Below are 55,545 nucleotides of genomic sequence, written 5' to 3' on the forward strand. Positions count from 1 at the left end.
GACGCGAAGCCGGGTGGACAGCGACCTGCGTGCATGGGGGCTGAAGCTGCGCGAGCGGCTGGGCTTCAAGCGCGCCGCCGTGGCCGTCGCACGCAAGCTGGCTGTCATCATGCATGCCATGTTGCGGTCCGGCCAACCCTACCTGGCGAAGGCTGCCATGGCCTGATCTCAGAACACCCGAGCTTGCCGCGCGTCAAAGCGCGTCGAGGCGTCCCTGCCGGAACGGGGGCGAACCATTCCGCCGAGGCTGTTGCACCCTGAGATCCTCACCGGCCCATCGAGTGCGCTTCACACATCGGAAGGTTCATCCTGCGAAGCCCCATCATGCGGCGGCTCATGCCGACCGCGAAGACGACCGTGCTCCCGGCAAACGACAGCCCGACGACCCGAAAAGGACTTGCTTTATGCCAAGCGATTAGACGACAGCCTCGGTCGGTAGGAGGCAGTCTGCTTTTCCGGCCTGCCTTCCCCGAAGCGGTCATTCCGCTTCCGGCCAGACTCCGTCACCCCAATTTGGCAGCGTACGCATAACCAGACATTCGGCTTGGCGCCCATCCAAGCCATTTAATCTTCTGACGTTGTATCCCGTAAGCGGACCTTCGTGCGCCGCTGCGAGCCATTCACATTAGGATCGCGAACTGGCCGAGGTTGAAACCGCTAAGCTTACCTCCGACTGACCGAGGGCATTTCGACCTGTATCCGGCTCGAAAAATTCAGATGTAGGCTGAGGCGAGGGCCGGCGAGCCTTCGAGGGCGTGGGCGAGCACTTCCAGGCCGTGCGTGATCTGCTGCCGGGTTGAGGGGCCGCCCAGACAGAGACGGACCGCTTCCGGCGGCGTCCCCGCGACGCAAAACGGGTCGCTGGCGATGACGCCGAGCCCGGCCGACCGACCTTGGCTGGCGAAGGCCGAGCGCGTCCAACCCTCCGGCAGCGTGATCCAGACGTGGAAGGCATGCGGATCGGCGGTGTAGGTCCCGGCGGGAAGCATCGCGGTTGCGATGCGTTGGCGCGCGGCCGATTCCTCGCGAACGAACTGCACGATGGCCTCCGCCGTGCCGTCCATGATCCACCGCGTCGCCAGGGCCGTCGCGATCGGTGAGGCCATGACCGTGGCCGTGCGCAGGGCGCCGCCCAGTGGCAGGGCGGACCGGGCGCTCGGGGCGACCAGGAAGGCGAGCCGAAGTCCGGCACCCAAGCACTTGGCGAGACCTGCCACGTAATAGGTGATCTCCGGCGCGAGTTCCGCAAAACTCGGCGGCGGGGTCGGGCAGATGCGGGCGTAGGCGTCGTCCTCGATGATGGTGACGGCGTATCGCCGCGCAACCGCGATCACAGCCTCGCGCCGCGTCCTGGGCAGGGTCGCGGTGGTGGGGTTCTGTAGCAACGGGTTCAGGTAGATGGCCTTCGGTGCCACTTTGGTGCAGGCGGCGGCGAAAGCATCAGGATCGACGCCGTACCGGTCCATGGGCAGATCGACGAGGCGAAGGCGCAAATGCGCCGCAAGCGCGCGGATGCCGGGATAGGTGATCCGCTCGGCGCAGATCGTGTCGCCCGGCCGGGCGACCTGCCCCAGGATGCTGAACAGGGCGCTGTGCGCCCCCGGGCAGATCAGCAGACGCTCCCGGGACGTGACGACCCCGCGGCCTTTCAGCCAGCGCAAAGCCGCCTCCTTGTCCTCCTCGGTCCCGCCGAAGCCCTGATAGCGCAATAGGTTGGTGAGATTGCCGGACAGATCCACGAGTGCGGCCTGCATCCGGGCTTGCAGGGCCGGCGTGTCAGGCTCGGGGGGCAGGTTCATGGTGAAATCGACCGGACCGATCCGACGCGCGGGCGCGGCGGCAGGCGAACGGGGCGGGCGAGCCGGATCGACCACGAAGGTCCCCTGGCCGACGCGCCCCTCGATCAGTCCGCGCTTATGGGCCTCGACGTAGCCGCGTGAAACCGTCGTGAAGTTCAGATCGAGCGCCTCGGCGAGGGCGCGCTGGGTCGGGAGGCGCGTCCCCGCCGTCAGGCGCCCCGTCCGGATGTCGTCGGCCAAGGCCTCCGCAATCGCGAGGTAATGAGGCTTGCCCCACCGCTTTAGATCCGGCGTCCAGGCGCCGGTCCCTCCAATCTGCGCGTTCAGTCGTTCGTCTCGCTCGGGCGAAGTCATGCGTGGCGGCCCAGATCATGATGCGATCAATGCTTGATTGTATGGTCTGCAATAGCCGTACCGCGATCAAGCTCCGCAGGACCATTCTCCGGCATCCATACAATGCCGACAATCTTCGATCCGTAAACAGCCATCCTCTGGTGATTGTGTACTCATATTTCGCTCAATAAATAGGCGGCAGGCGCAAGGCCTAATATACTCGAGCCAGCTGCATTGATCGCATTATTGTATGAATATCGCTCCGACACCTTGTATGGCTGATTGATCGAAGTCCTCTGGCACACCGCTTGCCATGAATGGTTTACGGCCGCTCGAAGTTCAGTCTTCCGCGGTCCAATCCTTCGAGGAGAGAAATCAATGCCTGCTGTGAACCGCGAGCATCACAAGAAGGGCGACTTCCTGGTCGATTACGAGGAGAAGGTCTTCGAGGACGTCAAGGCCGAGCCGGGCCAGAAGGCGCTGGTGACCTTCCATACCGTCGCGTTCGAGGGTTCGATCGGCCTTGTGAACCTGCTCCAGGCCACGCGCCTGCAGCGCAAGGGGTTCGAGACGTCGATCCTGCTCTACGGTCCGGGCATCACGCTAGGCGTCCAGCGCGGCTTCCCACGGCTCGGCGACGAGGCCTTTCCGGGCCACCTCAACTTCAACAACCAGCTTGAGAAGTTCATGGCCGAGGGTGGCAAGGTCTATGCCTGCCGGTTCTCGACCCAGGCTCTCTACGGCCACGGCGAGGCCGCCTTCATCGAGGGCATCCGCATGATCAACCCTCTCGACGTCCTCGACTGCATCCTCCTGCACAAGCGCGACAACGCGGTGATCATCGACACCTGGACCGTCTGATCGGCCCTTTGGCTTCCAGTCCGGGACGTCGCATCCGGCGGCCGCGCGCGACGTGGCCGCCGTTCACAGCCGGAGGATCGCCCATGTCAGACAGCCGGATCGTGCGGGCCGCCGCCGTCCAGATCGCGCCAGACCTCGACCGGCCGGAGGGCACTCTGGAGCGGGTGCTCAATGCCATCGATGAGGCCGCCGCCAAGGGCGCGCGCTTCATGGTCTTTCCCGAGACCTTCGTCCCCTATTACCCCTACTTCTCGTTCGTGCTGCCGCCGGCGATGCAGGGCGCCGAGCACCTGCGCCTCTACGAGCGGGCCGTGACGGTGCCGGGACCCGTGACCCAGGCGGTCTCCGTCGCCGCACGCCGTCACGGGGCGGTCATCGTGCTCGGGGTCAACGAGCGCGATCACGGCTCGCTCTACAACGCGCAGCTGGTCTTCGACGCCGACGGGAGCCTCAAGCTCAAGCGCCGCAAGATCACGCCGACCTATCATGAGCGGATGATCTGGGGTCAGGGCGACGGCGCCAGCCTTACCGTGGTCGATACGGCGGTGGGGCGCGTCGGCGCGTTGGCCTGTTGGGAGCACTACAATCCGCTCGCCCGCTACGCCCTGATGGCGCGCCACGAAGAGATCCACGCGGCGCAGTTCCCGGGCTCCCTCGTGGGCCAGATCTTCGCCGACCAGATGGAGGTGACGATCCGCCATCACGCCCTGGAGGCGGCCTGCTTCGTGGTGAACGCCACGGGCTGGCTCACCGACGAACAGGTGGCGCAGGTCTGCCCGGACGAGCGCCTGCGCGGCGCCTGCCACGGCGGCAACTGCACCGCCATTGTCTCGCCGGAAGGCAAGCACCTCGCGGAGCCGCTGGGCGCTGGCGAGGGTATCCTGATCGCCGACATGGACCTGGCGCTGGTGACCAAGCGCAAGCGGATGATGGACTCGGTCGGCCACTACGCCCGGCCCGAACTTCTCAGCCTGCTCCACGACGACCGCCCGGCCTCGTTCGTGCACCAGCCGATCCGTTCCCAGACCGATTTCCGGAGTCTCGACCATGAGCAGCAGCCCGCTTCCGACGAGCCTTCCCGCGTTCCCGCCGGTGGTGGCGGGCTTGGTCGGGATGCCGACGGAGCGCCTGATCAACGCATTGCAGTCCTACGGCGTTAGGCTCGCCGACAGCCGCGCCGGGGCGCCGAGCCGCCGCGGCGGGGCCGGTCCGTCGGACCACAAGGCCATGACCATCGCGGGCCGGACCGTGATGGTGCCGGTCCACACCGAGGCCGCCTTTGATTCGCCCTTCCTCGTCCGCCGCCCGGACGACAACGGGGTCTCGGTGATCGAGCATGACGGCGTGGTGATCGGGCAGGCGACCTTCCCGGGCAAGCCGCGCTTCTACGCGCTCTCGACCTTCGACGGCGTGCCGTATTCGAAGATCGCCGTTCTGCACGGGCGGGACGTGCTGGCCACCACCGTGCTCCAGACCTGTATCCGCTACGCGAGCCGCACGAAGACTTGCCAGTTCTGCTCGATCGGCCAATCGCTCGCCGCCGGTCGCACCGTCGCGCACAAGACGCCCGAACAGCTGGCCGAGGTCGCCCGCGCAGCGGTGCTCCTCGACGGCGTCAAGCACATGGTCATGACGACCGGCACGCCGAACGCGACCGACCGGGGCGCCGCCGTGCTCTGCGAGAGCGCCTTCGCCGTCAAGGCCGCGGTCGACCTGCCGATCCAGGCGCAGTGCGAGCCGCCGGATGACGACCGCTGGTTCGAGCGGATGAAAGCGTCGGGCATCGATGCCCTCGGTATGCATCTGGAAGCCGTCACGCCCGAAGTCCGGGCCCGGATCATGCCCGGGAAGGCGAGCGTGCCGCTGGAGCGGTACTACGGGGCCTTCGAGGCGGCCGTTCCCGTCTTCGGGCGGGGCCAGGTCTCGACCTACATCCTGGCCGGGCTAGGCGACGCCCCGGAGGCGATCCTGGCGATGGCCGAGCGCCTGATCGGGATGGGCGTCTACCCGTTCGTGGTGCCGTTCGTGCCGATCTCGGGCACCCCGCTGGAGAGCCATCCGGCGCCCGGCCCCGATGTCATGCACGGCATCCTCAAACCCCTCGCGGACATGCTGGTCGGCGCGGATCTTCGTTCGACCGACATCAAGGCCGGATGCGGGCGCTGCGGCGCCTGCTCGGCGCTCTCCACCTACGAGCGCGCGGGGGCGGTCTCATGATCTTCGAGCCCGTGCCGCCCTATTGGCCAAGCCACTTCCGCATCAAGTTCGCCACGAGTTCGTGGGAGCGGAACGCCTGCGCGGCGCTCCGCCGCCAGGTCTTCTGCACGGAGCAGCGCATCTTCACCGGGGACGACCGGGACGCCGTCGACGCGCACGCGATCCCGATCTGTGCCCTCTCGACTCTCGGCGGCGACGCCGACGCGGTCGTCGGCACCGTCCGCATCCACGAAGCGTCGGAGCGTGCCGGCGCATGGTGGGGATCCCGCTTGGCCGTCGCCGGACCGTTCCGCGGCACCGCTGCCCTGGGAGCCGGGCTCATCCAAGTCGCGGTCTCCTCGGCCCATGCGAGGGGCTGCACGCGGTTCCTGGCCCACGTGCAGGATCGGAATGTTCCGTTGTTCCAGGCCCTGCATTGGACGAGCCTCGACGAGGTCGAACTGCACGGGCGACCGCATCACCTGATGCAGGCAGACCTCGCGGCCTACCCGCCGATGCACGACCCCGAGCACGGGCTCGTCACGTTCCACAAGGCCGCGTGATGTCGTCGGGCTTCGACATCCAGTCCTTGGCCGGCCAGATCCGTGACGCGCGCGGAGTCGCGCACAAGCGCGACATCGATGCCGTGGTCGAGCGGCTCGGGCTGAACAGCCGGCACGACGCGGTGCCGGTCGGCGACGATTGTGCCGCCATACCGGATGGCGACGGCCACCTGCTGTTCGCCATCGAGGGCTTCCTCGACAGCTTCGTCGCGGCCGATCCGTATTTCGCTGGCTATTGCGGCATCATGGTCAACCTCAGCGACATCGCCGCCATGGGTGGGCGCCCGCTCGCGGTAGTCGACGCGCTGTGGAGCCGAGATGCCGCGGCCGCGGACCCGATCCTGGCAGGCCTGTCCGACGCAGCGGCACTGTACGGCGTCCCGATCGTCGGCGGTCACACCAATACGCGCGCTGAAGCCGGCAACCTCGCGGTCGCCGTGCTCGGCCGCGCTGGCCCGCGCCTGCTCACGAGCTTCGACGCGGCGCCCGGCGACGACTTCGTCGCGGCGATCGACCTGCGCGGACGCTTCCGCGACCCATACCCGTACTGGGACGCCTCGACCGGCACGGCCGGCGAGCGTCTGCGCGGTGATCTCGCGCTGCTGCCGGGCTTGGCGGAGAGCGGGCTCTGCCGGGCGGCCAAGGACATCAGCATGGCGGGCGTCGTCGGCACTGCCCTGATGCTGCTGGAATGCTCGCATGTCGGCGGCATCATAGACCTCGACGCGATCCCGCGGCCCACCGGTGTCCCGCTCGACCGGTGGCTCACCGCCTTCCCAAGCTTCGGCTACCTTCTGAGCGTGCACCCGGACTGCACGCCGGACGTCCTCGCGCGGTTCGCCGAACGGGATATCGCGGTCGCCACGGTCGGTAAGCTCGATGCGAGCCGGGTCGCCCGGGTTCGCGATGCCTCCGGCGGAGAGGCCGTGGTCTGGGACTTCACGATCAGCCCGCTGATCGGTTGTGGCCAGGATGGCGCGGGTGTCGTCCGATGACGCCCCTGCGCATTGCCATCCTGACCCACTCCACCAATCCACGGGGCGGCGTCGCGCATTGCCTCGCCCTGGCCGAGGCCCTGTGCGCGCTCGGGCATGAGGCGGTGGTCCACGCGCCCGATCCGTCGGGGCGCGGCTTCTTTCGCGCGGCCGCCTGCCCGACGGTATCGGTAGCCGCAAAGCCGATCGCCGGCGCAACGGTCGACCTCGTGCGGGCGCGCATCGACGATTACCTGCGCCACTTCGCGTCCCCCGCCGCCTGTGACTTCGACGTCTTTCACGCCCATTGCGGCATCGGCGGCAATGCCCTCGCGACGCTGAAACACCGCCGCTTGATCGCCGGCTTCGTGCGCACGGTCCACCACGTCGACAGCTTCGCCGACCCGGTGCTCGCGACGTGGCAGGATCGCTCGATTCGTGAGGCCACGCACCTGCTCTGTGTCAGCCGCACCTGGGCCGACCGGATCGCGACCGATCGCGGTGCGGAGATCGGTGTCGTCGGGAACGGCGTGGACTTGGCGATGTACCAGGAGGCGCCGAGCGAAGCCGATCTGATTGTGAGGGAGCGCTGGGGCCTCGGTGCCGGGCCGGTCGTCCTGAGCGTCGGTGGCTTCGAGGCGCGCAAGAATACGGCCGGGATCATCGAGGCTTTCGCGCTCTTGCGTCGACGCCATCGCCAAGCGCAGCTCGTGGTCGTCGGCGGCGCATCGCTCCTCGATCACGCCTCCTATGGCGCCCACTGCCGCGCCACTCTGCAAGCCCATGGGCTTGCGATCGGGCGCGGCGAGGCGGTGATCGAGACCGGGCCCGTCTCGCAGGAGGAGATGCCGGCCTTCTATCGCAGAGCGGCCGTCCTCGCCTTTCCATCCTGGACGGAGGGTTTCGGGCTCTGCGTCCTGGAGGCGATGGCCTGCGGCACCCCGGCGATCGTCTCTCGCCTGCCGCCCTTCACCGAGTACCTCCGGAGTGACGACGCCCTCTTCGTCGATCCCGGCGATCCCCGGGCCATCGCCGACGCCATGACGGCCGCCCTGGCCCCGATGACGCGCGCGAGGCTGCGGGTTGCCGGTTCGACCCGGGCCGCCGCTCATTCCTGGGGCGCCTGCGCCGAGCGTCACCTCGATACTTACGCGGCCTGCGCCCGCGTCGAACGGGAGCCGATCCATGCCTGAGATGCACTTCCACATCCGCTGGCCCGATGGCCGGCGCGAGGCCTGCTACTCGCCCTCCCTCATCGTGAAGGATTTCCTCGCGGTCGGCGAAAGCTACGCCCTCGACGCCTTCGTTGAGAAGACCCGCACGGCCCTCACAATCGCGAGTGAGCGGGTGCGCGAGAAATACGGCTTCGCGTGCTCGTCGGCGATGGCCCAGCTCGCCCGGATCGAGACCGAGGCGAAGCAGCAGGACCCCGGGGGCCTCGTCACGGTCGAGACCTTCGAGTCCTGAACCCGGCGCCTTCCTCGAAGCATCGCGGAGTTAGAGCCATGACGTCCACGCCCCGTCACGTCCCCGTCGCCATCGTCGGCGGTGGCCAGGCCGGTCTCTCGGTCAGCTATCACCTGAAGCAGCGTGGGATCGATCATCTCGTCTTCGAGAAGGCATCCGCGGCGCACACGTGGTCGAGCCAGCGCTGGGACACGTTCTGCCTGGTCACGCCGAATTGGCAGTGCGACCTGCCCGGCCATCCCTACGACGGGCCGGATCCGGACGGGTTCATGAAGAAGGATGAGATCGTCGCGTATCTGAAGAACTTCGTGGCGAAGGTGAACCCGCCGATCCGGGAGGGTGTCGCAGTCACACGCGTCGAACGGCGCGACGACGGGACCTTCTCGGTCCAGACCTCGGACGGCGACTTCACGGCGAACGAGGTCGTGGTCGCCTCGGGCGGCTATCACACCCCGATCATACCGCGCATGGCCGAGAAATTGCCGGGGTCGGTCACGCAGATTCACTCGAACCAGTATCGCAACCCGGCCCAACTGCCGGAGGGCGAGGTTCTGGTGGTCGGCTCAGGTCAATCCGGCGCGCAGATCGCTGAAGATCTGCATCTCGCCGGTCGCACAGTGCATCTCGCGGTAGGCGACGCGCCACGCTGCGCCCGGTTCTACCGCGGCCGCGACGTCGTCACGTGGCTCGCCGATATGGGCTATTACGAGATGACCGTCGACAACCATCCGCTGCGCGACGGCGTCCGCGACAACACCAACCACTACGTGACCGGGCGCGACGGTGGCCGGGACATCGATCTGCGTCGCTTCGCCAAGGAGGGCATGAAGCTCTACGGTGTCCTGGAAGATTTTGAGGATGGCAGCCTACGCTTCCGCGACAATCTCAAGCGCTCACTCGACGGGGCCGACCGCACGTACAACGGCATCAACGCGGCCATCGACAAGTACATTGCCGAAAACAACGTCGATGCTCCGGTGCAGGCGCACTACACCCCCGTTTGGGAGCCGGGCGAGCCCATCACCCGTCTTGCCCTCGAAGGCTCCGGCATCACCGCGATCGTCTGGTGCATCGGTTTCACGCCGGACTTCCGATGGCTCGACGCGTCCGTGTTCAACGGAGCGGGAAACCCCAAGCACAAGCGTGGCGTGACGCAGGAGGACGGCGTCTATTTCATCGGTCTGCCCTGGTTGAATACCTGGGGCTCGGGCCGCTTCGGCGCAGTCGGCCGCGATGCCGAGTTCGTCGCGCAGAGGATCCAGACGCACCTCGGCGCCGAGCGGTTCGCCCTGAAGTTCGCCGTTTAGATGAAGCGCTCCCGAAGCGGCCGCTGGTACGGCACCGATGGCTGCCTCAGCCGGTGTTTGAGACAGCCTCGCCATCGCGTTATCTCGGGCGCGGGTTGATCAAGCCTCGAAGCCTGATGCCGCGCGGCCGCTCACCTGCGCGTAGGAGAAGGCCTGCGCAGCTAGCCTTCAGGCATCGTGGCGTTGGATTGTCCCTCCAGCATGCTGCCCGCCCCACATGGGATATGCCGAACCTCTGTGTAGACGGTCTGTTTGAGAACAGGCCGTGGAAAGCGCTGGGACATCGTTCGTGAGAGTTGATTGCTCAAGCGCCCGATAGAGGCACGGCTAAGTCCTAAGCGGTCGTCCTTGCTGGCATCTTCTCTATGCCTCAGCCGTGCGAGCGAGCGAGCTCCGGCATGCTTCGATCCGGCCGCCGACAAGCGTGCTTTCGCAGCAACATGAGCGCACCCCCTCGTATCGCTCGTCATTTTTACAGTAGACTCAAAGTCAAACAATGACACACTTATAGTCGATATGGGAATGCGTACAAATTGATTGCGTTTCCATACAACTAAGACGCTGAAGTCCAACAAAACAACCGATCGGTATCTGCGCCGGGGCTTTTCGGCGAACGGGAACGCTCGGCCTGCGCCCGGCAAAAAGGGGATTGAGGATGCTGAACAGGATCACGGCAACGCTCGCGGGCGCTGCGGCCGTCGCGTTGAGCGCGACGGCCGCCTTCGCCCAAGCCACAACGATTCCGGGCGAGCAAGTCGGCCTCGCCGCCGGCGCGCCGTTGCCCGAGGGCCTCTACGCGGTCGACACCTTCATTTACCGTCGCACGGATCAGCCCTTCTCGCCCGACACCGCGATCAACGTCCCGTTCCTGCTCTGGTCGACCCCGCTGACACCTTTCGGCGGCCGCATCGAAGCGCTCGTCGCTCAGCCCACCGTTTTCGCCTTCACCCGCAACGGCGCCGGCCAGCGAAACAAGGATATCTCGATCAACGTCGGCACCCTCCTTGCCGGCATCTAGGCGTTCGACCTCGGCAACAATTTCGGCGTCAGTTTCCTGGGCGGCGTTCACTTGAACGACCTCGATGCCGGTCGCGGCTCGCTCGGGACCGGTTTGGCTGGAACGCCGGTGCTGCCGCAATTCTCTTCGAACACGTACAGGTTCGGCGTCGCCGGCAGCTACACCGGCGACGGCTGGAACATCACCGCCAACCTGACCGGCAACGTCTACGACACGCCCGGCCGCTTCGGCGGTCCCGTCGGTGCAGCGATCGGCCCAATCCGCCTCTCGGATGCAATCCTGCTGGATCTGACCGCCACGAAGAAGTTCGGCAACTTCGAGATCGGCCCGGTCGCCTACGGTGTCTACAACTTCGACACCAGCCAGTTCAGCGCCGCGAACGGCAATCGCGGCCGCTTCGCCGTCGGTGGCCTCATCGGTTACGATTTCAAGGCCTTCACCGTTCAGGCGTATGTGGCACGCGACGTGGTCACCGGTGCCCAGTACACGAACGCGCTCGGCCGGACCCGAGACAATTATTCGACCGACGGCTTCGTCCGCTTCGTCGTCCCGCTCTACACCCCGCCGGCGCCGGCTGCGGTGGTAGCCCCGCTGATCCGCAAGGGCTGACGCCAAGCGCTCATCCACCACGATCCGCACGCGGCCGTGGTGCACACGGAATCGAAGTGGAAATCCTTCCCAGGGTCCACGCTTCGATAGGGGCCGAGCGGCCCGGTCTCAACAGCTAAACCCGCTCGGCCCCGCTGGCACACGGGGATGGTACAAAGTTGCCGAAACGACCGTCGTGACAGAGGCTGTGGCCCTGTACCAAATAGGCTGGATTCATCGATTATTTTTGGCCGCAAGTACTTGGACGGCCAACACTCGCTTTGCTTGGAAGTTTGTCCGATACTAGCTATACCGATATCGGCCAAGCCCGGTCTACCGCTCGGCTCTTATAGTTGCCGTATTGCCCCTCTCTGCGCGACCGGGAGCAAATAACGGGTCTGCATGTTCGACAACGGCCACATCATCCGCGAGGGACAGGTTTCGACTCTACGAATGGATCCAACCCCTATGAGAGAGTTCATGGGGCCAGTATCCCAAGATGCTCGCCACCAAGCCGCATTTTTCCGCGAGGTCTTCATATCTGCAGGCGTGCCAGTAAAACTCAGCCGGCGCGCACAGATCCTGCAAGTCCGACAGCCCAGATCACTGTCAAATTCGCATCGCCGGATCAGGATTGCCCGCAGAGCCTGTAATTTTTCGGTGTGAGGCCCGTCACCCGGCGAAACGCTGTCGCTAGATGGCTCTGGCTTGAGAAGCCCGTATCCAGCGCGATCGAGGTGACGGTGAGATCGGTCGAGAGGAGCAGGTTTTTGGCCCGCTCCACCCGGCGTGACAGCACGTATTGATGGACCGTCGTGCCCCATTGCCGGAGACAGGAGCGGGACAAGGAGCGTGCGGATACGCCGACCTCGCCCGCGATGGCCTCGAGGGACAGATCGTCGGCAAGGCGGTCCTCGATCAGGTCGCGGACGCGCCTCATCTCGCCGCAATCGAGCACCTGCCTGTCTGGGCCCCGCCGCGATGAGCGGCCGTTGGCTGTGTAGATCCGAACGAGTCGCACAACCATGGCGTGGACCAACTCGTCGACGTAGAGCGCCGACGAGGGATCCGGCTCCTCCCGCATGATCTCCAGGATAGCCAGCGCCAACTGCTCCAAGAGCGGGTCGGACGTCCCGAGCGGAACGTCGAGTTCGACGCGTGGGGCGGTCGCGCTGCACATCTGGCGCGCGGTCTCGTCGATCAATCCCTGGCGGAGATGCATCGCCAGCATCTCTGAGCGCCCCCGTCTCTGCCATTCGCTCTCGTCATGGGCCGGGATCAGGTGGAACTGGCGGGGACGCAGCGTGTGCGTTTCGGTCATGCCGCCGCGCCCGATGCGCCGGCGGATCTGGGCGGGACGATTGACGCAGTAGCCGAGGCAGGGGTTGCCGACCGGGTCGAGTGTCCCCGTCCAGGGCTCTACGGCGACGTGCTGCGCGTGGATGTCCCGCCAGCCCCGCCCCGTGCTGCGGGCCAATGCAATGTTCTTCGGCCAGGAGCCGATGTCACGCGTCTGCATCGTCGTGACCGTCATGGCCTCAATCTCACTGATACGCCCCGCCGGCGCATCCTCGCCTCACGATGTCCGGAATCTGTTCGAACCCGGCGTGAATTTGGAAGAACGCCCTCAGAGGCTAAGCGCAGTCTAGTGCTCGAACAAGTCATCGACCGAGAAGATCCAGGCATCTAGCTGCCTGTTCATCGGCAGTATTGGCTTATTTTTCGAGCAGATCGCTCGCTTCTCCGGCAGGATGCTTGGCCGGACGGGGCGGGCGGGGAGACCAAGCCCGATGTCCTCACTGTTCAGCGAACTCCGGGTTCGCGACGTCACGCTGCGCAATCGCATCGCGGTCTCGCCAATGACCCAGTTCTCGTCGCCGGACGGACTCGTGAACGACTGGCACCTGGCGCATCTGGGCTCGAAGGCGGCAGGGGGCGCCGCCCTCGTCGTGGTGGAGCAGGCGGCCGTCTCGCCGGAGGGCCGCATGTCCACCCAGTGCGCCGGTATCTGGAACGACGCGCAGGGCGAGGCCCTGGCGCGCATCGCCCGCTTCGTGGCGTCCGTCGGGGCGGTCCCTGGCATCCAGCTCGGCCACACCGGCCGCCGGGGCTGCGTCGAGCCTCCGTGGAAGGGCGGCGGCCATCTGCCGGACGACCATCCCGACGCGTGGGAGATGATCGGCCCCTCCGCCGACGCCTTCGGCGGAGCCATGCCGCGGGTCCCGCGCGCCATGACGCACGACGATATCGCGACGGTGACGCGCCAATACGCCGAGGCTGCGCGCCGCGCGCGGGAGGCCGGTTTCCAGTGGCTGGAGATCCACTGCGCACACGGCTTCCTGCTGTCGAGCTTCTTCTCGCCCCTGGCCAACCGGCGCACCGACGCATACGGCGGCGACTTCGCCGGGCGCAGCCGGTTGCTCATCGAGGTCTTCGAGGCGGTACGCTCGGAATGGCCCGAGCGGCTGCCGCTCTCCATGCGGTTCGGCGTGACGGAGTTCGCGCCCGGCGGCCAGACCATCGACGAGTCGGTCGAATTGGCCCGGCTGCTCGCCCCTCGGGGCCTCGACCTCGTAGACGTTTCCTTCGGCGGCAACTCGGGCCGCGCCCAGACGCCGTGGGACGAGGAGGGGTTCATGGTCCCGGCTGCGCAACGCATCCGGGAGGAGGCGGGCGTCCTGACCGCTGCGAACTGGAACCTCGCCGATCCCGTCTTCGCTGAGGCGATCGTCAAGGAAGGTCAGGTCGACCTCGTCATGCTCGGCCGGCCGATGCTCGCCAACCCCCATTGGCCCGTCTACGCGGCGATGGTTCTTGGCGAGGCGCGTCCTTACGACATGCTGCCGGTCCAGTTCAGCACGTGGCTCAACAAGTATCAGCGTAGCCGCGTCAACAACGGCTTCGGCCGCGTGGTCGCCGACGCTCCGGGCGATGCGCCGAAAGCTGCCGAGTAATCCTCGATCTCACCCCTGTTTGTCCCACTGCTCTGAGCCGGAGTGCGACTGATGCCTGTCCAACGAACACCGACCGCGGCGCCGAACAACGACCTGCCGCAAGCCCGCCTCGGCTGGATCATGGCCGCCATCCAGACGCTGATCTACGGCAGCTTCGTCGGCACCTTCATCGTCTCGCCCGCCACTATGACGCGGCCGATCGCACCCGGGATGGCCGTGACGGTCGGCACCGTCGGCGGTCTCCTCGCCATCCTGTCCACCATGATCCTGACGGGGCTCTACGTCCTGCTCGCCAACCGTCTCACCGCGCGCTGAGGAGGCAGACACCATGCGAAGGTCCATTCTTGCCGTCTCACTTATCCTAGGCGCCATTGCCCCGGCGCTCGCTGCCGAAAGCGGCGGCCTCAACCCCGCAGCAATCGGAATGTTCGTCGGCATTGTTCTCGTAACGTTGGGCATCACCTACTGGGCGGCGCGGCGCGCCCATTCGGCCGACCAGTTCTATGCCGCGGGCGGTCAAATCTCCGGCTTCCAGAACGGCATCGCCCTGGCCGGCGACATGATCTCGGCCGGCGCGCTCCTCGGGCTTGCCGGTCTGATCTGCTCCTCCGGCTTCGACGGCCTGATCTTCGCCGTCGGCTATGCGACCGGCCTGCCCTTCGTCGTCTTCCTGGTGGCCGAGCGGCTGCGGAAGCTCGGGCGCTACACGGTGGCCGATGTCCTGGCGACGCGCTTGTCGGAGACACCGATCCGCATCTTCACCGCGATCGCGACCATCATCATCGTAATGTTTTACCTCATCGCCCAGATGGTCGGGGCGGGCCAGTTGATCCGGCTGCTGTTCGGGCTCGATTATCTCTATGCGCAGATCCTCGTGGGCGCGTTGATGATCTGCTACGTGATGTTCGGCGGCATGGTGGCGACGACCTGGGTTCAGATCGTCAAGGCGGCGCTGCTGCTCACGGCTGGCATCGCGATCTCGCTGCTCGTCCTGGCCAAGTTCGGCTTCGACTATAATACCCTCGTCGCCCGGGCCATCGCAGTGCACCCAAGGCACGCTGCGATCATGATGCCGCAAGTCTATTCGGGGAGCGTCTGGCAATCGGTCTCACTCGGCATGACACTGATGCTTGGGGCGGCGGGCCTCCCGCACGTCCTGATGCGCTTCTTCACCGTCCCGGACACCCGTGCGGCCAGGGTGTCGGTCTTCTGGGCCGTGATGTGCCAGAGTGGTTTCTTCGCGCTCATCTTCATAATCGGGTTCGGAGCGCTGGCCATCATCGGCGGAGATCCGGCCTATCTCGACGCCAAGGGCGCTATCCGCGGTGGTGGCAACATGGCCACCGTTCATCTATCCCACGCGCTGGGCGGCGACACGCTCATGGGCCTCGTCTCCGCCGTGGCCTTCGCCACGATTCTGGCGGTGGTCGCGGGGCTGACGCTGACGGGCGCCTCGGCGGTCTCGCACGACCTCTACGCCCGCATCATTGGCCGGGGCCGGGCGACGGAGCGCAGCGAGATCCGGGCCTCGCGGCTCGCCACCGTCGGCCTCGGCATTCTGTCGGTGCTGCTCGGCATCGCCTTTCAGACCCAGAACGTCGCCTACATGATCAGCCTCGCCTATGCGGTGAGCTGCAGCTCGACCCTGCCGCTTCTGATCCTGGCGCTGTACTGGGGCGGGCTGACGACCCGGGGGGCGATCGCCGGCGGCGTGATCGGCCTCGTCGGCGCCGTCGCCCTCACAGTCCTCGGGCCACCGGTCTGGGTGAAGGTGCTCGGTAACGCCGCTCCGATCTTCCCGCTCGATCCCCCGACCATCGTCACGATGCCGCTGGCGTTCCTCACGGCCTTTGTGGTCTCGGTCATGGATAGGAGGCCGGCATCGGCGTCGGCCATATCCCCCGCGGTCTGATACAGATCTTGCACGGCCTCGCGTTCTCGACTGATGCGAGGCCACGTCAGACGCCCGCGATCTGTAACCAAAGCTGTAATTCGTTCGTGTGCCCTTGAGGGAGCTGGGTACTTCCGCTTCGCCGGCGCGAATCTCCCAAAGCGGAACTTCAGTTATCGGCCATGTGCCGTCGGCACCTGCGTCCCTCAGGACGTGTCAGATGGGTGGATATCGGCCGGTCTGCTTCCGAGCGGCCGAAGCATCAGAGCGGACGTCGAGGTCCCGCCTGCTCCCAACGCTTGGCAGGCATTGGCAGCGTCCGCTCGAAGGCTATGCAGCAAACCCGATTTGTACCCGCGCTTGACGAATTTCGCGCGCGGGCGATTGACCAAACATCCGCCCATACTCACGGGTGAACTGCGGCACGCTCTCGTAGCCCACCGCATAGGCGGCGCGGCCTGCGCCGAACCCTTCCGCTAGCATCAGCCGCCGGGCCTCGATCAAGCGTAGCTGCTTCTGGAACTGGATCGGCGAGAGCGAGGTCACGCCCCGGAAGTGCAGGTGAAACGACGATGGGCTCATACCGGCCACCGCCGCCAGCCGCGCGATGGACAGCGGCTGGGCGTACTCCGTCCGTAGCACGGCCACCGCGCGGGCGACGTGCTCGGCATGGCCGCCGGGCCAGCCCAGCGCGCGCATGGCTGGTCCGTGCGGGCCCAGCATTAGCCAGTAGTGCAACTCCCGCACAAGCTGCGCCTGTAGCACGCCGATGGATGCGGGACGATCGAGCAAGCGCATGAGGCGCAAGGCCGTGTCGGCCGCTTCCGTCTCCGTAGGATCGACGGCGACGGAATGGACCGGCCCCGGTGGCGGGGTTCCGTCCACCTGCGCTAGCAGCTCGGCTAGCACGGCGCTATCGAGTTCGAGCACCAGGGAAAGGTAAGGCCGCTCCGCACTGGCTTCCGTGATTTGACTGACCGTTGGCACGTCCGCCGTGATCAGCAGTGAGGCTCCCCCGCTGAACGTGAACGCCTGGTTGCCTGTCGTGACGTGCTTGCTGCCTTGCAGGACGAGGCAGACCAACGGCCGGTTGATCGCGTGAACCAGGCCGCTCGGGGCGGCAGCCCGTACCAGGGTCAAACCGGGGATGGCGGTAGCGGTCAGTTCGCCCGCGCCCGGATAGGCGCTGGTGAAGCGGTCAACAGCCTCGCGCAGGGCTTCGCTCATGCGGCCATCCTAGCTGCACCACCGCCTGCGCACAAAGCCTACAAGAGGATTAGGCAAGAAAACACGAGGTTTCGGCAACGACGATCGGGCCCTCTGGCCGCATCATGGTCGGGCAACAAAGGAGTATCCGACCATGAGCAAAATCGCTCTCGTAACCGGTGGCAGCCGGGGTCTCGGCCGCAACACCGCCGTCAGCATCGCCCGCCACGACGGCGACGTGATCCTGACCTACCGCACCAACAAAGAGCAGGCAAAGGCCGTCGTCGCCGAGATCGAGGCGCTGGGCCGGAAGGCGGTGGCCTTGCAGCTGGACACCGGCACCGTTGCGACCTTCCCAGCCTTCGTGGAGGCGCTACGCGCCAGCCTGACGCAGACCTTCGGCCGCGATACACTCGATTACCTGGTCAACAACGCCGGGCACGGCGAGATGGCCGAATTCGCCGCCGCCACCGAAGCGCAGTTCGACCAGCTGTTCAACGTCCATGTGAAGGGCGTGTTCTTCCTCACCCAGGCCCTGTTGCCGGTGCTGGCCGACGGCGGACGCATCATCAACTTCTCGTCCGGCCTGACCCGCGTGTCGTTCCCCGGTTTCTCGGCCTACTCGGCGGCCAAGGGCGCAGTGGAGGTCCTGACAGTCTACCTCGCCAAGGAGCTGGGCGCGCGCGGCATCACCGCCAACACGGTCGCCCCCGGCGCGATCGAGACTGACTTCCTGGGCGGCGCGGTGCGCGACATCCCAGACTACAACAAGGCGTTTGCAGGCATGACGGCGCTAGGCCGCGTCGGCCTGCCCGACGACATCGGTCCCATGGTGGCCAGCCTGCTCGGCCCGGACAATGGCTGGGTCACCGGTCAGCGCATCGAGGTCTCTGGCGGTCAGACCATCTGAGCCGCGACGATGGGTGCCGCACGGCGGCACCCGCATTCGTTCACAGGGACGCTGCTCCATGCCCAAGCTCATCATCCATTCGCCGGCTGGCACCTTCGACGCCGCCGATCGGCAGCGGGTCGCTGGCCCACTGACAGCGCTCGGCCTCGACTGGGAGGTACTACCGCCCTCGCCGATGTTGCGTAGCACCGTGTGGACTTACTTCGCCGACTATGCGGCAGATGCCGTATTCATGGGCGACGAACTCGCTCGGCTGCCCGTCGTGACGCTCCAGATATACGTGCTGGCAGGAGGATTGGATGCTGCTGGCAAGCGCCGGCTTATTGAAGGCGCAACCGCCATCCTTGATCGGCGGCCGAACGGCGCAGCGGTCGCCCCGGTGTACGTCGTCATTCACGAGGTTGCCGAGCAAAATTGGGGCATCTTCGGAAAACAGGCCGACCTTACCGCGCTGCGGGCGAGCGCACCGGATGCGCCGGCGATCTGATGTTCAAGCAATCCCTTAGACGATGGCGTTTCCCAGCTTAAGCGGAGAACATCATGATTTCACCCTACACGATCAACATCTCTGACGAACGGCTCGCGACGATCAGAGCCAAGATCGAGGCTTACGACTGGAGCCAGCTGCCGGATGCGGGGGGCTGGTCAGCGGGGGTCGGGGTTGATGACCTCAAGCGGCTCGTCGCGTATTGGAGGGATAGCTACGACTGGCGTGCGGTCGAACGGCGCCTCAATGCACTCCCCAACTTCACAGCCGACGTGGAAGGCGAACACCTCCACTTCGTTCATGTGAAGGGCGACGGCTCCGAGCCGCCCGTCCTACTTCTCCACGGCTGGCCGGGCTCGTATCTTGAGTTCGAGCGGCTGTTGGAGCCGCTCGCAGCGGACGGGCACGATGTTGTTGTCCCCTCGCTTCCAGGCTTCGCGTTTTCCAACCCGATCACGCAACCAATTGGCCCGCGGCAAGCTGCTGCGCTCGTGCATGGGCTGATGGCCCAACTGTTCGGCGACGCGCCGTATTTCATTCAAGGGGGCGATTGGGGCCACGGCATAGCGGCCTGGGCAGCGCATGATCGACCGGATGCTCTGCTCGGCATCCATATCAACATGATGACCGTGCGTGCGGAGGACGCAGCTCCGACGACCGACGAGGAGAAGTCTTTCGCCGCCAAGCGGGCCGCGATGGCCGATCGGGAGAGCGCCTATTTTCACGAGCAGGCGACCCGTCCGCAAACGCTCGGCGTCGCGATGGCCGACAGCCCGGTCGGAGTGGCGGGCTGGATACTCGAAAAGTTCGGCAAGTGGGCCGATCTTCCGACAACCGCCGACGGCGACCCCGACATCTGGAGCAAGTTTTCCGAGGAGGAGCTCCTCACCAACATCATGCTCTACATCGCGCCGGCATCGTTCGTGACTGCAACCTGGATCTACTACGGCAGCCGGCTTGAGGGATCGATGATGCTTCCGGCCAGCACCCGCATCCAGGTGCCGACCGGCGTTGCGGCGTTCCCCGATCCGGTGTTCTCGCCGCCGCCTCGCTCATTCGCGGAGAAGACCTACAACGTCGTGCATTGGACCGACATGCCGCGAGGCGGGCATTTCGCCGCGCTGGAAGAGCCGGAACTGATGCTAGCTGACCTCCGCGCCTTTATCGCGACGGTGTCGGGAACGCGCTTCTGAAGGTGGAGATCTCCGCTTCCGAAGCGCGGCGCGTGGCGCTGGCGGCGCAGGGCTCGAATGCTCTGAGTTGTCACGACCGCATCGGTGCAAGTTTTCCCCAAACCGCTTCCCGAATGCCATTCTCTGAAATGGCCAAGCGACGATAGCGAAACGGGACGCTTTCCGCGCGTTGAAGGACCGCTTTCGGGGAGGCCTTGTGGTTTCGGCCCGGCGATGAAGGGTCGATAGCGGGAGGTCCGCTCAGGGTGGATTGCTACTGTTCTGGTTTCGGGAAGGGGTTCGAAGAAAGCGGACGGTCGACAGTTGGCTGGAATTGGGTGACGGCGGGCGAACGCAGCCGGGACCTCGTCGCGCGGGGCGACCGCGCGCACATGGGCGACCCGGGCGTCGAGGCGATCCTCTACCGGTTGATCGACGATGCGCGCCGGCAGCTCCTCAGGCGCGTGCCGGCCAATGCGAACGACCCTAAGCCCGGCCTTGCCGGCTGGCGGAGCGTGCCGCGACCAGGGCGCGTATCCCTGCGGCGACGGTGTCGGCGACAGGATTGTAGACGAGCATGCCGAGGTCGGGCCGCCCATCCACCGCGAAAGCCGAGTATTCCAGCTCGATCTCGCCCAGGGTCGGGTGCCGCAGGCGCTTGACCCCGTCCCCGTGGACCCGGACGTCGTTCTCGTGCCAGAGCGCCTCGAACTCCGAGCTCGTGCGGCAGAGCTCCTCCACCAACTGGCCGACCTCCGAGGTGGCCCCGGCCCTCGCCGCGTCGGCCCGGAACGTGCCAACCACGAAGCGCGCCACGCTTTCTCAATCTTGCTGCGCGCTCCACACCCGCAGGTCGCCGAACATCCGGCGGAGGATGTTGCGCTCGCGGAACGGGACGGTATCCCAGTCGGTCAGCACCACGGCGGCGGCCGGGTTCCAGGCGAGGACGTCCCAGGTGGCGGTCTTCACCAGCGCGGGGCTCGCCTCGAGCGTGTCGAGGAGGCGCTGCAGGCGCGGCGTCACGCCTTCGACCGGCCTGTAGCGGACCTCGGGCGGCCGCCCAAGCCCCAGCAGGAACAGGTGCTCGCGTTCGGGCTCCGTCAGCATCAGCCCGGACGCGATGCGGTTGAGCACGTCCGCGGAGGGGGCTCCGCCGCGTCCCTGCTCCAGCCACGTGTACCAGGTTGCACTGATGTTGGAGCGTTGGGCGACTTCCTCCCGGCGTAGGCCCGGCGTCCTTCGGCGCCCGGAGAACCCGAAGGCCGCTGGGTCCAACTTTGTCCGCCGGTCTCGGAGATAGGCCCCGAGCAGGTTCTCCGAGGTGGACGGCATCGCGAGCCTGTTGGTGATTATACCCGGATAAGGTCACTACTTTAACCGGATGCCGGCAAGCGCGACAGTCGGCTTCCTCGCCCCTTCGGACAAGCCCCCATGCGCATATTTCTGACCGGTGCGACCGGCTTCATCGGCTCGGCCATCGTTCCCGAACTCCTCGCCGCCGGCCATCAGGTTCTCGGGCTGACCCGCTCGGAGAGGGGCGCCCGGGCCCTTCGCGACGCCGGGGCCGTGCCGCATCTCGGCAACCTGGAGGATCTGGACAGCCTGCGCCGCGGCGCCGCCCAGGTGGACGGAGTGATCCACACCGCCTTCGACCACGACGACTTCTCGAACTTCGCCGCCAATTGCGAGAAGGACCGGCGCGCCATCAAAGCCCTCGGCTCCCCCCTCAAGGGCTCGGATCGGCCCCTGATCATCACCTCCGGGACCGGCTTCGGGAGCCCCGCCCCGGGCCGGCCGGCGACGGAGGACGTCTTCAACGCCGAGCATCAGAACCCGCGCATCACGTCCGAGCTGGCAGGGGCCGCGCTGCTGGAGACGGGCGTCAACGTGTCGGTGGTGCGGCTCCCCCAGGTGCATGACAGGGTCAAGCAGGGCCTCGTCACCTACCTCGTCGAACTGGCGCGCCGGAAGGGCGTCTCGGCCTATGTCGGGGACGGGACGCACCGGTGGTCGGCCGCTGCCGTACTCGACGTCGCCCGCCTTTACCGGTTGGCTCTGGAGCAGCGGGAGACAGGGGCACGCTACCACGCCGTCGCCGAGGAGGGCGTCCCGACTCGCGCCATCGCGGAAGTCCTCGGTCGGGGGCTGAACGTGCCGGTCAGGTCCCTTCCGCCGGAGGAGGCGGCCCGGCATTTCGAGTGGCTCGGCGCATTCGCCGGTGTGGACATGTCGGCCTCGAGCTCGTGGACGAAGGCCCGGCTGGGGTGGCACCCGACCGGGCCGGGGCTGATCGCCGACCTCGAAGCGATGCGGTACCATGAGGCCGCTCCCTGACAGCGGCTCCATGACCCCCTGACCGGGACGCTAGACCTGCCGCATCCCGCCATCGACGCACAGTTCGGCGCCCGCGATGAAGCTCGCCTCGTCGCTCAGCAGGAACAGCGTGGCCGCCGCCACCTCCTCCGGGCGCGCCATGCGGCCGAGGGGGATTGGTGCGATCAGCGCGGCCCGCCCCTCCTCCGGCACGCTAGCCATCATGGCGGTGTCGGTTGGGCCGGGGGCCACCACGTTCACACGGATACCCTGCGGGGCCAGTTCCGCTGTCCACGTGCGCGCGTAGGAGCGCAGTGCCGCCTTCGTCGCGCAGTAAGTCCCGTAGGGCGTGATGCCTGCGGCATCGGCAATTGATCCCATCAGCACGACCGACCCACCCCGCCCCATCGCGCTCAGCGCCGCCTGCAACCCGAAGACGGTCCCACGGACGTTGACTGCAAAGTGCCGGTCGAAATGCTCGGGCGTCCCGTCGCGCAGGGTTGCCGGTTCCGAGATGCCCGCGTTGAGGACCAACGCGTCGATCCGGCCATATGCCTCCCTCACCGTCTCCACGACGCGGTGCAAGTCCTCTTGTAGGGCCGCGTCCGCAATGAGACCCCGCGCACCACGCCCGATCCTAGCGGCGGCGGCCTCGACATCGTCGGTGCGCCGCCCGGTGAGCACGACCGACGCACCCTCGACCGCCAGCCGCTCGGCGACCGCAAGGCCGATCCCCTTCGCTCCGCCGACCACGAGAGCAACCTTGTCCACCATGCGCGCCATTTCGGAATCCCTTCGTCTACGAGGGGACATGTGATACACAACGTATATCTGCTATCAAGAACGCACTTAGGGTGGCCTAGATATGGCCGACGATACCGACCTCGAGGCACTGTCCGAGTGCGCGCTCGCCAACATGGCGCGGGTGCGCCCTGTGCTGGACAAGATCGCCGACAAGTGGACGATCCTGATCCTCACGGTGCTCTGCCCGCGGCCGTCGCGGTTCAACGCGATCAAGCGGCGGCTCGACGGCATCACGCACAAGGCGCTGGCGGACGCGCTGAAGCGGTTGGAGCGCAATGGTCTGGTGACCCGGACGGTGCTGCCGACCGCACCAATCGGTGTCGAGTACGCGATCACCCCCCTTGGCCATTCGCTGCGCCAACCCTTCGAGGCGCTCTGCGCATGGGCACTGACCAACGAAGCGGCGATTGAGGCGGCCAACCACGAGCATGACTGCTTCAAAACGAAGCCGTGAGGAAGCGCGCCGTGTCAGGCAACGCTTCGAGCTCCACGGTGACGTTAAGGCAGACCTTGAGGAACGCCTGCTTCTGTTCGGAGATACCTCGGATCGAGACACCGGCGAGGTCTGCTGAAATCGTGTTGCGCTCGCAGCCAGACACTGGAAAGGCGCAGTAGGCCTCGTTGATGGCCCGAGCACCTGCCGTTGTGCGCTGGTCAAGCCGATTGACTGTGCTCCCGGGCATACGCCGCCGGCGGCAAGCCCACATGGCGGGAAAACGCCACGCTGAACGTGCTCGCGGAGCCGTAACCCACTCGCACGGCCACCTCGGCGATGCCGCCGCCCTCGCGCCGGAGAAGGTCCTTCGCCAGGGCCATTCGCCAACCGAGGAGATACTCCATCGGCGCGACACCGACTGCGCGCCTGAAGCGCTCGAAGAATACGGAGCGCGAGAGCCCCGCCTCCTGCGCCAGCCCTGCGACGGTCCAGGCGGCGGTCGGCATCTCGTGCATCCTGCGCAAGGCCACGCTCAAGCGTTCGTCACCGAGTCCCCGCAGGAGGCCCGGTGACAGCGCGGGGCCGCCCATGGAGCGCAGCGCCTCGATCAGCATGACCTCCAGAAGCCGCTCCAAGATGAGGTCCCGCGCGGGCCTGCGCTGACGCGCCTCTTCGCCGACGAGGTACATGAGGGAGGCCAGCTTGGTCTCGCCTCGGACGTGGACGAGGCTCGGCAGGAGCGACACCAGCAGGCCTGCGTCGGGCGAGCCGAAGGTGCAGTAGCCTACGAGCATGCGGACGTCCGCCGGGCCGTCCTGCCGCCCGACCCGGAACTCGCCGGGCCCCACCTCGACCGGCATCGTCTCGGAGCCTTCGATCGGGGGCATGAGGCTCGACATCTCGAACGCGTCCGCAGCCGGGACAAGGAGGAAGTCCCCCTGCTCCAGGACTACCGGATCGCGGTCCCGGATCGTCAGGCGGCATGAGCCCTCCAGCGCGGCGCAGTAGAACGGACGACCGTGCTCCGCCCGGCGGACTCGCCAGGGACCCGAGGCGCTCACGGACTTGGAGAACGCGGCTCTGGGACGGAGCAGGGTGACAACGTCAGCGAGCGGATCGGACATTTCCGGACTTTCGCTAATGAGATCAGGACGCGCGATTGTAGATCGTCCCGCTGTCCGGATCTATCCATCGCTGGTCACAACCTGACGGAGCCGACATGCAAACCGTCCTGATCACTGGATGCTCGTCCGGGTTCGGTCTTGAGATCGCCCGCCTTTTTTTCGACCGGGGCTGGAACGTGGTAGCCACCATGCGTACGCCGCGCGCGGTGGATCTGCCCGCCTGCGACCGCCTGCGCGTCCTCGCCCTCGACGTCACCGATGCGACGAGCATCCGGCAGGCCATCGAGGCGGCGGGACCCATCGACGTCCTGGTCAACAACGCCGGCATCGGCTGGCTGAACGCGCTCGAAGGCACGCCGATGGAGGTGGTGCGCGAAATCTTCGAGACGAACACGTTCGGGACGATGGCCATGACCCAAGCCGTACTGCCGCAGTTCCGGGAGCGCCGGGCCGGTGTCGTCGTGAACGTGAGCTCCAGCGTCACCCAGAAGCCGCTGCACCTGCTCTCCGTCTACACGGCGAGCAAGGCCGCGGTGAACGCCTTCACGGAGTCCCTGGCCCTGGAGTTGAAGTCGTTCAGCGTGCGGGTGCGCCTAGTCATCCCCGGGCGGGCGCCTGAAACCGCGTTTGGCCAAACCGCACGGGCTCGCATGACGGCGGGCTTCCCCGAACCCTACGCCGGCCTGGTGCAGGAGGTGTTCGCGGCTTGGCAGCAGCAGCCCCCGGACGAGGTGACGCGTTCCGTCGACGTGGCGGAGGCGATCTGGCGCGCCGCGACCGACCCGGCCTGCCCGATGCGCCTGCCCGCCGGAGCCGACGCCGTGGCGCTGGCCGGCCAGGGCGCCTGACCGGCACTTCCCGACCCACCGGGATGGGCCGGCGCTCACCACGTGATCAGGGGCGACCGGCCGATCCAGGCGTCGGTCTCGACTTGGTCGAGAACGAAGCGTGCGACGTCTTCCCGGGCGACGGACCCGCCATGGAAGCCGGCGAGGTCGACGAGCGCGCGGACCGCGCCGCGGCCGGGCTTGTTGCTCAGGACGGTGGGACGGACGAGGACCCAGTCGAGGCCGCTCTGCCTCACGATGTCCTCCTGGCGGTCCTTGTCGACGTAGACATGGCGCAGGAGCAGCGGGAGGATCAGCTTGTCGAAGGCGAAGCCGCCATGCCCCCGGCTGTCGCCGGCGCCGATCCCGGTGACCGCGACCAGGCGCGCGACGCCTTCGTCCCTCATGGCGCCGACGAGGGTCCGGGTGACCTCGGACAGGAGCGTCACCTCCCTGTATGGGCTTGCCGGCGTGCCGAGCGCGCTCACCACCGCGTCCTGCCCCCTCAGCGCCTCGCGCAGCACCTTCGGGTTACGGGCGTCGCCCACCGCCAGCTTGGCGCCGGGAAGGCTTTTCGCCTTCCCGGGCGAGCGCACCAGCGCCGTCACGTCGTAGCCGCGCGCCAGGCTTTGGGCGACGATGAGCCTGCCTGTCCCGCCGGTGGCGCCAAGGACCAGGATCTTCGGTCGGGGTTCGCTCGATACGGTTTGCATGGCTGCCTCCGGGAAGCTGGCTGCTTCTCACGTGGCCAAAGTTAGCGATCCGCGGATGGGCGAATAGTCGTACGATATAGACGTACCGTTCCACTGCGAGACGGCTGGCGCACCTTGGCTGCCAACCTCGAAAAGCTTCGCGCGCTGGTAAGGGAGCACGAGCCGCTGATCGAGGACGCCCGCCGCACCTTCGATGACGCGCAGGCTTCGGGGCGCCGGCCCGTACTCACGTGCCGATGTAAGACGCCAACTCGTCGGGCGTGCCCTGCGGGAACGCCTGCTTCAGGTGGTCGAGGAAGGCCGAGACGCGGGCGCTGAGGAGCCGGCGGGACGGGTAGAGCGTCCAAAGTGCGATCTCTGGCCCCTCGACGTCGCCCCATTGGACCAGCCTGCCCGCGGCAATGTCGTGGCTCACGAGCGAGACGGGCAGGCAGGCCGCCCCGACGCCGGCCCGGACCGCGTCGCGCACCATGATCATCGACGACAGCCTGAGGACGGGCTCGAACGGGATGCGCGGTCTCCCGTCCGGCACCTTCACCTTCCAGGCATCTCCACCGCCCGAACCGCGCACCACCGCCGGAACCGGCCGGTTGCCCTGTGGCTGCCCGAGGGCTGGACTGGCCACGACGACCAGCCTGTCGCGCAGGAAGACGCGGCCGACCAGGCTTTCGTCCGTCTCCGGGTTGACCCGGATCACGACGTCGTAGCCCTCCTCGACCATGTCGACGGCCCGGTCATCCGTCGTGACCTCCAGCCGGACCTCCGGGTGCTTCACGGCGAACTCGGCCGCGAGCTTCCCCATGGCCACCTGTGAGAACAGGAGCGGCGCGCTCACCCGCAGCCGGCCGCGCGGATTCGCGCCGCCCGAGGCGATGGCCGCCGCGGTCTCGTCGAGCTCGGCCAGCAGCATCCCCGTCCGTTCGTGGAGGGCCCGCCCCTCCTCGGTGAGCGTCAGCGTGCGGGCGCCGCGTTCGAACAGGCGGAGTGCAAGCGCGCCCTCCAGCTCCGAGACCCGGCGCGACAGCGTCGCCTTCGGGCGTCCGGCCGCCCGAGCGGCGCGCCCGAACCCGCCATGGCGGGCAACGAGGTTGAAGTCGGTGAGGGCGAGAAGGTCCATGCGTTCCACCAGCGAGACGGACCGTCCAGATATAGCGTCTATCGGTAAGAACGTGGATCGCTAATTTCCGGCCTGTCAGCAGCAGCAACCCGGAGAAACTCCATGACCATCCTCGTCACCGGCGCCACCGGCACCATCGGCCGCCATGTCGTCGACAATCTCGCGAAGCGCGGTGCCGACGTCCGCGCCCTCGTCCGCGATCCGGCCAAAGCGGGACTTCCGGCTGGCGTGGCCCTGGCGCAGGGCGACCTGCTCGACGTCGACGCCCTTCGCGGCGCCTTCCAGGGCGTCTCCACGCTCTTCCTGCTCAACGCCGTGGTGCCCGATGAATTCACCCAGGCGCTGATTGCTCTCAACGTCGCCCGGGAAGCCGGGATCAAGCGGGTCGTCTACCTGTCGGTGATCCACAGCGACGTCTACGTGAACGTGCCCCACTTCGCGGGCAAGTTCGGCGTCGAGCGGATGATCGAGGCGATGGGCTTCGAGGCCACGATCCTGCGCCCCGCCTACTTCATGAGCAACGAGATGACGGTCAAGGACGTCGTCCTGCAGCACGGCGTCTACCCCATGCCCATCGGCGCCAGGGGTTTGGCCATGGTCGACGCGCGCGACCTTGGCGAGGTCGCCGCCCTCGAACTCATCCGCCGGGAGCGGGCCGACGGGCCGTTTCCCCTGGACCGGATCAACGTCGTCGGGCCCGAGACGCTGACGGGCGAGGGCGTGGCCGCGATCTGGTCGGAGGTGCTTGGCCGCCCCATCGCCTATGGCGGGGACGACACCGCCGGGTTCGAGCGGAACCTCCGGCAGTTCATGCCGGGCTGGATGGCCTACGACATGCGCCTGATGGCCGAGCGCTTCTTGACCGACGGCATGGTCCCGGAGGCCGGCGACGTTGAGCGTCTCACCACGCTCCTGGGCCGCCCGCTGCGCACCTACCGCGCGCTCGCCGCCGAGATCGCGACCGCCTGACGCCCAAGCGTCACTCAACCTCCATCAGAAGGCCCATCGTCATGATCTACTCGACCGCAACCGTCCCAGTGAACCCGGACGGGGAGGCTCCCCTGACCCGCACGCAGGCCTGGGCGGGCCTCGTCCTCAAGGCCCGCGACGCCCGCCAGTTCCTGCCGCCGGGGCTCTGCAGTCGGTGCGACGTCGTGGAGGAAAGTGCCACCCACCTCGTGCGCGAGGCCACCATCGGGGGTGTCGACCTGCGCGAGATCATCGCCTTCGAGCCCGGGGCCAAGGTGACCTTCTTCCAGGCCACCGGCCCGCGGGAAGGGGCCATCGTCAACGAGCTGTTCGAGGACGAGGAGGGCGCGCTGCAGCTTCAGTTCTACTGCTACCTCGGCCTGCGCGGGAAGGAACCGGGCGGTCCCGAGGAGCAGGCCGAGCAGGCGCAGTTCGACGGCAGCAAGGGCTACAAGGCCGCGCTGCTGTCGACGCTGAAGCGTACCCGCGAGCTGCTCGCCGAGGGCGCGCTTTAAGGTCGCCGAGGCGGGGCCGCCAAGTGCTTGGGGCGGATACCGGCCGGCCTCAGTCGGTTGCCGACCGGTAGGACCGCAGTTCGTCGATGATGGAGCGGCGAGACGGACGCCAACCGAGTTCGCGCTCCGCCTTCTCCCCGGAGATGACCTGATCGCACGCTATGGCGTCGGCGAACGCCCAAAGCACCGAACGCGCGTCTTCGAGCGTCCATGCTTCCACCCGCCCCCCGGCACCAGCCGCCTCGCTTGCCGCTCGCGCGATTTCGATGAGAGTGGTCGCCGCTCCGTGGACGCCGTTGAAGACCGAACCTGCCGGTGCCCGTTCGAGCGCGAGCGCGTAGAGGTCGGCGAGGTCGTCGGCGTGCACCGTCGTCCAGCGGTTCCGTCCGTCGCCGACGTAGCGCGCCACGCCGTGCTCCGCAGCCGCGCAGACCATCATCATCGCGGTGCCGCCCCGGTTGCCGTAGACCCAACCCGGCCGGATCACGACCGGGTGGATCCCGTCGCCTGCCGTGTCGAGGATCTCCCGTTCGAGGGCTTCGCGGAAGCGGACGAGTTCGAGCGCCCTCAGCGGACTGCCCTCGGTCGCGGGTGTGTCGCCGGTCGGTCCGTAGACCAGGCAGCCACTCGTATAGATGAACCGCTTGGACGTTCCGCGGAGCTCGCCGATGATCGCGCACGCCGCCGTCTCGTCGTAAGCTGCCGTGTTTGCGTCGCCCGGCGAGGCGGCATGGACGACCGCATCACTGCCTCGCCAGCCAGCCCGCAAGTGGAGGTTCCCAGCTTCTGCAAAGGGTGGGTGCTCCCGCTCCATCCGGAATGGCGGGGACGTCAGGACGCCGGAGAGCCCCGCCAAGCCTCGACCGCCTGCCCCCCGAAGATGGTCGGCATCGGCAGGTTGAAGATGAAGTAGGGGTTGAGGCTCGGCGGCCGCCCCGCCGCGTCCAGGCGGCCCTGCTGCTCGGGGGACAGTTTGATGTCGAGCGCGCCGATGTTCTGAACGAGCTGCTCCGGGCGGCTCGCGCCCACGAGGACCGACGAGACGCCGGGCCGACGTGCGACCCAGGCGAGCGCGACCTGTGCCATTGGCCGGCCGTTCTCCTCCGCCACGGCCCGCAGCACGTCCACCACCGCGAAGTTGGCCTCGGTGAAAAGCATGCCGCCGAACGGGTTGTCGCCGTTTAGCCGCCCGTCGCTGCCGCCGACAGCCGCGTCGCCCCCACGGTCCGGGAGCGACCCCGCCGGCCCGGCTTCGGCGAGCTTGTCGCGCCCGTACTTGCCCGTCAGCAGGCCTGCCGCCAGGGGGCTCCACGGCACCAGTCCCATGCCGAGCGCCCGGCCAGCGGGCAGTACGTCGAGTTCCACCCCGCGGTCGACCAGCGAGTAGGCGTATTGCAGGCCGACCGGCTCCGGTAGGCCGTGGGCGCGCGCCAGGGTGGCGATCTGGGCCGCGTACCAGGCCGGGGCGTTCGAGAAGCCGTAGTAGAGGATGTCGCCGCGCGCGACGGCATCGGTCAGGGCGCGCAGCACCTCCTCGGGCGGCGTGGTCCGGTCCCAGACATGCGTCCAGTAGAGATCGATCCAGCCGGTCTTGAGGCGGCGCAGCGAGCCTTCCAGGCCCGTGCGGATGTTGCGGGCGCTGTTGCCGCCCGCGAGCGGCGTGCCCTGCGCGCGCGAGAAGCCGGACTTCGTCGCGATGACGAGACGGTCGCGCAGCCCGCGCTCCGCGACCATGTCGCCGAGCATCGTCTCGCTCGTGCCGCCCGAATAGACGTCGGCCGTGTCGATGAAGTTGCCGCCTGCCTCGACGTAGCAGTCGAAGATCGCGCCCGCAGCGGTCGCGTCGCAGCCCCACCGGCCCGCGCCGAAGGTCATGGTGCCGAGGGCGAGCGGACTCACCGCCAAGCCCGAGCGTCCCAGGGTCCGATACTGCGTCAGGTCCATCGTCGCGCCTCTCTGTTGAAGCGCGAGAGGTAATCCGCGACCGGCGCCGCGATTAGACGCTATACTCGGCAAGGGCTTATGAGCATGGCTCAGGAATGCGACGCGGTACCCTCGACGATCTGGCGGCCTTCGCGGCGGTGGCGCGCCATCGCAGCTTCACCCGGGCGGGGGCCGAGATGGGGCTCTCGGCCTCCGCCCTCAGCCACACGATGCGGGCGCTGGAAGCGCGCTACGACGTGCGGCTTCTCGCCCGCACCACGCGCAGCGTCGCACCGACCCCCGCCGGCGAACGGCTGCTGCGCTCCGTCGCCCCCGCGCTCGACGAGGTCGCCCGGGGCCTCGACGCGCTGGCCGACTGGCGGGGCGAGCCCTCGGGTAGCCTGCGCCTGACGACGTTTCCCTATGCCGCCCGGACCATCCTCGAACCGAGGCTGCCCCGCTTCCTCATCGACCACCCGGCCGTCTCGGTGGAGGTGATCGTCGACGACCGGCTGACCGACATCGTGGCGGCGGGCTTCGACGCCGGCATCCGGTTCGGCGAGTCGGTCGAGCGGGACATGGTCGCGGTGCGCGTCGGGCCAGACCTGCGCACGGTGGTGGTCGGGACTCCGGACTACTTCGTGCGCCACCCGCGACCCGACACGCCGGCCGACCTGGAGGCGCACCGCTGCGTGAACTACCGCTTGGTCGGCGGAGGTGGCCTGCTGCCATGGGAGTTCGCCCGCGACGACCGAGAGGTTCGGGTCCGCGCGAGCGGCCAATTGATCGCGAACGACGGGAACCTGGCGGCGGCCGCCGTTAGGGCCGGGGCCGGGCTCGGCTACATGCTGGAGGACGAGGTCGCCGACGACATCGCGGCCGGCCGTCTGATTCAGGTGCTCGATTCCTGGTGCCCGCCGTTCCCTGGCTGCCATCTCTATTACCCGGACCGGCAGGTCACACCGGCGATGCGAAGCCTGATCGAGGCCCTTCGCTGGTAAGGCGGGGCGTCCCGGTAAGGCCGCCTCGCCTTTCGGGCATCCAAGCGTTGCGTCAGTCGCTGGCGACCTCCGCCGCGAAATCGCGGTATGCCTCGGCAACGGCGGTACATGCGCGATGAAAGCCCATGGGTGCCCGAAGGGACTTCACGCGGTTGAACGACCGAACTGGCTTGTCTGACTTGAATCGGTCGTGCGGGCCCCAGGAAGGTCGCACGTCCTTCGGATGAGCCCCACGGGGTCGCTAATGTGCCCGTACCTGCTGTTGATCGAACACCCGGTAAATCGTTCATGCCGCCATCACCACCGGCACCTCGTCGACCCTGGTGGTGTAGCGGGGCGAGCGCATCTCGAACTTGGTCGACCATTCGCGCTTGGGGGCGAACCCGGCGCTGCCCGGCACGACGGCTCCCCGCCCGAAGCGCCGATTGCAGGCATCGAGGGCACCCATCAGCGCCGCCCCGTGCTCCCGGTCTAGTTGCCCCAGCCCCGGGAAGGCCCGCTGCGAGGCCGCCAGGGGCACGAGATCCGTGGTGACGACACCGGCCTTGGAATAGCGGTAGCCGTCCCTCCAGGTCTTCCGGACGCCGTGCAGGCACGCCTTAACGAGCACCAGGGTATCGTTTGACGCCTCCGGCAGGGTCACCACCGACGAGACCGAACGCTGCGGCCGGTCCCGGTCGTGTTCGGAGGTGTGGAAGAAGACCGTGACGTGATCGATGCCGAGGCCGCCAGCGCGCAGCTTCTCGCCCAGCCTAGCGGCGTGAGTGGCCACGGCTTGCTCCATGGTGGCGAGGTCCTCGACCCGGTCGGAGAAGCTCCGGGTTACCGCGCAGCCCTTCCGGGTCGGGGCGACCTCCTCCAGGTCGAGGCAGGCCATGCCACGCAGTTCCTGAACGAGTCGCTCGCCCACCACCGTCATCGCCTTGCGCACCGCCCGGGTGTCGAGGTCGCGCACGTCGGCGACGCTCTCGCAGCCCAGGGCCTCCAGCTTGCGGGCGTTAGCCGGCCCGACGCCCCAGATGTCCTCGGGCGGGATGCGGGCCATCCAGTGGTCGTACTGGACCGGATCGGTCAGGTCGCACACCCCGCCGAGCTCGGGCACCTTCTTGGCCACGTGGTTGGCGAGTTTCGCCAGCGTCTTTGTGGCGCCGATGCCGACGCAGGTCGGAATGCCCGTCCACGCCCGCACCGTCTCGCGCATGTCCCGGCACAGGGTCACTCGGTCGGCCTCGCGCACGTCCGAGAGATCCAAAAAGCTCTCGTCGATGGAGTAGATCTCGATGCGCGGCGAGAACCCCCGGTAGACCGTGTTCACCCGGGCCGACATGTCCCCGTACAGGGCATAGTTCGAGGAGTAGACCCGCACGCCCTGCGACTTGCACATGTCGCGGATCTTGAAGAATGGCTCGCCCATGCGGATGCCGAGCGCCTTTGCCTCCGGGGTCCGGGCAATCGCGCAACCGTCGTTGTTCGACAGCACAATCACGGGCACCCGGGCCAGGCGGGCGTCGAACACCCTCTCGCACGAGCAGTAGAAGCTGTTGCCGTCGGAGAGGGCGTAGGCCCGGCTCATTCCGCGCGGCGCCTCGGGTTGATCGACCCCGACACCACGCCCCACACCTCGACAACCGCGTCCGGGGCGAGGCTGAACTCGGGAAAGCGCGGGTTGGCGAAGGACAGAATGACCCGCGGGCCCTGGCGCCGCCAGACCTTGAACGAGCGCTCTCCGTCGATGTCTACGACCACTACGTCGCCGTTACGCGGGGTCAGCGACCGGTCGACCACCGCGAGGTCGCCGTCGTGCAGGCGGGCCAGGAGCATGCTGTCGCCCGCCACCCGGACGAGGAATGTCGCCGGCCGGTTCGCGATCAGCAGCCGTTGGAGGTCGATCTCTTCCTCGACGAAGTCGTCCGCCGGGCTGGGGAAGCCCGCGCGGACCGCCCTGGCGAGGATGGGGACCGGGGTCGGCAACCCGACCGTGACACCCAGGACCTGCATGCGCGCGCTCCACGAATCCACAAAGAACAAAAGTGGAACACAGGCCCGTGGTTCCTCCAAGCGGTTAAGCTTGCAACATCGCCGTTCCCTGTATGGATGTGGATAACCCGACGTGATGCTTGACCGTGCGGGCACGGGGACATGCCCTTACCCGAACGACGGGCAGTTCCGGGACCGGGGCGACACATGCGGCGTACGACCCTAGCCATCGCGTTGCTGACGTTCGCTAACTTACCAGCACGGGCCGCCGGAGACTTCCCCCTCGCGTCCTGCAAGGGCTGGAACGGGACGGTGGTCGAGCGCGACGGCATCGACACCACCCACGCCACCATGCGCGGGATCGTCACTAAGGCGGACTTGCAGGAATACTGCGAGCGCGACCCCGGCGGGGAAACCAAGCAGTTCGGCGGCAAGCTGACGACAGCCCAGTGCGTCGCGAACTATCTGCGCAGCGAGGGGCGGGCCACCATGGCCGCGCAGGCGAACTGCAAGGCAGGTACGGTTAGCTACCGGTACGGCGACCGCCAAGCCGCGAAAACCCGCTTCCCGCTTGGCCCGGACGGCGACACCTCTTGCGCATCGGGTAACCCGCCGATGATCGAGCAGTTCAAGATGCTGTGCCCCGCCGCAGCAAAAAGATTGAAGGTGGAATAGGGCGCGACCATACAGGGAGGGGCGAAAGCCCACTCGGCGGGGCAAAACCTCGAACGACGATTTCGGCCGCGTCGCCCCCCTTTTGGCGACCGGCATTTCGGCTGCGGAGGACCACGGTTACAATTCGAAAAGCCGGCGTGCCCTGCGGTCACATCCGGGATCAATGTCGGACCGATCATTGCAAATGAGCCCACCGGTTCGGGCCGGCCGCGCCTAGTGCCGGGCGAGGCATCGAGCGGGGAGGTTCGGATGAAGGCATTGCGAGTGACAGGGGCATGGCTCGCGGTAGCCGTCGCTTCCATCGTCCCGCCTTTCGCACAAGCCCAGGCCGGCCAGGGGACCGTGGCGTGCCAAGACGAGATCGGGTCCGCTGCCGCCAAGCGTCTCGTCACGCAGTGTTTCGATGCCTCGCCGGCCACGCACCCGCCGTGCAACGTCGTGAACCCGTACGCGATGATCCGCGAGGAGATCGCGCGCAGTTGCAAGCTGTTCGAGGCGTCGGGTCCGCTACCAGCGGACCTGTGCGCCACGGGGCGTACGCCGTGACCGGCGCGTCGGAGGTCGTCCACTTGGCCTGGGGCTCGGCCAGGGCCGACTCCGTCAGGCAGGCCTTGCGGATGCAGGGCCGCGCGGAACGGGTGATCGCGCTGACCCACGTCCTCGACGTGGGGCCCATCGAACCATTCGACCCCGAGGCGCGCCGGATTTGGTTCGCCGAGAACACGCGGCCGGACGACGAACCGGAAGGGGAGCCCACCGATCCGGAGGTACCCTGGGCGGAGGCGACGGACCCCGGCGTCCATCCGGTCTACTGGGTCTGCCTGACCGACGCGGCGGAGCACGCTTGCTTCCTTCGGTTCGTCACCCGCATGGCCGGGCGCCCCTTCGACATCGTCGAGGTGATAGGCTCGGACTTCCCCCGACCGGGTGCCGCCTCAACGGTATGGTCGTTGGGTCAGTTGCGTCCCGAGGAGATGGTCGCGGCCGATCTCGTGAGCGGGAGAAGGCCCTTCACCGAAGCCGAGAACGAACCGGCCACGGCCCGCTGGGCGAAACTGCGGCGGGAAAACGCGCCGCTGCGCATCGTTCGGGACGGGTACTTGGTCTCGGCGCCCCTGACCCATTTCGACGACGTCCTGACCGGGTTCGCCACCGGGGAATGGAAGTTGCTGATCAAACTGGTCGCCCGCGTGATCGGTCATCTCGACGACGGCTCAGACCAGCCGGGACAGGGATGCAGCTACGAGCTCCTATTCGCGCGCATCCTGGCGCTGGGGCAATCCGGAGCGCTGGAGGTTACCGGTTCGGGACCGGGTATGCGGGACTACAAGGTTCGGAGGTTTGCGGACGGTCACGGGATGGTGCACGCGCCCGGACGTCCGATGACCTAGGATGGCCCCCGTCGGTCGTGCCCGGCACCCCACGTCGATGATTGGCGGCCTCGGTGGGCGGCTTTGGGCCTGAAGCCAGGCCGCGGGGCCGCGGTGACCTTGGAAGCCGTGTCGGCCGACCTCACCTTGGACGGATGACCAGCGAATTCGACGTGATCGTCGTGGGGGGAGGCGCCGCCGGCATCGGTGCGGTTCGGAGGCTCGTGGACAGTGGCGCCTCGTGCCTGCTTCTGGAAGCCTCCCAGCGGCTAGGGGGGCGTGCCTATACCCAGGACCTCGGAGGTTATCCTCTCGACCTCGGCTGCGAGTGGCTCCATTCGGGCGACCGCAATGCGTGGGTCGGCATCGCCGAGGCATCCGGCTTCCCGGTCGACCGGAGTGACCCGCCGTGGTCGAAGGCGCATCCCTCGCTGGCCGACGACAAGGACGACCAAGAGGCGGCGTGGAAGGCCTATGGCGATTGGGAGGAGCGACTCCGTACGGTCGCCTCGGGCAGCGACCGTGCCAGCGATGCCCTGGAACAGGGCGGTGCCTGGAATGGCTACGTGCGGGCCATCGCGGGCTTCATGAGCGGCGTCGCGCCCGAGGACATCTCAGCGACCGACTACCTGGCCTACGACGACGCCTCGACCAGTAAGAACTGGCACTTGCCGCTCGGCTACGGCACCTTGGTCGCCGCCAGCTTGCCGTCCTCGGCGACGGTCCGGCTGGCCACGCCAGCCGAACGCATCGACCTGACTGGGGACGGCGTCGAGGTGACCACCCGCGCGGGTACCATCCGCGCCAAGGCCGCCGTTCTTACGGTCTCGACCGCGGTCCTGGCCGGCGACGCGATCCGCCTTCCCCGCGGCATCGACCCTTGGCGAGAAGCGGCCGCCGCCCTTCCCCTCGGGCGCAACGAGAAGATCTTTCTGGAGATCGAGCGCGACACCGCGTTCGGGCCGGACTCGCATGCCTACGGCAACCTGGAGGACCCGAGGTCGGCGGCCTATTCCATACGACCCAACGGCTGGCCGGTGATCGAGGCCTTCCTCGGTGGCGAGGGCGCGCGCATCCTGGAGGAGGAGGGCCCGGCCGACGGCTTCGCCTTCGTGACGGCGCAGTTGGCCGCCCTGTTCGGCAGCGACGTGGCGTCGGCGATCCGGCCGCTCGCGGCGACCTCGTGGAGCCGGATCGCGTCCATAGGCGGCGCGTATAGCTGCGCGCTTCCTGGTCGCTCGCAGGCGCGTTCGCGCTTGGCGCAGCCTTTCGAGAACCGGCTGTTCTTCGCTGGCGAGGCGACGCATCCCTTCGACTTCACGACCGCCCACGGTGCCCACGACAGCGGGCAACGCGCCGCCGACGAGGCCTTGGCTGCTCTTCGGGACAGCCATGTCCTGGATAGGCGGGATCCCCCGTTCGCAGCCTGACCGGCCAGATGGTGACCTCGTTTCCCCGGGGACGGCGCAGTCGCCGCCGAAGAGGGGTGATGCTCCCGCCCAGGCATCATGGTTGCTTGCTGGAGATCCTGGTCGGCGATGCTGCGGCCATCTGCCATCGGACGGGCACCCCACCGTGCCATGGCGCACATAGCCTTGGAACGGCGCACGCCCCGAGCTGTTGAGGTGCCATTCCCATGCGACATGAGATTTCGGATGCGTAAGATCGCACTCGCTTCCACGGCTTTGCTTGGCCTCGGGCTCTTGGCATCGGCACCCGCAGAGGCCCGCGGCTGGGGCTACGGCGGTGGCTACGGTTACGGCCATGGCGGATACGGTTATGGCGGCGGATATCGCGGCGTGGGCTTCCGCGGCGGCTACGGCGGCTACGGACGCGGTTACGGCTATCGCGGTTATGGCTATCGCCGCGGCATCGGCCCCGGCGCAGCCATCGGCCTCGGGATCGCCGGCCTCGCCGCAGGTGCCATCGTCGCGAACTCGTACGGTGGCTACGGTTACGGCTATGGCCGCCCGGTCGGATATTACGGCGGCTACGGCTATGCTCCGGCTTACGGATACGCTCCAGCTTATGGCTACGGATACCCCGCTTACGGCTACGGATACTGAAACATCACTTCGAACGGCGGGTCGCAGGCTTCGCCATAACGTCTAACGACAGAGGCGCCCGACGGACTGTCGGGCGCCTCTTTGCGTATGGGAGCATCCTGCGAGCGTCGACTAGAGCCCGATGCGTCCACTAGGTGCGTCGCCTTCAGGTCGACGAGACCATTTCCCCTGGTGTCGGTTCGGCCCCGGCGGCACCGGGTTCAGGCCCGGACGGGGACGCCGGCACGGTGGCGCTGGAGGCCGCGACGAGTGAGCCGATCACGCCAAGCAGCGCGAGCCGCTCCGGGCTGTCCGCCTCGGAGGAGAGGAAAGTCGAGAGTTCGACGCGGGACGGTCTCCCGCCTGAGGGACCGTTCGGCTTATGGAGGACGAACACGTCCGACGGGTTCTTGCCGACGCACAGGAACCAGTTGTCGCCGTTCGATGCGGCGTAGATCAGTTTGCGCGCGATGGTCATAACCTCGACGGCCTCCTCGTTCACGAGGTCAACTAGGGCTGGGGATCAGACATGTCCGACGAGAAGGACCGTACCGACGAGGCACCCGAACCGACCGAGGACCTTGGGCTGCCGACGCCGCCGAGCCCGGGACGCGTCCCGCCTCCCCATTTGCCACCGCCTCCAAAGGACGACACCCCGCCCGCGGAACCGCAGACAGACGGCTGGCCATGAGGTCGGCGTGCGCTTGAGGGGTGTGGCCTGCCCCACGTGATCCCGCGCCCCTCGGGAGGGCCGTCTCAGGCCATCAGGCGGTGGGTGTTGTCGGCGACGAGTTCCCTGTAGCGGGCGATGACGTCGCTCTGACTTCCCCCCGCCATCAGGGTGTTGGCGGCCTCCATCGCGGCGACCACCTTCTCGCCGACCATCGAGACCATCTCAGCCTGGCCCTCGGCGCCGCCCCAGGCGATCCGCACCAGCCGCAACTCGATGACCTTCTGCGCCTCCACGGTAAGCAGGAAGGCGGCATAGAGGGGGTTCAGCATGGGGGCTCCGGCCTGACGATATACGTGGGCAACGCCTGGCCGTGGGCCCGGTCCCTGCGGATGATGACGCAGGACGCCTACCGTTCGCGGGCGGCGACGCCCGAGCCCGGCGACGTGGCGGTGTCCTCGGAGATACCCGACCGGTTTGTCGGGACGCGGCCGGCAAGCCGCCAAGCCGCAACCCCTACGTCTTCCTCGACCTGCCCTTGTCGCGCATCTTCGGGGGTCAGACCGTACGGGCTTGGTAGATGCGCTGCTCTCGACCAGACATGCGGACGCGTAAAGTGCCTGCGGGACGCTGGGACCTTGCCTATCCCGCGACGCACCTCCCGAGAGCGCATCGGCTTTCACGCCTATGCGGAAAGCCTGAGGATCACCGCGGACGATCCGACGATGTGGGCCAGGGTGACCAGGACCGACCCGGTATGAAGCACGCCGAAGCGCCTGCGATTGCCTACATCGCTCGCCGCGTTGATGGCCGGCATGAGAACCTGCCGCGCCAGGAGGGCCGTGAAGGCGATGAGCCCGAGGATGAGGGCGGAGGTCCCATCGAGATTGGCCGTCAGCGCCGCGCCGGCGAGGGCGCACCCTATGACGAAGGCGTAGAAGTGCGGGAAGGCGCGCCGCAGTAGCGGGCCTGCGGCTTCGGCAGGCAGGGCGCTGAAGAGGAACGAGGCGAAGCCGAACGAGTACAGGACCATTCCCCCGAACAGGAGGGCTGTCAGGAGGACGGCCGCTTGGGAGAGCATCGTTCCAGACCTTTTATTCAAGGATCGCCCTTGCGGGCGGGATTGATTTCGCTCGGCTCGACCGGGTCGCGTGTCGGTGGTGGCGCACGAGGGGGTTTCGGGGACGACCCTATGCGTCATCGGACGTTGGCGACACTCGTTGGCCCCGCGTCATTCGCGCCCCGGCCCGTCTGGGAGCGCCCCGCCGGCAGCAGGCGCCCTGGAACGTTGCGTCGCGCGACTCCGAGGGTAACGCGTAACGGGTCACGCCATGCGCTACGCGTTACGGCTTCGAGTTGAGGGCCCGAGGCCAATGGCTGGGTGGCGTCTTCCTCGTACGACTGCCATGCCCGGGCCTACCGCGGACATCGGGCGGTCGCTTGCGCTATGGATGGGCATGCCGCTTCCCGCCTGAACGGATCGTCTGCCTGACCGAGGAAACGGTCGAGACCCTGTACCTGCTGGGAGAGCAGGACCGGATCGTCGGCGTGTCCGGCTACGCCGTCCGCCCGCCCCAGGTCCGTCGCGAGAAGCCCCGGGTGTCGGCCTTCACCAACGCCGACATCCCCAAGATCCTGGCACTCGCGCCGGACTTGGTCCTGGCCTTCTCGGACTTGCAGGCCGGCATCGTCGCCGACCTCGCCCGGGCCGGGGTCGCGGTCCACCTCTTCAACCAGCGGGACGTGGCCGGCATCCTCGCCATGATCCGGACGGTGGGCGCCCTCGTGGACGCAAGGGACCGGGCGGAGGCGCTGGCCCGCGGCTACGAGGAACGGCTGGTGACGGTCGCCGGACAATCGCACGGACGCCCGCGGCCCCGTGTGTACTTCGAGGAATGGGACGAGCCGCTGATCTCCAGCATCGGATGGGTATCCGAGCTCGTGCGCATCGCGGGCGGCGACGACGTATTCCCCGAACTCGCCCGGCAGCCGGCCGCCAAGGACCGCATCGTCACGCCGGAGGCGGTGTTGGCCTCACGGCCGGAAGTCATCCTGGCGTCTTGGTGCGGGAAGAAGGTAGTGCCGTCCCGCATCGCGTCGCGGCCCGGCTGGTCGTCGATGCCGGCGGTCGCGGAGGGACGGATCGTCGAGATAAAATCGCCGCTCATCCTCCAGCCTGGGCCGGCTGCACTCACCGATGGGCTCGACGCCATTCTGCGTGCCTTAGCCGCCCCGATGAATCGTCCGACTGCGCCGATCTCAGTTCAAAGTCATACGTAAGGAATGGGCCATGACATGCTGATGTCATGGCCGCCGCTTTTAGGGCCGCTTCGCCTTCTGAGCTGACTTCGCCTTCGGACATCGGAAGCCGCAGGGTGGAAGGTCCGCAACGAGGCACATTCAGACGAGGGCCTAGGCCGTAACAAAGGTCTGCTTCTTCGTTTTAAACGCTGGAAGCGGATGGGCCGGTTTCGGCCAGACTACGCCATGCGGAATCACCGGTGAGCGCGAATGCGGCCGTTCGGTTTAGCGCCCATGCCGGAACCTAGACGGGGCGGGGCGGTAACTCGGAAGCGGCCATCAACGCTGGTTTCGGCCGCTCAGAGCCATCCGCGGCGCAAAGAGTGGTTCAACAGCGTCAGCAATATGGATCCAACCGGTGGATGGGCCTCGGCCGCATCGGCAGCGGACAATCAGAGTTCGAGCGTGACGTTCACCCGGGCGCGGGAGACGCACGGCATCATCCGGTCCTGGCGTTTGGCTACCGGCAGCACGACGTCGCGGTGGATCACTGTGCCGTCCCGGTAGCCGCACTCGCAGGAGCCACACACACCAATCTCGCAGGACGAGGGCATGGCGAAGCCGTGCCGTCGCAGGGCGTCGAGGAGCGAGACATCCGCCGGAACGTGAACGACCGCTCCCGTCGAAGCGATCAGCGCATCGAAGGGTTCCGGTTTGTAGTTCTCGTCGGCCATCGGCGCGAAGTGCTCGACATGGATCTGCGCCGCCGGCCAGCCGGCTCTCTTCAGCGTGTCCTGTATGACGTCGGTGAGCCTCTGGGGGCCGCAGGCATAGACGTGGACGCCGACCGCCAGGGCACCGAGCGTCGACGGGTCGAAGCGCGAACCCTCCGAGGAGAACCAGCAGCGAAGCCGGTCGCCGCAAAGCGCCTGCATCTCGGGCAGCAATGGCGCGTGCTCGGCGGAGCGCGCGCACACGTGAAGGGTGAAGTCGGCCCCGCGCGCGGCAAGTTGCCGGGCCATGGCGGCGAGCGGCGTCACACCGATGCCACCGCCGATCAGGACATGGCGCCGTGCCTCGACGGCCAGACTGAAGTTGTTGCGCGGATGGGAGACGCTGGCGACGGTGCCCGGGGTGAGGTTGTCATGCATCCAAAGCGAGCCACCCCGGCCCATATCCTCACGCTTGATCGCCAGGACATACCGGCTCCGGTCGGCCGGATCGCCACACAGCGAGTACTGGCGCGTGCGACCATCTGGCAGACGCAGATCGACATGCGCGCCAGGCTCCCAGGCAGGCAGTTCGGGACGCCGCGGATGGGCGAAGGTCAGCCGTATCACCTCCGGCGTTGTGGCGACGGACTCTACGACCGTCAGCTTCATGACGATGCGGGCTGACATGGATTCAATCCAACAGCGTGATCGTGTCGCCTGGGCGGATGATCCCGCCGCGCTCGATCCCGCAATTCAGGCCGGAGCGATTGTAGAGCGGCAGGTAGACCGGCAGGCCGAGCAGTTCCTCCAGATACTTGCACGGGAAGTTCAAGCGCCCGCCGCGCAGGATCACCTCGCCGACCCGGAATCTGCGGCCGACGAGATGATTGAGCGGGACGCCGCGCACGGTGAGATTCCGGCGGTGATCGACGGGCGCGAGATGAATCGAGCCGCCCTGAAGCGGCGGATCGTTGCGCGCGAGGGCATCGAGCGCCTCCTGCTCGATGAGTGTCACCTCGCGAGTGTCCGGCTTGGGCGAGTAAGTCCCCGTCCCGAGGAAGTAGCGGTCGCCCTCGATGCCGCGCCCGGCGACGCAGTGGGCCTCGGCGAGCTCCTCCATCTCGTAGCTCGCCGCCGGCGCGATGTGGATGTTGAGCAGCGTGCCCTGCCACCCGGTCGCCCCTCCGGGCACGCCGGCCGCCACTGAGCCGGCCGCGTGGTCGAAGGCTTCCACGTGGCGGGGTGCGGATGTCGCGCTCATCGGGCCGGCCCCGTTGCCAGCGCGATCGCTTCAATCTCGACCAGCACGTCGCGCGGCAGGCGCGCGACCTCGACTGTCGAGCGCGCCGGCGCCGCGCCGGGGAAGTGCTCGGCGTAGACGGCGTTCATGGCGGCGAAATCGTTCATGTCCTTCAGGAACACGGTAGTCTTGGCCACGCTCGCGAGGCTGGCGCCGCCAGCCTCCAGAACGGCGGCGAGGTTCGCCAGCGATCGGCGTGTCTGCGCCTCGATGCCGTCCAAAAATGCGCCGGTCTCTGGATCGATCGGCAGCTGACCCGAGGCGAATACGAGGTCGCCGACGCGGGTCGCCTGGGCGTAGGGGCCGACGGCTGGAGCCGCCGCTTCCGTGGCGATGATGATCCTGTCCAAATCCGTTGTCCTATCGCGTGTGACGTCCAACATCATTCCATTGCAGTGGATGTTCGTCCACTAGTCAAAGTGCATTTTCCGACGGTATGGGGCTGTTCAGTCGATCCGCCGGCGTGCTGTCTCCGGAGCCGCGAAGGTTGCCACGAGCGTCACGCATGCGAGCGCAATCAGGTAGGCGGAAATCGGCCACGTCGCGCCACCGCTCCAGGCGAGCAGGCCCGCGGCGATCAGTGGCGTAAAACCACCGCTCAGCGCAGCACCTACCTGAAAACCGAGGGAAGCGCCGCTGTAGCGCAAGCGGGCGTCGAACAGTTCGGACATCCACGCGGCCCCTGTTCCGAACATGATGCCTTGCCCGAAGCTCAGCGCCACTGCGACCGTCAGGGTGATGACTGTCGGGTCGCGCGTATCGAGGAGCGTGAACATCGGGAACGCGAAGGCGATCGAGAACAGGCAGGCGGCAATGAACAACGTCTTGCGCCCGTAGCGGTCGGACAGGTAGCCGAAGACGGGGATCATGAAGAGTTCGATGACGGCGGCGACCAAAATGCCGTTCAGGATCACGCTCCGCGACAAGCCGAGCTGGCCGGTGACGTAGGAGATCGAGAACACGGTGACGACGCTCACGTAGGCAATCTCGGACACCTTCAGGCCGACTGCCTTCAGGAACGTGCCGGGATGTTCGGTGAGGATCTCCACGATCGGAAGCCGGGCCGTCACCGCCTGCTCCTTGATCCGTCGGAACGCGGGCGTCTCGTGAAGCCGCAACCGAATGAACAGGCCGACTCCGACGAGGGGGGCGCTCGCCAGGAACGGGATGCGCCAGCCCCACGATAGGAACGCCGCCTCGGGCATCAAGCCTGTCAGGGTGAACGCGCCGATCGAGAGGATCACGCCGATGGGGTAGCCGAGCTGGACGATGCTCCCGAAGAATCCACGCCGCTCCGGCGGCACGCTCTCCACCACCATCAGCACGGCCCCGCCCCACTCGCCACCGATCCCGATCCCCTGGACGAGGCGCAGGGCTACGAGGAGGATTGGCGCGAGGATGCCGATCTGCCCGTAGGTCGGCAGGCAGCCGATCAGGAAGGTGCCGAGCCCCATGATCATCAGCGTCAGTGACAGCATCGACTTGCGTCCGATCCGGTCGCCGAAATGACCGAAGACCGCCCCGCCCAGGGGGCGGGCCAGGAACCCGACGGCATAGGAGCCGAACGCCGCGATAGTGCCGACCACGGGGTCGATGCTGGGGAAGAACAGCTTGCTGAAGACGAGGGCGCTGGCCGTGCCGTAGATCAGGAAGTCGTACCACTCGACGGTAGTCCCGATGACGCTCGACCAGACGATCTGGCGTCTATCGGCGAGCGTGACCGCATCCGGCTCGTCGATCCGTGTCGTATCCAGCGGCAGGGCGGCGTCGAGCATGCGCGGGCATCCACTTTGCGAGATGAATTTCCACTCTGCGCGATACAAGCAGTGTGCCAACTGGGACGTTGGTCGTGCGGGCGCCGCCCGGCGCCGTGTGCTAATCACCCCGCAACGACCCCGAGGCGCGCAAGGATGACGCGTCGGACGGAGGACCGGGACGAAGCGCGTATGACGGTCACGACAGAGGTACGACGGGTTCGGATCGAGGCCGAGGCCCGCTCTCAGATCCAAGTGCTCGCCGAGGAGATCCGACGCAGACGGAGGGAGCGCAACCTCTCCCTCGAAGCCTTGGCGGCCCTGTCGGGGGTCAGTCGCTCGATGATCTCGAAGATCGAGCGCGGCGAGGCGGTCCCGTCGACGGCGGTCCTCTCGCGGCTCGCCGAGGCGCTGGGCGTAACTTTCTCGCGGCTGATGGCGCCTGCCACCGAGCTGGAGGTGTTGCTGATCCCAGCCTCCCGCCAGCCGGTGCTGCGAGACGAGGCATCGGGCTTCCTGCGCCGCTGCCTATCTCCGGTGCTGCCCGGGCGGGGGATCGACTGGGTCCTCAACACGCTCCCGCCGGGTGCCACCACGGGGGAGTTCGTCGCCCATCGCCGCGGCGTGTCGGAATACATCTTCGTGCTGAAGGGACGCCTCCGCGCCACGATCGGCGACCGCGCGGTGGTGGTCGAAGAGGGCGATAGCCTGTATTTTGAGGCCGACGCCGGACACGCTTTCACCAATCTTGGAACGGATGTTTGCCAGTACTTCTTGGTGATCGATGCGACGCGACTACGGTGAGCCTTCACAGGCGTGATTCCGCTTTGACCGGCTGCTTCGCGCCCATCGCGGTCATCTGGTTCGAAGCGCGGACATCCCGAAAGCAGACCTGCGGCTTGAGCGAACATGCGGCTTGACAATAGCGCTGCAGGCCTCTGCGGAAGGCTTCGGAGGCACCCGTTCGATCCCGACGCGCATCAGCATTCAGAGAGACGATGCCACGCTCTTAAATCCTGGCAGACGTCGGGGCGGGCGTCGGATATCGCTTACACGTAACCAGTGGAAGCGGCGCGGTATCCGGGCGCACGTTACTGCACATGCTCCGCGAGCTTGAGAAGCTCGGCGCACGAGGCGTTCTTGTTGGCGAAATCCTTCCAGGCCGTGTCGCGGGCCGCCTCACGCCACTTCTGGATGTGGTCGTCCGTGAGATCGTGGATCTTGGCGCCCCGCGCTGCATAGACCTTGGTGATCTCCTCGTCGTCCGCCTTGGCGGCGGCAAAGGAGTAGGCCTCGAGCTCCTGGCCGAGATCCCGCACGATCTTCTGCTGTTCTAGAGTCAAAGCATCGAAGGTCATCTTGGAAATGATCAACGGTTCTAGGATGAACCAGAACGAGCGACCCCGGCCGGCGGTCAGGTTCTTGGTCAACTCGTCGAGGCGGAACGAGATCAGGCTGGTCGAGGCGCTCACCGCCGCCTCCAGCGCACCGGTCTGCATACCGATATACATCTCGTTCGACGGCATGGTCGAGACGATGCCGCCGGAGGCCTGGAAGACGAGGTCCATTTCGCGGCCGCCGCCGCGGATCTTCACGCCCTTCACGTCGGAGGGCAGGAGGATCGGATGGACGCGCGAGGCGACCGCGCCCGATTGCCAGACCCAGGTCACGATCATCACGCCCTTGTCGGCGAGCGTCTTCATGAGACGCTCGCCGACCGGGGCGGTACGCCACCGAGCCGCCTGATCGTAGTTCGTCACCAGGGCCGGCATGAGGGCGATATTGGCCTCCGGCATCTCACCGCCGGCGTAGGAGAGCGGCACGAGGCTCATGTCGAGCGCTCCCTTTCGCACCGCGCTGAACTGCGAAAGGGTCTTGATCAGCGAGGAGCCCGGATAGACCTGCACCGCCAGACTGCCGCCGGTGCGCTTCTCCAGCTCCTGGCCGAAGCGGCGGCAGATGCGGTCGCGGGCATCCCCTTGCTCCAGGGTGCCACCGGGAAACTGATGCGAGATGCGCAGCACCTTTGGCGCTTGTGCCCGCAGCACCGCCGGGCTGGTGAGCAGGCCGGCGCCGAGCGCCGCCGAGCCGAGCAGGTTGCGACGTGTGACGATCATGCTGAGTCCTCTATCTTCCCGCGACGGTGAAGCCTGCCACCGAGAGACGTGTTCGATCTCGGGTTCTGGGGCGACCGGCCGGTGGAACCCGACCCGGAACGGGTGCCAACGTCTGAGGCGCGCCTCAAGGATGCGCCCGCCGGCTTGGCCAACGCATCTCAGGCGACGGTGCGGGCGGGTTCGGCCTGGATGCGCCCGCGCAGCCAATTGATCACGCCGCCGGCGAGCAAGATCTCGATCTGGCGCGGCGACAGGTCGTGCCGCAGCCGGATCGTCGCCTTGACGCCGCGGACGGTCGCGGTGATCTCCCGGCCCGCCGCCAGCGCGTCGGCGACGCCGGTGATCTCCACCGTGTCGCCCATCTCCAGCCGGTCGTAGTCAGCCGGGTCCTGGAAGGTTAGCGGCAGGACGCCGAAATTCACGAGGTTCTGCCAGTGGATCCGGGCGAAGCTCTTGGCCAGCACCGTCTCCAGGCCGAGGTAGCGCGGCGCGAGCGCGGCGTTCTCGCGGCTCGAGCCCTGGCCGTAGTTCAGGCCGCCGACGATGGCGTGGCCGGCGCGCTCCTTGCCGCCCTGCTTCGCCCGCTTCGGGTAGGTGGCGTCGATCGGCTCGAAGGTGAACTCGCTCGTCTTCGGGATGTTCGACCAGTAGGGCATCACCCGCGCGCCCGCCGGCATGATGTCGTCGGTGGAGATGTCGTCGCCGGTCTTCAGCATCACCGGCACGCGGATGTCGGCGCCAAGCTTACCGAGGTCGGGCAGCGTTGTGATGTTTTCGGATTTCTCCAGCCGCACCGCGCGGGCCTCCGCCTCGGCCAAGGGCGCCACCAGCATCGTGGTGTTGCCCGGCACCATCGCGGGCGGCACGATCCGCGGGTAGGGCATGTCGAGCGTGCGCGGATCGGTGATGACGCCGGTGAGCGCCGAGGCCGCGGCCGTCTCCGGGCTGCACAGGAACACGCTGTCCTCGCGGGTTCCCGAGCGTCCGGGGAAGTTGCGCGGCACCGTCCGCAAGGAATTGCGCCCCGAGGCCGGGGCCTGGCCCATGCCGATACAGCCGTTGCACCCGGCCTGGTGAACCCGCGCGCCGGCGTGGATCAGGTCGGAGAGCTGGCCGTCCCGGATCAGGGTTTCCAGCACAACACGGGTCGAAGGGTTGATGTCGAAGGACACCCGGTCGTGGGCGGTGCGGCCCTTCACAATGGCGGCCGCCGCGGCGAAGTCGCGGAACCCCGGATTGGCCGAGGAGCCGATATAGGCCTGGTAGATCTCGGTGCCGGCCACCTCCGAGACGGGCACGACGTTGCCGGGGCTCGACGGCTTGGCGATCATCGGTACGAGGGAGGACAGGTCGACCTCCTCGTGGTCGTCATAGGCGCAGCCCGCGTCGGCCGCGAGCGGCGTCCAGTCGCCGCCGCGCCCGACGCCGTCGAGGAAGGCCTTCGTCGCGGCGTCGGAGGGGAACACGCTTGTGGTGGCGCCCATCTCGGCGCCCATATTGGCGATGACGTGCCGGTCCATGGCGGTCAGGCCCGCCAGGCCCGGCCCGTAATACTCGATGATCCGGCCGAAGCCGCCCTCGACCCCGTGGCGGCCGAGCAGCGTCAGAATCACGTCCTTGGCGCTCACCCAGTCGGGCAGCGCGCCGGTCAGCTTCACGCCCCAGACCCGGGGCATGCGCAGCTGCAGCGGCTCGCCCGCCATGGCGAGAGCCACCTCGACGCCGCCGGCCCCGAAGGCCAGCATGCCGAGCGATCCGGCCGCGGGGGTGTGGCTGTCGGAGCCGACCAGCGTCTGCCCCGGCTTGCCGAAGCTCTGCATGTGGACGGGATGGCTGATGCCGTTGCCGGGCCGCGAGTACCACACGCCGAAGCGGCGGCAGGCTGAGCGCAGGAACATGTGCTCGTCGGCATTGAGCTGATCGTTCTGGACAAGGTTGTGGTCGATGTACTGAGCCGCAAGCCCGACCTTGACGCGCTCGACGCCCATCGCTTCCAGCTCGAGCATGACGAGGCCGCCGAGCACGTCCTGGAGGAGGGTCTGGTCGATCCTGAGAGCGATCTCGCCCCCCGGAGCGAGGTCGCCCTCGACGAGGTGGGACTGGACGAGCTTCTGCGTCAGGTTCAACGCCATCGGGGGCCTCCCTCGTGATCCGTGTCGCGGGCCGCCGGGCACTGACCCGGGCTCCCGTCTTGTCGTCGCGTCCAAGCCCGACAGTATTGTCCAGCTTCGACCGGCTCGACGCGCCTCTAGTTACCTTATTGCAGAGTGAACGGGTTCGCGATGGACGATTTTGGATTGATAAAGACGCTCTTTGTCTCAAGGTACTCGTGGATCGCCGCGAGCCCATTCTCCCGGCCGATGCCAGAGTTCTTGAACCCGCCGAAGGGCGCGAGGTAGCTGACCACACGGTAGGCGTTCACCCAGACGGTGCCCGCACGCAGGCGCCTGGGTAAGCTCAGGGCCCGCCCGAGGTCTGTCGTCCAGAACCCGGCGGCGAGGCCGTAGGGCGTGTCGTTGGCGATCGCCACGGCTTCGTCGTCGGTTTCGAACGTCATGATCGATAGCAACGGGCCGAACACCTCCTCGCGGGCGATCCGCATCTGATTGGTCACGCCCGTGAAGATCGTCGGCTCGACGAACCAGCCCTCGCCGAGCCGGTGATCGCTCGCCCGCTGGCCGCCGAGCACGCAGCGGGCGCCCTCGGCCTTGGCGATCTCGATGTAGTCCAGGACCTTCGCGAGCTGCGGCTCGGTGGCGATCGGGCCGACATCGGTATCGGCCGCGCGGGGATCGCCGAGCCGTGCCTCCCGCATGCGCACCACGAGCTTCTCGACGAAGGCGTCGTGGATCGAGGCGTGCAGCAGCAGCCGTGAACCCGCCATGCAGGTCTGGCCGGCGGCGGCGAAGATGCCGGAGATGACGCCTTTGACCGCCGCGTCGATGTCGGCGTCCGCGAACACGATGTGCGGGGACTTGCCCCCGAGTTCCAGCGACACGCGCTTGAACTGGCGACCCGCGGCCTCCGAGATCTTGGCGCCGCCGAGGTCGGAGCCCGTGAAGGCGATGCGCTCCACGAGCGGGTGCTCGACCAGCGCGCGGCCGGCCTCGGCCCCGTATCCGGTCACCACGTTGACGACACCCTTCGGGAAGCCCGCTTCTTCGAACAGCCGCGCCAGCCCGAGCATGGAGGCCGAGGCGAACTCGGATGGCTTGACCACCACGGTGTTGCCCGCCGCGAGCGCCGGTGCGAGCTTCCACACCGTCAGCAGCAGTGGCGAGTTCCAGGGCGTGATCGCTCCGACCACGCCAATCGGTTCGTGCACGACGTAGTTGAACATGCCGACCTTGTCGGTCGGCGGCACCGAGCCCTCGATCTTGTCGGCGAGACCGCCGTAGTACTGGAACCAGCGCGGCAGGTACTTCATCTGGCCGAGCATCTCGACCATGAGCTTGCCGTTGTCGCGGACCTCCAGATCGGCGAGTTCATGCGCGTTCGCGGCGATCACGTCGCCGAGACGGTGGAGCAGCAGCCCGCGGTCGCTGGCGGTCATGCGCGCCCACGGACCGTCGGAGAATGCGGCGTGCGCCGCGCGGACGGCCGCGTCGACGTCCTCGGCGCTGGCCTCGGGGATCCTTGCCCAGACCCGGTTGGTGTAGGGATTCTTGGTCTCGATCCAGCGCCCGGTGGCCGAGGCACGCCAGCCGCCGTCGATATACATGTCCAGGTCGCGCACGCCGGCATCCGGCCCGCGCTCCGACGCGGCGCCTGAATCCGTCCGGCCGGGGGTCGAGGACTCGTCCATCTCTGATCTCCTGATCTGTCTCTGGTTGCCGCGCGTCCCCCGGGCCTCAGCGGCCGAGGCAGCGCTCGTAGATCCGCGTCGCCTGCGCGACGGTCATCGGCCGCACCGCCGGCGCGACGATGCGGGTATCCGCGTCGATGCGCGGGGGCGTCTGCGGCGCGTAGAGGCCCGGCACCGCGAGGCGGGCCATCTCGGCGCAACGCTCCGGCGGCAGGTGATCCGGCGTCAGGTGGCGAGCGAAGCCGATGTCGTCGTAGAGGCGGAACAGGGCCTCGACGCCGGCCTCGACGGCCTGCGCGTCGGTGAGGCCGGCGACGTCGGCCCCGAGGGCCTCGGCCAGCCGTCGGCCCTTGGCGGGTGCCGCCGCGGCGTTGTGGGCCATGGTCCAGGGCACCAGCGTCCCGACGCCGAGCGGGTGCGCGAGGTCGAGATGGCCTTCGAGGGGCAGCGACAAAGCGTGCGCGTGGCTGAGCCGGGCGTTGCCGCAGGCGATGTTGGACATGGCCGAGGCGAGCAGGTTGTCGGCTCGCGCGGCCTCGTCGCCGTCGAGAATCGAGGCGCGCATCGAGGCGGCCTGCAACCGGGCCGATTCCAGCGCCAGCGCGTCGGTGAGCGGCGAGGCGAGATCCGACAGGTAGGCCTCGATCGCGTGGGTCAGCGCGTCGACCGCGGGCAGGACCGCCGCGCTCCGCGGCAGCGTCGCCAGCACCGCGGGATCGAGGACGGCGACCGCTGGGAAGCTCAGCGGCCCGCCGGCGAGGAGCTTCAGGTGCCGCTCCTCGTCCTTGACGATGGTGAACTGCGAGACCTCCGACCCCGAACCCGCCGTCGTCGGCACCATGACCATCGGCAGCGCCGACCGGTCGAAATTCCCGGCGCCCAGGTGATCGCGCAGGGTGATGCCGTTGGCCGCGACGATCGCCACGCCCTTGCCGGTGCACATCACCGAGCCGCCGCCGACGCAAACAATGCCGTCGATCCGCTCCGCGCGGCAGCGGGCCGCTTGTTCGTCGATATGCGTGAGCCGCGCGTCGATCCCGCAGGCGTCGAACAGCGCGGTCTCGAGCCCCGCCGCTCTCAGGCTGTCGAGGACGCGGGCGAAGAAGTCCTGCTCGCCGATCACCGGATCGGTCACGACCAGAACCTTCCGGCATCCCAAGCCGTGGGTTGCCGGCCCGACGCCGTCGAGGGAACCGGGACCCCAGACGATCCGGGTCGGCATGAAGTAGGTCAGGCTCATGGCTCGCTCCGCTGTGGCGTCAGGATGCGGACCGGGTCAGGCCCGGGAGATGTCCGTCCCGCGCGTCTCGCGCGCGAACAGGAGGCTGAGGATCGCCGCGGCGACGGCGACGCCGATCGGGTAGTAGAGGCCGGAATAGACGTTGCCGGTGGCCGCCACGATCGAGAAGGCGGTGGCCGGCAGGAACCCCCCGAACCACGCCGAGCTGAGATTGTAGGGGAACGACATCGCCGTGTAGCGGATGCGCGAGGGGAACATCTCCAGCAGCGCGGTGGTGGAGGCCGAGAAGGTCATGGTGCCGAAGCTCAGGAGGACGAACAGCAGCAGCACGATCATCGGCTTGTTGATGGCGTCCGGGTCCGCGTCGCCGAGCGGGTAGCCGGCGGCGGCCAGCGCGGCCTTCAGCTCGCGCTCGAACCGCACTTTCTGGGCGGCCGCGTCGGGCGTGTCGCCCGCGTAGCCGGCCACGCGCGCGGAACCGACCTGCACCGTTGCCGGCCCCGTGCCGCTGCGCCGGTCGTAGCTGAGGCCGAGCTTGGCGACCGCGTCCGTCACCACGTCGCAGGACGAAGTGAACGTGGCGGTCCCGACCGGGTTGAACTGTAGCGCGCACTCGGCAGGATCGGCCACCACGGTGATTGGCGAAGTCTCCTGCGCCCTCGCCAGCGCCGGGTTCGCGTAGGTCGTCAGGGCGTGGAAGATCGGCAGGGTCAGCATCGCGGCCAGCACGAAGCCCATCAGGAACACCGGCTTGCGGCCGATGCGGTCGGCCAGGGCGCCGAACACCACGTAGAGCGGCGCCGAGAGTGTGGTGGCGATGATCAGAAGCAGGTTGGCCGTCAGCCCCTCGACCTTGAGGACCTTGGTCAGGAAGAAGAACGAGTAGAACTGGCCCGTGTACCAGACCACCGCCTGGCCGGGGACGATGCACAGCGCCGCGATGAGGATCAGGCGCAGGTTGCGCCACTGGCCGAAGGCCTCGGCCACGGGGGCCTTCGAGCCCTTGCCCTCCGCCTTCATGCGCCGGAACTCCGGGCTCTCGTCGAGCATCAACCGGATCCAGACCGAGATGGCCAGCAGGATCACCGAGACCAGGAACGGGATGCGCCAGCCCCAATCCGTGAACGGGCCTGCCCCGAGGCTCAGGCGGAGCGGGATGATCACCCCGACGGCCAGCAGAAAGCCGAGTGCCGCGGTCAGGACCACGTAGCCGTTCCAGGCCGCACGACGGTCGGCCGGGGCGTGCTCGGCCACGTAGATGATGGCGCCGCCGAACTCGCCGCCGAGGGCTAGCCCCTGGATCATGCGCAGGGTGATGAAGGCGATCGGCGCCGTGATACCGATGGTCGCGTAGGTCGGCACGAGGCCGACCACGAAGGTCGAGAGGCCCATCAGCAGGATGGTGACGAGGAAAGTGTATTTCCGGCCGACGAGATCGCCGAGGCGGCCGAACACGACGGCGCCGAACGGGCGCAGCAGGAAACCTGCGGCGAATCCCAGAAGTGTGAAGATGAAGCCCGCCGTCGGGTTCACCCCGGAGAAGAAGGCCTTGGCGATCTCGGAGGCCAGCAGCCCGATCAGGAAGAAATCGTAAAACTCGAACACCGTGCCGAGTGACGCGGCCACGATGACGCGCTTCTCCTTGGCCGTCATGCTCGCGGCATGACCCAACACACCGGCTGTTGCCATCTCACATCCCCCCCGGACGCTGAGGACTGTACGGTGAGCCCGCCCGTCCTGTTCTGAAGTTCGACAACCGAACAGGGAGGTTCGGCCGTCGAGCGCTCAAACTCCGGGTCAGAGTCGGTCCGGGTGGGGCTAGGCTTCGGCGACGTTCGGGCGGGACGTCTCGCGCCAGCACCGCACGGCCCCGGATCCACGGATCCAGGGGGCATTCAAGGCGCTTCCTTCCCGACCGGCCGTTTCGGCCTTGTTCACCCCGCCCGCGCATCTACGGCCGGAATTTGCGATTCGCGATCACGTTTTTCTTCTATAGAAGAATTTACCGGATTGATAGGGGATCATCGTGCGGCCCGCGGGCTCAATTCTCCGACGACGCTTGGATCGCCGGTGTAAAGCCCTGTATGGCGGCCCGTGCTGCCGGGATCCTGGGATGTGGCTCGCCGCCGATGAAGACCTCGCCCGATCTTGATCGTGCCTCGACGGCCGACATCGGCCCGTCGCCGCTCGGCGGCGAGAGGATCGGGCATGAAGGGGACGCTGAGTCGCAAGGGCGACTGGGCGAAGCGGTGTCGAATAATCTCGGCGGGCGCGTCCGTGACCTGCGCAAGAAGCGCGCTTTGACGCTCAACGAGTTGTCCGAGCGCTCTCAGGTGAGCCGGGCCTTCCTGTCCGCGATCGAGCGGAGCGCGAAGTCGCCAACCCTGCCGATCATCGTGCGCATCGCGCGAGGATTGAACGTTTCAATGTCGGCCCTGCTCGGCGTCGAACCGGCGGCGTCCGGGGTCGCGTCGAACCGGAGCACGGACCAAGTCACGTTTCGCGATCCGCAGAGCGGCTTCGAGCGGACGGTGCTGTCGCCTTTGCGCGAGGGTGGAAGCGCCGAGATCGTCAAGCACTGCATTCCGCCCGGCCAGTCATCCGGGCTTCTGCCCGTTTATCCGACCGCAGTCGAGAAACATATCCTGATGCAGCACGGTGAGTTGACCGCCCTGATAGATGGCCGAGAGTACAAAATCTCATCCGGAGATACCCTCTCTTTCACAATCGAGACCCCTTACCGTCTGTGTAACGAGGGGTCTGTACCCTGCGTGTACATCGTCGTCATGGTGGAGAGAGGCTAGCGCGGGCAGCCGAGCGGGTTCGACGGCCTGCGAATCGGGGCGGCCGACGCGGCGATCGATCCCTCGCTCGTGACGGGCCCGGGGGCGAGCCCGCACCCGTGAATCCGTCGGCCACGACGTGGGCGGCATCCGGGATTGGGCTTACGGCCGGATAGATCCGGTCTGCTTTCGCGGCGTGTCTCCTCCGGAACGGACGGACCGGTTTCGGCCAACTCCGGCCGGCGGCAGCACCTCAACGCCCCATCATGGACGCGAGGCTAGGTCACTTGTTTCGCCAGCACGCCACCAGATTTGACAGCTATCGGGCGGCCATGGGCAGCGCGATGGCCAATTGTTGAAAGATCGTGATCGATCGTTCGAGCTGCTCGAGGTCGATGAATTCCTCCGGCTTGTGCGCCTGCTCCATCGAGCCTGGACCGAGGATCAAGGTCGGTGCCACTGTGGCGAACTGCGAGCCATCGCTGCCGAACGCACCGACATCGGGCGACGCTGCGGTGACGGCCGCGGCCAACTTCACCATGGGATGCTCAATTGCCAATTCGGGCGGTGTCCCCTCCTGACGTACGACGAGGTCCAAGCCATGACGGCGCGCGGCCGTCTCAACGCGCTCGATGACCCACATCGGATCGATCGCCTTCGAGTACCGAAACTTCATTCGGCAAGTCGCCAGCGGGGCTGTGATGTTAGTCGCTGTGCCGTGGTTGTCGACGATGATGTTGAGATCGCACCAGGGCGGCACGTAGCTTTGATCTTGGAGACCGGGATCGGCGCGCAGGGCGAGGTAGATGTCTCGCATCTCGGACAGGAACGGAATCAGGGCGATGTTGGCATTCAGTCCATCCGCGGTCGAGGAATGGGCCTGGATGCCGCGGGCCGTTACGGTGAATTGCACGTCGGAGCGATGCCCGCGCAGGGGGCGCAGGTTTGTCGGTTCGGCGACGAGTATGCCGGCGGGTGGGTGAGACTTGAGCATCTGACTCTCGGCGACGATGCGTCGAGCGCCGGCCTTGGTCGTCTCCTCGTCACACGTCAGCAGCAGCATCACGGCGCAGGCGGCGGGCAGGCTGCGGGCGGCGACGATGGCCGCGGCCATCGGCCCTTTCATGTCGCAACTCCCCAGACCGTAGAGCCGATTGTCCTGGACCGCGGGTTGGAACGGATCGCGCGCCCAGCTGACCGGCGGCACCGTGTCCATGTGCGCCGAGAAGGCGAGGCAGCTACCGGCCTCGCCGCGCAGGGCGACGAGCGCGGTTTTCTCGACGCCCTCCGAGTCGGTGAAGTCCAGCCGCTCGACCGCAAATTCCGGCAGCTCGCTGACGATCATGTCGGCGAGTCCACTATTGCTGCGGCTGCTGCGGGTGTCGAG

General features: G+C 67.4%; 52 protein-coding genes and 3 pseudogenes (1 of these 55 only partly in view). 30 read left to right on the forward strand and 25 right to left on the reverse strand.

The features are described 5' to 3' along the window. Window positions 1-166: pseudogene (locus BMZ47_RS27695) on the forward strand (IS110 family transposase); the annotation flags it as partial. Between the two features lie 547 nt (window positions 167-713). Here BMZ47_RS27695 and BMZ47_RS00010 read toward each other — a convergent pair. After that, a complete protein-coding gene (locus tag BMZ47_RS00010; RefSeq protein WP_007558306.1) occupies window positions 714-2,153 on the reverse strand; it encodes an aminotransferase-like domain-containing protein in 1,440 nt (479 codons plus the stop codon). 357 nt (window positions 2,154-2,510) lie between these two features. Between BMZ47_RS00010 and BMZ47_RS00015 the strand changes: the two genes are divergently transcribed. The 9 genes and pseudogenes from BMZ47_RS00015 (at window position 2,511) to BMZ47_RS00055 (ending at window position 11,127) form a co-directional block, all read left to right on the forward strand. After that, entirely contained in the window at window positions 2,511-2,993 is a 483-nt protein-coding gene (locus tag BMZ47_RS00015; protein ID WP_007558304.1) for an MSMEG_0572/Sll0783 family nitrogen starvation response protein, read from the forward strand. Between the two features lie 83 nt (window positions 2,994-3,076). Continuing rightward, window positions 3,077-4,153 carry a Nit6803 family nitrilase gene (locus BMZ47_RS00020; RefSeq protein ID WP_091857392.1) on the forward strand — a complete coding sequence of 359 codons (1,077 nt, stop codon included), beginning with the start codon at window positions 3,077-3,079 and terminating at the stop codon, window positions 4,151-4,153. Then, complete coding sequence (locus tag BMZ47_RS00025; RefSeq protein ID WP_007558301.1) at window positions 4,107-5,210, forward strand: MSMEG_0568 family radical SAM protein; 1,104 nt, start codon at window positions 4,107-4,109, stop codon at window positions 5,208-5,210. The genes BMZ47_RS00020 and BMZ47_RS00025 overlap by 47 nt, the downstream gene beginning before the upstream one ends. Beyond that, the gene (locus tag BMZ47_RS00030; protein ID WP_007558299.1) at window positions 5,207-5,752 is read left to right on the forward strand and encodes an MSMEG_0567/Sll0786 family nitrogen starvation N-acetyltransferase; all 546 of its coding nucleotides are present in this window, start codon (window positions 5,207-5,209) and stop codon (window positions 5,750-5,752) included. Before BMZ47_RS00025 ends, BMZ47_RS00030 begins: the two co-directional genes overlap by 4 nt. After that, on the forward strand, window positions 5,752-6,747 hold the full coding sequence (locus BMZ47_RS00035) for a sll0787 family AIR synthase-like protein (RefSeq protein WP_007558297.1): 996 nt from the start codon (window positions 5,752-5,754) through the stop codon (window positions 6,745-6,747). The genes BMZ47_RS00030 and BMZ47_RS00035 overlap by 1 nt, the downstream gene beginning before the upstream one ends. Next, window positions 6,744-7,919, forward strand: coding sequence for an MSMEG_0565 family glycosyltransferase (locus BMZ47_RS00040; protein WP_091857394.1), 1,176 nt, complete (start codon window positions 6,744-6,746; stop codon window positions 7,917-7,919). Before BMZ47_RS00035 ends, BMZ47_RS00040 begins: the two co-directional genes overlap by 4 nt. Then, window positions 7,912-8,193, forward strand: coding sequence for an MSMEG_0570 family nitrogen starvation response protein (locus BMZ47_RS00045; RefSeq protein WP_091857396.1), 282 nt, complete (start codon window positions 7,912-7,914; stop codon window positions 8,191-8,193). The genes BMZ47_RS00040 and BMZ47_RS00045 overlap by 8 nt, the downstream gene beginning before the upstream one ends. 38 nt (window positions 8,194-8,231) lie before the next feature. Next, on the forward strand, window positions 8,232-9,500 hold the full coding sequence (locus BMZ47_RS00050; protein WP_007558290.1) for an MSMEG_0569 family flavin-dependent oxidoreductase: 1,269 nt from the start codon (window positions 8,232-8,234) through the stop codon (window positions 9,498-9,500). Between the two features lie 655 nt (window positions 9,501-10,155). After that, window positions 10,156-11,127, forward strand: a pseudogene (locus BMZ47_RS00055) (transporter family protein). A gap of 607 nt (window positions 11,128-11,734) precedes the next feature. On the opposite strand, the gene BMZ47_RS00060 reads toward BMZ47_RS00055, so the two are convergent. Next, window positions 11,735-12,640: a helix-turn-helix domain-containing protein gene (locus BMZ47_RS00060; protein WP_007558286.1), complete on the reverse strand. Its 906-nt coding sequence runs from the start codon at window positions 12,638-12,640 to the stop codon at window positions 11,735-11,737. Between the two features lie 256 nt (window positions 12,641-12,896). On the opposite strand from BMZ47_RS00060, the gene BMZ47_RS00065 reads away from it, so the two are divergent. The 3 genes from BMZ47_RS00065 to BMZ47_RS00075 all read left to right on the forward strand — a co-directional run bounded on the left by BMZ47_RS00065 (window position 12,897) and on the right by BMZ47_RS00075 (window position 15,972). Next, window positions 12,897-14,060: an NADH:flavin oxidoreductase/NADH oxidase gene (locus BMZ47_RS00065; protein WP_007558284.1), complete on the forward strand. Its 1,164-nt coding sequence runs from the start codon at window positions 12,897-12,899 to the stop codon at window positions 14,058-14,060. 51 nt (window positions 14,061-14,111) lie between these two features. After that, window positions 14,112-14,375, forward strand: coding sequence for a DUF485 domain-containing protein (locus tag BMZ47_RS00070; protein ID WP_007558282.1), 264 nt, complete (start codon window positions 14,112-14,114; stop codon window positions 14,373-14,375). Between the two features lie 109 nt (window positions 14,376-14,484). Then, complete coding sequence (locus BMZ47_RS00075; protein ID WP_244536695.1) at window positions 14,485-15,972, forward strand: sodium:solute symporter family transporter; 1,488 nt, start codon at window positions 14,485-14,487, stop codon at window positions 15,970-15,972. Window positions 15,973-16,281: 309 nt separating this feature from the next. Here BMZ47_RS00075 and BMZ47_RS00080 read toward each other — a convergent pair whose 3' ends face one another. Beyond that, the gene (locus tag BMZ47_RS00080; protein ID WP_091857400.1) at window positions 16,282-17,178 is read right to left on the reverse strand and encodes an AraC family transcriptional regulator; all 897 of its coding nucleotides are present in this window, start codon (window positions 17,176-17,178) and stop codon (window positions 16,282-16,284) included. A gap of 133 nt (window positions 17,179-17,311) precedes the next feature. On the opposite strand from BMZ47_RS00080, the gene BMZ47_RS00085 reads away from it, so the two are divergent. The 3 genes from BMZ47_RS00085 to BMZ47_RS00095 are packed head-to-tail and all read left to right on the forward strand — an operon-like array spanning window position 17,312 to window position 19,747. After that, window positions 17,312-18,067 carry an SDR family NAD(P)-dependent oxidoreductase gene (locus BMZ47_RS00085; RefSeq protein WP_007558276.1) on the forward strand — a complete coding sequence of 252 codons (756 nt, stop codon included), beginning with the start codon at window positions 17,312-17,314 and terminating at the stop codon, window positions 18,065-18,067. 58 nt (window positions 18,068-18,125) lie between these two features. Next, window positions 18,126-18,554, forward strand: a complete 429-nt coding sequence (locus BMZ47_RS00090) for a tautomerase family protein (protein WP_091857402.1) — start codon at window positions 18,126-18,128, stop codon at window positions 18,552-18,554. Window positions 18,555-18,607: 53 nt separating this feature from the next. Continuing rightward, a complete protein-coding gene (locus BMZ47_RS00095; RefSeq protein WP_007558274.1) occupies window positions 18,608-19,747 on the forward strand; it encodes an epoxide hydrolase family protein in 1,140 nt (379 codons plus the stop codon). Between the two features lie 465 nt (window positions 19,748-20,212). On the opposite strand, the pseudogene BMZ47_RS00100 reads toward BMZ47_RS00095, so the two are convergent. After that, window positions 20,213-21,058: pseudogene (locus tag BMZ47_RS00100) on the reverse strand (helix-turn-helix transcriptional regulator). A gap of 99 nt (window positions 21,059-21,157) precedes the next feature. On the opposite strand from BMZ47_RS00100, the gene BMZ47_RS00105 reads away from it, so the two are divergent. After that, entirely contained in the window at window positions 21,158-22,060 is a 903-nt protein-coding gene (locus tag BMZ47_RS00105; protein ID WP_007558270.1) for an SDR family oxidoreductase, read from the forward strand. Between the two features lie 30 nt (window positions 22,061-22,090). Here BMZ47_RS00105 and BMZ47_RS00110 read toward each other — a convergent pair whose 3' ends face one another. Further along, a complete protein-coding gene (locus BMZ47_RS00110) occupies window positions 22,091-22,822 on the reverse strand; it encodes an SDR family NAD(P)-dependent oxidoreductase (RefSeq protein ID WP_007558269.1) in 732 nt (243 codons plus the stop codon). A gap of 82 nt (window positions 22,823-22,904) precedes the next feature. Between BMZ47_RS00110 and BMZ47_RS00115 the strand changes: the two genes are divergently transcribed. Continuing rightward, window positions 22,905-23,297, forward strand: coding sequence for a winged helix-turn-helix transcriptional regulator (locus BMZ47_RS00115; RefSeq protein WP_007558268.1), 393 nt, complete (start codon window positions 22,905-22,907; stop codon window positions 23,295-23,297). A gap of 200 nt (window positions 23,298-23,497) precedes the next feature. On the opposite strand, the gene BMZ47_RS00120 is transcribed toward BMZ47_RS00115, so the two are convergent. Continuing rightward, a complete protein-coding gene (locus BMZ47_RS00120) occupies window positions 23,498-24,403 on the reverse strand; it encodes an AraC family transcriptional regulator (RefSeq protein ID WP_007558267.1) in 906 nt (301 codons plus the stop codon). 95 nt (window positions 24,404-24,498) lie between these two features. Between BMZ47_RS00120 and BMZ47_RS00125 the strand changes: the two genes are divergently transcribed. Continuing rightward, window positions 24,499-25,251: an SDR family oxidoreductase gene (locus BMZ47_RS00125; protein ID WP_007558266.1), complete on the forward strand. Its 753-nt coding sequence runs from the start codon at window positions 24,499-24,501 to the stop codon at window positions 25,249-25,251. A gap of 35 nt (window positions 25,252-25,286) precedes the next feature. Here the strand turns inward: BMZ47_RS00125 and BMZ47_RS00130 are convergent, their stop codons facing one another. Both BMZ47_RS00130 and BMZ47_RS00135 read right to left on the reverse strand, forming a co-directional pair. Then, window positions 25,287-25,943, reverse strand: coding sequence for an NAD(P)-dependent oxidoreductase (locus tag BMZ47_RS00130; protein ID WP_091857404.1), 657 nt, complete (start codon window positions 25,941-25,943; stop codon window positions 25,287-25,289). 226 nt (window positions 25,944-26,169) lie between these two features. Continuing rightward, complete coding sequence (locus BMZ47_RS00135; RefSeq protein ID WP_007558264.1) at window positions 26,170-27,060, reverse strand: LysR family transcriptional regulator; 891 nt, start codon at window positions 27,058-27,060, stop codon at window positions 26,170-26,172. Window positions 27,061-27,162: 102 nt separating this feature from the next. On the opposite strand from BMZ47_RS00135, the gene BMZ47_RS00140 reads away from it, so the two are divergent. Together BMZ47_RS00140 and BMZ47_RS00145 are read left to right on the forward strand one after the other, a co-directional pair. Next, on the forward strand, window positions 27,163-28,029 hold the full coding sequence (locus tag BMZ47_RS00140) for an SDR family oxidoreductase (protein ID WP_007558263.1): 867 nt from the start codon (window positions 27,163-27,165) through the stop codon (window positions 28,027-28,029). Window positions 28,030-28,070: 41 nt separating this feature from the next. Beyond that, window positions 28,071-28,544, forward strand: coding sequence for an SRPBCC family protein (locus BMZ47_RS00145; protein WP_007558262.1), 474 nt, complete (start codon window positions 28,071-28,073; stop codon window positions 28,542-28,544). Window positions 28,545-28,593: 49 nt separating this feature from the next. On the opposite strand, the gene BMZ47_RS00150 is transcribed toward BMZ47_RS00145, so the two are convergent. Then, entirely contained in the window at window positions 28,594-29,313 is a 720-nt protein-coding gene (locus BMZ47_RS00150) for an NAD-dependent epimerase/dehydratase family protein (RefSeq protein WP_052311398.1), read from the reverse strand. A gap of 62 nt (window positions 29,314-29,375) precedes the next feature. After that, complete coding sequence (locus BMZ47_RS00155; RefSeq protein ID WP_007558260.1) at window positions 29,376-30,488, reverse strand: aldo/keto reductase; 1,113 nt, start codon at window positions 30,486-30,488, stop codon at window positions 29,376-29,378. Window positions 30,489-30,583: 95 nt separating this feature from the next. Between BMZ47_RS00155 and BMZ47_RS00160 the strand changes: the two genes are divergently transcribed. Next, window positions 30,584-31,468: a LysR family transcriptional regulator gene (locus BMZ47_RS00160; RefSeq protein WP_007558258.1), complete on the forward strand. Its 885-nt coding sequence runs from the start codon at window positions 30,584-30,586 to the stop codon at window positions 31,466-31,468. 286 nt (window positions 31,469-31,754) lie between these two features. On the opposite strand, the gene BMZ47_RS00165 is transcribed toward BMZ47_RS00160, so the two are convergent. Together BMZ47_RS00165 and BMZ47_RS00170 are read right to left on the reverse strand one after the other, a co-directional pair. Further along, window positions 31,755-33,041, reverse strand: a complete 1,287-nt coding sequence (locus BMZ47_RS00165) for a Y-family DNA polymerase (protein WP_091857406.1) — start codon at window positions 33,039-33,041, stop codon at window positions 31,755-31,757. Next, entirely contained in the window at window positions 33,038-33,466 is a 429-nt protein-coding gene (locus BMZ47_RS00170; protein WP_007558248.1) for a LexA family protein, read from the reverse strand. The genes BMZ47_RS00165 and BMZ47_RS00170 overlap by 4 nt, the downstream gene beginning before the upstream one ends. Before the next feature lie 186 nt (window positions 33,467-33,652). Here BMZ47_RS00170 and BMZ47_RS00175 point away from each other — a divergent pair, with 186 nt between their 5' ends. The 5 genes from BMZ47_RS00175 (at window position 33,653) to BMZ47_RS00195 (ending at window position 37,556) form a co-directional block, all read left to right on the forward strand. Beyond that, window positions 33,653-34,120, forward strand: coding sequence for a hypothetical protein (locus tag BMZ47_RS00175; RefSeq protein WP_007558247.1), 468 nt, complete (start codon window positions 33,653-33,655; stop codon window positions 34,118-34,120). Between the two features lie 249 nt (window positions 34,121-34,369). Continuing rightward, entirely contained in the window at window positions 34,370-34,666 is a 297-nt protein-coding gene (locus BMZ47_RS00180; protein WP_091857408.1) for a hypothetical protein, read from the forward strand. A 23-nt stretch (window positions 34,667-34,689) separates the two neighbouring features. Then, complete coding sequence (locus tag BMZ47_RS00185) at window positions 34,690-35,511, forward strand: DUF3658 domain-containing protein (RefSeq protein WP_230368065.1); 822 nt, start codon at window positions 34,690-34,692, stop codon at window positions 35,509-35,511. Between the two features lie 134 nt (window positions 35,512-35,645). Next, window positions 35,646-36,920, forward strand: a complete 1,275-nt coding sequence (locus tag BMZ47_RS00190; protein ID WP_091857410.1) for a flavin monoamine oxidase family protein — start codon at window positions 35,646-35,648, stop codon at window positions 36,918-36,920. Window positions 36,921-37,145: 225 nt separating this feature from the next. Then, window positions 37,146-37,556, forward strand: coding sequence for a hypothetical protein (locus BMZ47_RS00195; protein ID WP_007558243.1), 411 nt, complete (start codon window positions 37,146-37,148; stop codon window positions 37,554-37,556). Window positions 37,557-37,701: 145 nt separating this feature from the next. Here the strand turns inward: BMZ47_RS00195 and BMZ47_RS00200 are convergent, their stop codons facing one another. From BMZ47_RS00200 to BMZ47_RS00210, 3 genes are all read right to left on the reverse strand, one after another. Further along, window positions 37,702-38,013, reverse strand: a complete 312-nt coding sequence (locus BMZ47_RS00200) for a hypothetical protein (RefSeq protein ID WP_091858061.1) — start codon at window positions 38,011-38,013, stop codon at window positions 37,702-37,704. Window positions 38,014-38,291: 278 nt separating this feature from the next. After that, a complete protein-coding gene (locus BMZ47_RS00205) occupies window positions 38,292-38,537 on the reverse strand; it encodes a hypothetical protein (RefSeq protein WP_007558241.1) in 246 nt (81 codons plus the stop codon). 353 nt (window positions 38,538-38,890) lie between these two features. Continuing rightward, entirely contained in the window at window positions 38,891-39,286 is a 396-nt protein-coding gene (locus tag BMZ47_RS00210) for a DUF4149 domain-containing protein (protein WP_007558240.1), read from the reverse strand. Window positions 39,287-39,645: 359 nt separating this feature from the next. Between BMZ47_RS00210 and BMZ47_RS00215 the strand changes: the two genes are divergently transcribed. Then, window positions 39,646-40,485, forward strand: a complete 840-nt coding sequence (locus tag BMZ47_RS00215) for a cobalamin-binding protein (protein ID WP_007558238.1) — start codon at window positions 39,646-39,648, stop codon at window positions 40,483-40,485. Window positions 40,486-40,898: 413 nt separating this feature from the next. Here BMZ47_RS00215 and BMZ47_RS00220 read toward each other — a convergent pair whose 3' ends face one another. The 4 genes from BMZ47_RS00220 to BMZ47_RS00235 form a co-directional block, all read right to left on the reverse strand. Further along, window positions 40,899-41,846: a PDR/VanB family oxidoreductase gene (locus tag BMZ47_RS00220; protein WP_091857412.1), complete on the reverse strand. Its 948-nt coding sequence runs from the start codon at window positions 41,844-41,846 to the stop codon at window positions 40,899-40,901. A gap of 4 nt (window positions 41,847-41,850) precedes the next feature. After that, window positions 41,851-42,420 carry an MOSC domain-containing protein gene (locus BMZ47_RS00225; protein ID WP_091857414.1) on the reverse strand — a complete coding sequence of 190 codons (570 nt, stop codon included), beginning with the start codon at window positions 42,418-42,420 and terminating at the stop codon, window positions 41,851-41,853. Next, window positions 42,417-42,839, reverse strand: coding sequence for a RidA family protein (locus tag BMZ47_RS00230; RefSeq protein ID WP_425285049.1), 423 nt, complete (start codon window positions 42,837-42,839; stop codon window positions 42,417-42,419). Before BMZ47_RS00230 ends, BMZ47_RS00225 begins: the two co-directional genes overlap by 4 nt. Window positions 42,840-42,905: 66 nt before the next feature. Next, a complete protein-coding gene (locus tag BMZ47_RS00235; protein WP_091857418.1) occupies window positions 42,906-44,234 on the reverse strand; it encodes an MFS transporter in 1,329 nt (442 codons plus the stop codon). Window positions 44,235-44,405: 171 nt separating this feature from the next. Here BMZ47_RS00235 and BMZ47_RS00240 point away from each other — a divergent pair, with 171 nt between their 5' ends. Then, window positions 44,406-45,017 (forward strand): helix-turn-helix domain-containing protein, encoded by a 612-nt coding sequence (locus BMZ47_RS00240; protein WP_091857420.1) that lies wholly within the window; start codon window positions 44,406-44,408, stop codon window positions 45,015-45,017. A gap of 287 nt (window positions 45,018-45,304) precedes the next feature. On the opposite strand, the gene dctP is transcribed toward BMZ47_RS00240, so the two are convergent. The 5 genes from dctP to BMZ47_RS00265 all read right to left on the reverse strand — a co-directional run bounded on the left by dctP (window position 45,305) and on the right by BMZ47_RS00265 (window position 53,064). Continuing rightward, complete coding sequence (gene dctP, locus BMZ47_RS00245; RefSeq protein WP_208600995.1) at window positions 45,305-46,330, reverse strand: TRAP transporter substrate-binding protein DctP; 1,026 nt, start codon at window positions 46,328-46,330, stop codon at window positions 45,305-45,307. Between the two features lie 158 nt (window positions 46,331-46,488). After that, window positions 46,489-48,462 carry an aconitate hydratase gene (locus BMZ47_RS00250; RefSeq protein ID WP_091857422.1) on the reverse strand — a complete coding sequence of 658 codons (1,974 nt, stop codon included), beginning with the start codon at window positions 48,460-48,462 and terminating at the stop codon, window positions 46,489-46,491. 125 nt (window positions 48,463-48,587) lie between these two features. After that, window positions 48,588-50,066: an aldehyde dehydrogenase gene (locus BMZ47_RS00255; RefSeq protein WP_167368980.1), complete on the reverse strand. Its 1,479-nt coding sequence runs from the start codon at window positions 50,064-50,066 to the stop codon at window positions 48,588-48,590. A gap of 115 nt (window positions 50,067-50,181) precedes the next feature. Next, on the reverse strand, window positions 50,182-51,375 hold the full coding sequence (locus BMZ47_RS00260; protein ID WP_091857426.1) for an iron-containing alcohol dehydrogenase: 1,194 nt from the start codon (window positions 51,373-51,375) through the stop codon (window positions 50,182-50,184). Between the two features lie 36 nt (window positions 51,376-51,411). Next, window positions 51,412-53,064, reverse strand: coding sequence for an MFS transporter (locus BMZ47_RS00265; RefSeq protein WP_091857428.1), 1,653 nt, complete (start codon window positions 53,062-53,064; stop codon window positions 51,412-51,414). Window positions 53,065-53,504: 440 nt separating this feature from the next. Here BMZ47_RS00265 and BMZ47_RS00270 point away from each other — a divergent pair, with 440 nt between their 5' ends. Next, a complete protein-coding gene (locus BMZ47_RS00270; protein ID WP_167368974.1) occupies window positions 53,505-54,179 on the forward strand; it encodes a helix-turn-helix domain-containing protein in 675 nt (224 codons plus the stop codon). A gap of 298 nt (window positions 54,180-54,477) precedes the next feature. Here BMZ47_RS00270 and BMZ47_RS00275 read toward each other — a convergent pair whose 3' ends face one another. Further along, window positions 54,478-55,545 carry the 3' portion of a M20/M25/M40 family metallo-hydrolase gene (locus BMZ47_RS00275; protein WP_091857433.1) on the reverse strand. The gene runs 51 nt beyond the window's last position, so only the last 1,068 of its 1,119 coding nucleotides appear in the window; its start codon lies off the right edge, out of view; the stop codon is at window positions 54,478-54,480.

Origin of the sequence: Methylobacterium brachiatum, from assembly GCF_900113845.1 — a bacterium.
Lineage (GTDB): Bacteria > Pseudomonadota > Alphaproteobacteria > Rhizobiales > Beijerinckiaceae > Methylobacterium > Methylobacterium brachiatum.

Coding starts and splice junctions, on each gene's coding strand:
- BMZ47_RS00010 (WP_007558306.1), bottom strand. CDS start 2,153: ATGACTTCGCCCGAGCGAGACGAACGACTGAACGCGCAGATTGGAGGG.
- BMZ47_RS00015 (WP_007558304.1), top strand. CDS start 2,511: ATGCCTGCTGTGAACCGCGAGCATCACAAGAAGGGCGACTTCCTGGTC.
- BMZ47_RS00020 (WP_091857392.1), top strand. CDS start 3,077: ATGTCAGACAGCCGGATCGTGCGGGCCGCCGCCGTCCAGATCGCGCCA.
- BMZ47_RS00025 (WP_007558301.1), top strand. CDS start 4,107: ATGCCGACGGAGCGCCTGATCAACGCATTGCAGTCCTACGGCGTTAGG.
- BMZ47_RS00030 (WP_007558299.1), top strand. CDS start 5,207: ATGATCTTCGAGCCCGTGCCGCCCTATTGGCCAAGCCACTTCCGCATC.
- BMZ47_RS00035 (WP_007558297.1), top strand. CDS start 5,752: ATGTCGTCGGGCTTCGACATCCAGTCCTTGGCCGGCCAGATCCGTGAC.
- BMZ47_RS00040 (WP_091857394.1), top strand. CDS start 6,744: ATGACGCCCCTGCGCATTGCCATCCTGACCCACTCCACCAATCCACGG.
- BMZ47_RS00045 (WP_091857396.1), top strand. CDS start 7,912: ATGCCTGAGATGCACTTCCACATCCGCTGGCCCGATGGCCGGCGCGAG.
- BMZ47_RS00050 (WP_007558290.1), top strand. CDS start 8,232: ATGACGTCCACGCCCCGTCACGTCCCCGTCGCCATCGTCGGCGGTGGC.
- BMZ47_RS00060 (WP_007558286.1), bottom strand. CDS start 12,640: ATGACGGTCACGACGATGCAGACGCGTGACATCGGCTCCTGGCCGAAG.
- BMZ47_RS00065 (WP_007558284.1), top strand. CDS start 12,897: ATGTCCTCACTGTTCAGCGAACTCCGGGTTCGCGACGTCACGCTGCGC.
- BMZ47_RS00070 (WP_007558282.1), top strand. CDS start 14,112: ATGCCTGTCCAACGAACACCGACCGCGGCGCCGAACAACGACCTGCCG.
- BMZ47_RS00075 (WP_244536695.1), top strand. CDS start 14,485: ATGTTCGTCGGCATTGTTCTCGTAACGTTGGGCATCACCTACTGGGCG.
- BMZ47_RS00080 (WP_091857400.1), bottom strand. CDS start 17,178: ATGAGCGAAGCCCTGCGCGAGGCTGTTGACCGCTTCACCAGCGCCTAT.
- BMZ47_RS00085 (WP_007558276.1), top strand. CDS start 17,312: ATGAGCAAAATCGCTCTCGTAACCGGTGGCAGCCGGGGTCTCGGCCGC.
- BMZ47_RS00090 (WP_091857402.1), top strand. CDS start 18,126: ATGCCCAAGCTCATCATCCATTCGCCGGCTGGCACCTTCGACGCCGCC.
- BMZ47_RS00095 (WP_007558274.1), top strand. CDS start 18,608: ATGATTTCACCCTACACGATCAACATCTCTGACGAACGGCTCGCGACG.
- BMZ47_RS00105 (WP_007558270.1), top strand. CDS start 21,158: ATGCGCATATTTCTGACCGGTGCGACCGGCTTCATCGGCTCGGCCATC.
- BMZ47_RS00110 (WP_007558269.1), bottom strand. CDS start 22,822: ATGGCGCGCATGGTGGACAAGGTTGCTCTCGTGGTCGGCGGAGCGAAG.
- BMZ47_RS00115 (WP_007558268.1), top strand. CDS start 22,905: ATGGCCGACGATACCGACCTCGAGGCACTGTCCGAGTGCGCGCTCGCC.
- BMZ47_RS00120 (WP_007558267.1), bottom strand. CDS start 24,403: ATGTCCGATCCGCTCGCTGACGTTGTCACCCTGCTCCGTCCCAGAGCC.
- BMZ47_RS00125 (WP_007558266.1), top strand. CDS start 24,499: ATGCAAACCGTCCTGATCACTGGATGCTCGTCCGGGTTCGGTCTTGAG.
- BMZ47_RS00130 (WP_091857404.1), bottom strand. CDS start 25,943: ATGCAAACCGTATCGAGCGAACCCCGACCGAAGATCCTGGTCCTTGGC.
- BMZ47_RS00135 (WP_007558264.1), bottom strand. CDS start 27,060: ATGGACCTTCTCGCCCTCACCGACTTCAACCTCGTTGCCCGCCATGGC.
- BMZ47_RS00140 (WP_007558263.1), top strand. CDS start 27,163: ATGACCATCCTCGTCACCGGCGCCACCGGCACCATCGGCCGCCATGTC.
- BMZ47_RS00145 (WP_007558262.1), top strand. CDS start 28,071: ATGATCTACTCGACCGCAACCGTCCCAGTGAACCCGGACGGGGAGGCT.
- BMZ47_RS00155 (WP_007558260.1), bottom strand. CDS start 30,488: ATGGACCTGACGCAGTATCGGACCCTGGGACGCTCGGGCTTGGCGGTG.
- BMZ47_RS00160 (WP_007558258.1), top strand. CDS start 30,584: ATGCGACGCGGTACCCTCGACGATCTGGCGGCCTTCGCGGCGGTGGCG.
- BMZ47_RS00165 (WP_091857406.1), bottom strand. CDS start 33,041: ATGAGCCGGGCCTACGCCCTCTCCGACGGCAACAGCTTCTACTGCTCG.
- BMZ47_RS00170 (WP_007558248.1), bottom strand. CDS start 33,466: ATGCAGGTCCTGGGTGTCACGGTCGGGTTGCCGACCCCGGTCCCCATC.
- BMZ47_RS00175 (WP_007558247.1), top strand. CDS start 33,653: ATGCGGCGTACGACCCTAGCCATCGCGTTGCTGACGTTCGCTAACTTA.
- BMZ47_RS00180 (WP_091857408.1), top strand. CDS start 34,370: ATGAAGGCATTGCGAGTGACAGGGGCATGGCTCGCGGTAGCCGTCGCT.
- BMZ47_RS00190 (WP_091857410.1), top strand. CDS start 35,646: ATGACCAGCGAATTCGACGTGATCGTCGTGGGGGGAGGCGCCGCCGGC.
- BMZ47_RS00195 (WP_007558243.1), top strand. CDS start 37,146: ATGCGTAAGATCGCACTCGCTTCCACGGCTTTGCTTGGCCTCGGGCTC.
- BMZ47_RS00200 (WP_091858061.1), bottom strand. CDS start 38,013: ATGACCATCGCGCGCAAACTGATCTACGCCGCATCGAACGGCGACAAC.
- BMZ47_RS00205 (WP_007558241.1), bottom strand. CDS start 38,537: ATGCTGAACCCCCTCTATGCCGCCTTCCTGCTTACCGTGGAGGCGCAG.
- BMZ47_RS00210 (WP_007558240.1), bottom strand. CDS start 39,286: ATGCTCTCCCAAGCGGCCGTCCTCCTGACAGCCCTCCTGTTCGGGGGA.
- BMZ47_RS00220 (WP_091857412.1), bottom strand. CDS start 41,846: ATGTCAGCCCGCATCGTCATGAAGCTGACGGTCGTAGAGTCCGTCGCC.
- BMZ47_RS00225 (WP_091857414.1), bottom strand. CDS start 42,420: ATGAGCGCGACATCCGCACCCCGCCACGTGGAAGCCTTCGACCACGCG.
- BMZ47_RS00235 (WP_091857418.1), bottom strand. CDS start 44,234: ATGCTCGACGCCGCCCTGCCGCTGGATACGACACGGATCGACGAGCCG.
- BMZ47_RS00240 (WP_091857420.1), top strand. CDS start 44,406: ATGACGGTCACGACAGAGGTACGACGGGTTCGGATCGAGGCCGAGGCC.
- dctP (WP_208600995.1), bottom strand. CDS start 46,330: ATGATCGTCACACGTCGCAACCTGCTCGGCTCGGCGGCGCTCGGCGCC.
- BMZ47_RS00250 (WP_091857422.1), bottom strand. CDS start 48,462: ATGGCGTTGAACCTGACGCAGAAGCTCGTCCAGTCCCACCTCGTCGAG.
- BMZ47_RS00260 (WP_091857426.1), bottom strand. CDS start 51,375: ATGAGCCTGACCTACTTCATGCCGACCCGGATCGTCTGGGGTCCCGGT.
- BMZ47_RS00265 (WP_091857428.1), bottom strand. CDS start 53,064: ATGGCAACAGCCGGTGTGTTGGGTCATGCCGCGAGCATGACGGCCAAG.
- BMZ47_RS00270 (WP_167368974.1), top strand. CDS start 53,505: ATGAAGACCTCGCCCGATCTTGATCGTGCCTCGACGGCCGACATCGGC.